The sequence below is a fragment of the Vibrio sp. R15-SG3-ISO1A genome (assembly GCF_059833955.1).
In genome coordinates this window covers 1-56,213 of sequence record NZ_JCBDGH010000063.1, presented here as the reverse complement: position 1 = coordinate 56,213, position 56,213 = coordinate 1, and the positions used below count along the sequence as shown (strand labels likewise).

53 protein-coding genes and 1 rRNA gene are annotated in these 56,213 nt (G+C 51.6%); 21 read left to right on the top strand and 33 right to left on the bottom strand.

Going from position 1 to position 56,213, the window contains the following annotated elements:
• Positions 1-242 precede the first annotated feature (242 nt).
• From mioC to AC6R0L_RS09670, 9 genes are all read right to left on the bottom strand, one after another.
• Positions 243-677 carry an FMN-binding protein MioC gene (mioC, locus tag AC6R0L_RS09710; protein WP_500626271.1) on the bottom strand — a complete coding sequence of 145 codons (435 nt, stop codon included), beginning with the start codon at positions 675-677 and terminating at the stop codon, positions 243-245.
• Positions 678-728: 51 nt separating this feature from the next.
• Positions 729-2,090 carry a tRNA uridine-5-carboxymethylaminomethyl(34) synthesis GTPase MnmE gene (gene mnmE / locus AC6R0L_RS09705; RefSeq protein ID WP_500628988.1) on the bottom strand — a complete coding sequence of 454 codons (1,362 nt, stop codon included), beginning with the start codon at positions 2,088-2,090 and terminating at the stop codon, positions 729-731.
• Positions 2,091-2,221: 131 nt separating this feature from the next.
• Positions 2,222-3,841 carry a membrane protein insertase YidC gene (yidC, locus tag AC6R0L_RS09700; RefSeq protein WP_500628987.1) on the bottom strand — a complete coding sequence of 540 codons (1,620 nt, stop codon included), beginning with the start codon at positions 3,839-3,841 and terminating at the stop codon, positions 2,222-2,224.
• 2 nt (positions 3,842-3,843) lie between these two features.
• Positions 3,844-4,101: a membrane protein insertion efficiency factor YidD gene (yidD, locus tag AC6R0L_RS09695; protein WP_334555529.1), complete on the bottom strand. Its 258-nt coding sequence runs from the start codon at positions 4,099-4,101 to the stop codon at positions 3,844-3,846.
• Positions 4,068-4,391 carry a ribonuclease P protein component gene (gene rnpA, locus AC6R0L_RS09690; RefSeq protein ID WP_334555528.1) on the bottom strand — a complete coding sequence of 108 codons (324 nt, stop codon included), beginning with the start codon at positions 4,389-4,391 and terminating at the stop codon, positions 4,068-4,070. The genes yidD and rnpA overlap by 34 nt, the downstream gene beginning before the upstream one ends.
• A gap of 42 nt (positions 4,392-4,433) precedes the next feature.
• Entirely contained in the window at positions 4,434-4,568 is a 135-nt protein-coding gene (gene rpmH / locus AC6R0L_RS09685) for a 50S ribosomal protein L34 (RefSeq protein WP_005378825.1), read from the bottom strand.
• 257 nt (positions 4,569-4,825) lie between these two features.
• Positions 4,826-5,563: an amino acid ABC transporter ATP-binding protein gene (locus AC6R0L_RS09680; RefSeq protein WP_487902959.1), complete on the bottom strand. Its 738-nt coding sequence runs from the start codon at positions 5,561-5,563 to the stop codon at positions 4,826-4,828.
• Positions 5,560-6,231, bottom strand: coding sequence for an amino acid ABC transporter permease (locus AC6R0L_RS09675; RefSeq protein ID WP_334555526.1), 672 nt, complete (start codon positions 6,229-6,231; stop codon positions 5,560-5,562). Before AC6R0L_RS09675 ends, AC6R0L_RS09680 begins: the two co-directional genes overlap by 4 nt.
• A gap of 103 nt (positions 6,232-6,334) precedes the next feature.
• Positions 6,335-7,081 (bottom strand): amino acid ABC transporter substrate-binding protein, encoded by a 747-nt coding sequence (locus tag AC6R0L_RS09670; RefSeq protein ID WP_334555525.1) that lies wholly within the window; start codon positions 7,079-7,081, stop codon positions 6,335-6,337.
• 420 nt (positions 7,082-7,501) lie between these two features.
• On the opposite strand from AC6R0L_RS09670, the gene dnaA reads away from it, so the two are divergent.
• From dnaA to AC6R0L_RS09645, 5 genes are all read left to right on the top strand, one after another.
• On the top strand, positions 7,502-8,908 hold the full coding sequence (gene dnaA, locus AC6R0L_RS09665; RefSeq protein WP_500626274.1) for a chromosomal replication initiator protein DnaA: 1,407 nt from the start codon (positions 7,502-7,504) through the stop codon (positions 8,906-8,908).
• A gap of 108 nt (positions 8,909-9,016) precedes the next feature.
• A complete protein-coding gene (gene dnaN, locus AC6R0L_RS09660) occupies positions 9,017-10,117 on the top strand; it encodes a DNA polymerase III subunit beta (RefSeq protein ID WP_500626275.1) in 1,101 nt (366 codons plus the stop codon).
• Position 10,118: 1 nt separating this feature from the next.
• The gene (gene recF, locus AC6R0L_RS09655) at positions 10,119-11,201 is read left to right on the top strand and encodes a DNA replication/repair protein RecF (RefSeq protein WP_334555522.1); all 1,083 of its coding nucleotides are present in this window, start codon (positions 10,119-10,121) and stop codon (positions 11,199-11,201) included.
• A 13-nt stretch (positions 11,202-11,214) separates the two neighbouring features.
• Positions 11,215-13,632, top strand: a complete 2,418-nt coding sequence (gene gyrB / locus AC6R0L_RS09650; RefSeq protein ID WP_500628986.1) for a DNA topoisomerase (ATP-hydrolyzing) subunit B — start codon at positions 11,215-11,217, stop codon at positions 13,630-13,632.
• A 436-nt stretch (positions 13,633-14,068) separates the two neighbouring features.
• Positions 14,069-14,506, top strand: a complete 438-nt coding sequence (locus AC6R0L_RS09645) for an Hsp20 family protein (RefSeq protein ID WP_487902974.1) — start codon at positions 14,069-14,071, stop codon at positions 14,504-14,506.
• Between the two features lie 101 nt (positions 14,507-14,607).
• Here AC6R0L_RS09645 and AC6R0L_RS09640 read toward each other — a convergent pair whose 3' ends face one another.
• The 3 genes from AC6R0L_RS09640 to glyQ all read right to left on the bottom strand — a co-directional run bounded on the left by AC6R0L_RS09640 (position 14,608) and on the right by glyQ (position 19,065).
• Positions 14,608-15,858 carry a valine--pyruvate transaminase gene (locus tag AC6R0L_RS09640; RefSeq protein WP_500628985.1) on the bottom strand — a complete coding sequence of 417 codons (1,251 nt, stop codon included), beginning with the start codon at positions 15,856-15,858 and terminating at the stop codon, positions 14,608-14,610.
• Between the two features lie 205 nt (positions 15,859-16,063).
• Entirely contained in the window at positions 16,064-18,130 is a 2,067-nt protein-coding gene (glyS, locus tag AC6R0L_RS09635) for a glycine--tRNA ligase subunit beta (RefSeq protein WP_500628984.1), read from the bottom strand.
• A 2-nt stretch (positions 18,131-18,132) separates the two neighbouring features.
• A complete protein-coding gene (gene glyQ, locus AC6R0L_RS09630) occupies positions 18,133-19,065 on the bottom strand; it encodes a glycine--tRNA ligase subunit alpha (RefSeq protein ID WP_334555518.1) in 933 nt (310 codons plus the stop codon).
• 459 nt (positions 19,066-19,524) lie between these two features.
• Between glyQ and AC6R0L_RS09625 the strand changes: the two genes are divergently transcribed.
• Positions 19,525-20,082 carry a TMEM165/GDT1 family protein gene (locus AC6R0L_RS09625; RefSeq protein ID WP_334555517.1) on the top strand — a complete coding sequence of 186 codons (558 nt, stop codon included), beginning with the start codon at positions 19,525-19,527 and terminating at the stop codon, positions 20,080-20,082.
• A 111-nt stretch (positions 20,083-20,193) separates the two neighbouring features.
• Entirely contained in the window at positions 20,194-20,454 is a 261-nt protein-coding gene (locus AC6R0L_RS09620; RefSeq protein WP_334555516.1) for a hypothetical protein, read from the top strand.
• A gap of 87 nt (positions 20,455-20,541) precedes the next feature.
• Here the strand turns inward: AC6R0L_RS09620 and tusA are convergent, their stop codons facing one another.
• Positions 20,542-20,790 (bottom strand): sulfurtransferase TusA, encoded by a 249-nt coding sequence (gene tusA, locus AC6R0L_RS09615; protein ID WP_334555515.1) that lies wholly within the window; start codon positions 20,788-20,790, stop codon positions 20,542-20,544.
• 172 nt (positions 20,791-20,962) lie between these two features.
• On the opposite strand from tusA, the gene AC6R0L_RS09610 reads away from it, so the two are divergent.
• Both AC6R0L_RS09610 and AC6R0L_RS09605 read left to right on the top strand, forming a co-directional pair.
• Positions 20,963-21,148 carry a hypothetical protein gene (locus AC6R0L_RS09610; protein WP_334555514.1) on the top strand — a complete coding sequence of 62 codons (186 nt, stop codon included), beginning with the start codon at positions 20,963-20,965 and terminating at the stop codon, positions 21,146-21,148.
• Positions 21,149-21,297: 149 nt separating this feature from the next.
• Entirely contained in the window at positions 21,298-22,239 is a 942-nt protein-coding gene (locus tag AC6R0L_RS09605; RefSeq protein ID WP_500628983.1) for a LysR family transcriptional regulator, read from the top strand.
• Between the two features lie 51 nt (positions 22,240-22,290).
• Here AC6R0L_RS09605 and acuI read toward each other — a convergent pair whose 3' ends face one another.
• The 6 genes from acuI to ilvG form a co-directional block, all read right to left on the bottom strand.
• Positions 22,291-23,271 (bottom strand): acrylyl-CoA reductase (NADPH), encoded by a 981-nt coding sequence (gene acuI / locus AC6R0L_RS09600; protein ID WP_500628982.1) that lies wholly within the window; start codon positions 23,269-23,271, stop codon positions 22,291-22,293.
• Positions 23,272-23,517: 246 nt separating this feature from the next.
• A complete protein-coding gene (gene ilvA, locus AC6R0L_RS09595; protein ID WP_500628981.1) occupies positions 23,518-25,080 on the bottom strand; it encodes a threonine ammonia-lyase, biosynthetic in 1,563 nt (520 codons plus the stop codon).
• A 3-nt stretch (positions 25,081-25,083) separates the two neighbouring features.
• Positions 25,084-26,925 carry a dihydroxy-acid dehydratase gene (gene ilvD / locus AC6R0L_RS09590; protein WP_500628980.1) on the bottom strand — a complete coding sequence of 614 codons (1,842 nt, stop codon included), beginning with the start codon at positions 26,923-26,925 and terminating at the stop codon, positions 25,084-25,086.
• Positions 26,926-26,938: 13 nt separating this feature from the next.
• Positions 26,939-27,883 (bottom strand): branched-chain-amino-acid transaminase, encoded by a 945-nt coding sequence (gene ilvE / locus AC6R0L_RS09585; RefSeq protein WP_500628979.1) that lies wholly within the window; start codon positions 27,881-27,883, stop codon positions 26,939-26,941.
• 11 nt (positions 27,884-27,894) lie between these two features.
• Positions 27,895-28,179: an acetolactate synthase 2 small subunit gene (gene ilvM / locus AC6R0L_RS09580; protein ID WP_334555508.1), complete on the bottom strand. Its 285-nt coding sequence runs from the start codon at positions 28,177-28,179 to the stop codon at positions 27,895-27,897.
• A 1-nt stretch (position 28,180) separates the two neighbouring features.
• The gene (gene ilvG / locus AC6R0L_RS09575) at positions 28,181-29,827 is read right to left on the bottom strand and encodes an acetolactate synthase 2 catalytic subunit (protein ID WP_500628978.1); all 1,647 of its coding nucleotides are present in this window, start codon (positions 29,825-29,827) and stop codon (positions 28,181-28,183) included.
• Positions 29,828-30,371: 544 nt separating this feature from the next.
• Here ilvG and AC6R0L_RS09570 point away from each other — a divergent pair.
• Positions 30,372-31,898, top strand: a complete 1,527-nt coding sequence (locus tag AC6R0L_RS09570) for a YifB family Mg chelatase-like AAA ATPase (RefSeq protein WP_500628977.1) — start codon at positions 30,372-30,374, stop codon at positions 31,896-31,898.
• A 47-nt stretch (positions 31,899-31,945) separates the two neighbouring features.
• On the opposite strand, the gene AC6R0L_RS09565 is transcribed toward AC6R0L_RS09570, so the two are convergent.
• Complete coding sequence (locus AC6R0L_RS09565) at positions 31,946-32,941, bottom strand: DUF2860 domain-containing protein (RefSeq protein ID WP_500628976.1); 996 nt, start codon at positions 32,939-32,941, stop codon at positions 31,946-31,948.
• Between the two features lie 187 nt (positions 32,942-33,128).
• Here AC6R0L_RS09565 and yihG point away from each other — a divergent pair, with 187 nt between their 5' ends.
• Entirely contained in the window at positions 33,129-34,040 is a 912-nt protein-coding gene (gene yihG, locus AC6R0L_RS09560) for a 1-acylglycerol-3-phosphate O-acyltransferase, YihG family (RefSeq protein WP_500628975.1), read from the top strand.
• Between the two features lie 53 nt (positions 34,041-34,093).
• On the opposite strand, the gene AC6R0L_RS09555 is transcribed toward yihG, so the two are convergent.
• The 5 genes from AC6R0L_RS09555 to AC6R0L_RS09535 all read right to left on the bottom strand — a co-directional run bounded on the left by AC6R0L_RS09555 (position 34,094) and on the right by AC6R0L_RS09535 (position 38,187).
• Positions 34,094-34,693 (bottom strand): thiol:disulfide interchange protein DsbA/DsbL, encoded by a 600-nt coding sequence (locus AC6R0L_RS09555; RefSeq protein ID WP_500628974.1) that lies wholly within the window; start codon positions 34,691-34,693, stop codon positions 34,094-34,096.
• 25 nt (positions 34,694-34,718) lie between these two features.
• Positions 34,719-35,720, bottom strand: a complete 1,002-nt coding sequence (locus AC6R0L_RS09550) for a serine/threonine protein kinase (protein ID WP_500628973.1) — start codon at positions 35,718-35,720, stop codon at positions 34,719-34,721.
• A 157-nt stretch (positions 35,721-35,877) separates the two neighbouring features.
• The gene (gene ccoG, locus AC6R0L_RS09545) at positions 35,878-37,296 is read right to left on the bottom strand and encodes a cytochrome c oxidase accessory protein CcoG (RefSeq protein ID WP_500628972.1); all 1,419 of its coding nucleotides are present in this window, start codon (positions 37,294-37,296) and stop codon (positions 35,878-35,880) included.
• Positions 37,297-37,610: 314 nt separating this feature from the next.
• Positions 37,611-37,877 (bottom strand): YihD family protein, encoded by a 267-nt coding sequence (locus AC6R0L_RS09540; protein WP_334555500.1) that lies wholly within the window; start codon positions 37,875-37,877, stop codon positions 37,611-37,613.
• Positions 37,878-38,019: 142 nt separating this feature from the next.
• The gene (locus AC6R0L_RS09535) at positions 38,020-38,187 is read right to left on the bottom strand and encodes a hypothetical protein (protein ID WP_334555499.1); all 168 of its coding nucleotides are present in this window, start codon (positions 38,185-38,187) and stop codon (positions 38,020-38,022) included.
• Between the two features lie 313 nt (positions 38,188-38,500).
• On the opposite strand from AC6R0L_RS09535, the gene AC6R0L_RS09530 reads away from it, so the two are divergent.
• A complete protein-coding gene (locus AC6R0L_RS09530; RefSeq protein ID WP_500628971.1) occupies positions 38,501-39,298 on the top strand; it encodes a sporulation protein in 798 nt (265 codons plus the stop codon).
• Between the two features lie 132 nt (positions 39,299-39,430).
• Positions 39,431-40,078, top strand: coding sequence for a PAQR family membrane homeostasis protein TrhA (gene trhA, locus AC6R0L_RS09525; RefSeq protein ID WP_500628970.1), 648 nt, complete (start codon positions 39,431-39,433; stop codon positions 40,076-40,078).
• A gap of 23 nt (positions 40,079-40,101) precedes the next feature.
• Here the strand turns inward: trhA and AC6R0L_RS09520 are convergent, their stop codons facing one another.
• From AC6R0L_RS09520 to def, 5 genes are all read right to left on the bottom strand, one after another.
• Positions 40,102-41,547 (bottom strand): TrkH family potassium uptake protein, encoded by a 1,446-nt coding sequence (locus tag AC6R0L_RS09520; RefSeq protein WP_500628969.1) that lies wholly within the window; start codon positions 41,545-41,547, stop codon positions 40,102-40,104.
• A gap of 12 nt (positions 41,548-41,559) precedes the next feature.
• Entirely contained in the window at positions 41,560-42,936 is a 1,377-nt protein-coding gene (gene trkA, locus AC6R0L_RS09515; RefSeq protein ID WP_334555495.1) for a Trk system potassium transporter TrkA, read from the bottom strand.
• Positions 42,937-42,991: 55 nt separating this feature from the next.
• The gene (gene rsmB / locus AC6R0L_RS09510) at positions 42,992-44,317 is read right to left on the bottom strand and encodes a 16S rRNA (cytosine(967)-C(5))-methyltransferase RsmB (protein WP_500628968.1); all 1,326 of its coding nucleotides are present in this window, start codon (positions 44,315-44,317) and stop codon (positions 42,992-42,994) included.
• 83 nt (positions 44,318-44,400) lie between these two features.
• Positions 44,401-45,348 carry a methionyl-tRNA formyltransferase gene (gene fmt, locus AC6R0L_RS09505; RefSeq protein ID WP_500628967.1) on the bottom strand — a complete coding sequence of 316 codons (948 nt, stop codon included), beginning with the start codon at positions 45,346-45,348 and terminating at the stop codon, positions 44,401-44,403.
• A gap of 36 nt (positions 45,349-45,384) precedes the next feature.
• Positions 45,385-45,906, bottom strand: coding sequence for a peptide deformylase (def, locus tag AC6R0L_RS09500; RefSeq protein WP_487903324.1), 522 nt, complete (start codon positions 45,904-45,906; stop codon positions 45,385-45,387).
• 180 nt (positions 45,907-46,086) lie between these two features.
• On the opposite strand from def, the gene AC6R0L_RS09495 reads away from it, so the two are divergent.
• The 4 genes from AC6R0L_RS09495 to AC6R0L_RS09480 are packed head-to-tail and all read left to right on the top strand — an operon-like array spanning position 46,087 to position 49,468.
• Positions 46,087-47,211 (top strand): LysM peptidoglycan-binding domain-containing protein, encoded by a 1,125-nt coding sequence (locus AC6R0L_RS09495; protein WP_500628966.1) that lies wholly within the window; start codon positions 46,087-46,089, stop codon positions 47,209-47,211.
• Entirely contained in the window at positions 47,208-48,377 is a 1,170-nt protein-coding gene (gene dprA, locus AC6R0L_RS09490) for a DNA-processing protein DprA (protein ID WP_500628965.1), read from the top strand. The genes AC6R0L_RS09495 and dprA overlap by 4 nt, the downstream gene beginning before the upstream one ends.
• Before the next feature lie 2 nt (positions 48,378-48,379).
• Positions 48,380-48,859 (top strand): DUF494 family protein, encoded by a 480-nt coding sequence (locus tag AC6R0L_RS09485; protein ID WP_334555489.1) that lies wholly within the window; start codon positions 48,380-48,382, stop codon positions 48,857-48,859.
• A gap of 27 nt (positions 48,860-48,886) precedes the next feature.
• A complete protein-coding gene (locus tag AC6R0L_RS09480) occupies positions 48,887-49,468 on the top strand; it encodes a DNA topoisomerase family protein (protein ID WP_500628964.1) in 582 nt (193 codons plus the stop codon).
• Between the two features lie 157 nt (positions 49,469-49,625).
• On the opposite strand, the gene AC6R0L_RS09475 is transcribed toward AC6R0L_RS09480, so the two are convergent.
• Complete coding sequence (locus AC6R0L_RS09475; RefSeq protein ID WP_500628963.1) at positions 49,626-50,759, bottom strand: 5-(carboxyamino)imidazole ribonucleotide synthase; 1,134 nt, start codon at positions 50,757-50,759, stop codon at positions 49,626-49,628.
• 3 nt (positions 50,760-50,762) lie between these two features.
• Positions 50,763-51,248 (bottom strand): 5-(carboxyamino)imidazole ribonucleotide mutase, encoded by a 486-nt coding sequence (gene purE / locus AC6R0L_RS09470; protein WP_334555486.1) that lies wholly within the window; start codon positions 51,246-51,248, stop codon positions 50,763-50,765.
• Positions 51,249-51,490: 242 nt separating this feature from the next.
• On the opposite strand from purE, the gene hemF reads away from it, so the two are divergent.
• The 3 genes from hemF to AC6R0L_RS09455 all read left to right on the top strand — a co-directional run bounded on the left by hemF (position 51,491) and on the right by AC6R0L_RS09455 (position 53,602).
• Positions 51,491-52,408 (top strand): oxygen-dependent coproporphyrinogen oxidase, encoded by a 918-nt coding sequence (gene hemF, locus AC6R0L_RS09465; RefSeq protein ID WP_334555485.1) that lies wholly within the window; start codon positions 51,491-51,493, stop codon positions 52,406-52,408.
• A gap of 90 nt (positions 52,409-52,498) precedes the next feature.
• Entirely contained in the window at positions 52,499-53,329 is an 831-nt protein-coding gene (gene aroE, locus AC6R0L_RS09460) for a shikimate dehydrogenase (protein WP_500628962.1), read from the top strand.
• A gap of 3 nt (positions 53,330-53,332) precedes the next feature.
• Positions 53,333-53,602, top strand: coding sequence for a DUF1488 family protein (locus AC6R0L_RS09455; protein ID WP_500628961.1), 270 nt, complete (start codon positions 53,333-53,335; stop codon positions 53,600-53,602).
• Here the strand turns inward: AC6R0L_RS09455 and AC6R0L_RS09450 are convergent.
• Complete coding sequence (locus AC6R0L_RS09450; protein ID WP_500628960.1) at positions 53,589-54,140, bottom strand: gamma carbonic anhydrase family protein; 552 nt, start codon at positions 54,138-54,140, stop codon at positions 53,589-53,591. The genes AC6R0L_RS09455 and AC6R0L_RS09450 overlap by 14 nt on opposite strands.
• A gap of 547 nt (positions 54,141-54,687) precedes the next feature.
• On the opposite strand from AC6R0L_RS09450, the gene AC6R0L_RS09445 reads away from it, so the two are divergent.
• Positions 54,688-56,213: ribosomal RNA gene (locus tag AC6R0L_RS09445) — 16S ribosomal RNA — on the top strand; the annotation flags it as partial.

Here is a 56,213-nt window from a genome sequence, read left to right as displayed (position 1 = left end):
ATCATATCATGTGATCTTACCTTGATCAGATCGAGGATTACCTGGGATCAAAATCGATGGTTATACACAGGGGTTGGCAAAGGTAAAAGTTGTTATTTGGATAACTAAAGGAAGATAACGGGATATCATTTTAGTTATCCACAGATGTTTTGGCTAAAAAAGCAGCGAACAGTACAAGAGGAAAAGAGAAGGTGAGGTGAACAGCGGCCAATACTGCGCACAATACTGGCCGAGGAGGGGGATCAGAAACGGTCGATATGAGTTTCTAGCCAGGCTTGTGCAGCATCTTCTGGTACGTCATGGCTAAGGACATCAATCGTAACGCACTCCGCGAGCGGCGTGGCACCTATGTCTTCCAATAGGGCGTAGGCATGTTGGCCTGCTGCGCAAAAGGTATCGTAGCTCGAATCACCAATCGCGATCACCGCATAGTTGACGTTCGCCATATTTGGCGGTGTGTTTTGCAGCGCGGCAATGAAGGGCTGAATGTTGTCTGGGTATTCGCCCGCACCGTGGGTTGAAGTGATGATGAGCCAAGTGCCTTGTGCCTCTATCTCATTCAGATCCGGTTGGTTGTGGATTGTGGTTTCAAAGCCTTGTTCAATCAGCAGATCACTGAGGTGATCGCCCACGTATTCGGCTCCGCCTAAGGTACTGCCTGTTATTATATGGATCATGGGTTTTCCTTACGCCAATAAAAAGCGCGACCGTGTGCCGCGCATTGTGAGTTATTTACCGATACAGAATGAAGAGAAAATTCTGCCTAGTAGGTCATCAGAGCTGAATTCGCCAGTGATCTCATTGAGATGTTGCTGAGCGATACGCAGCTCTTCTGCGAGGATTTCTCCGGCCATGTAGCCTTCAAGTTGCTGCTGACCGATATCGAGGTGCTCGGCCGCTTTGGCGAGTGCATCGAGATGGCGACGGCGGGCCATAAAGCCACCTTCACTGCTGCCGGAGAAGCCCATACAGGCTTTCAGGTGAGTGCGCAGTGCATCGACGCCAGCGCCCGTTTTTGCGGACAAGCGGATCAGCGTCGGTGTGTTCACATGGCAGATCCCAAGTTCCTCGCCTGTTTGATCGGCTTTATTGCGGATCACGGTCATGCCGATGCTGTCGGGCAGGCGATCGACAAAATCCGGCCAAATCTCTTTGGGATCGGTGGCGTCGGTGGTGGTGCCATCGACCATAAATAGCACGCGATCCGCTTGGGCAATTTCATCCCAAGCGCGCTCGATACCGATTTTTTCCACTTCATCCGACGCATCACGCAGCCCAGCGGTATCAATAATGTGCAAAGGCATGCCGTCAATGTGGATGTGCTCGCGCAGCACGTCACGCGTTGTGCCTGCAATGTCGGTCACAATCGCAGATTCCTTGCCTGATAGCGCATTGAGTAGGCTGGATTTACCGGCGTTAGGTCGACCAGCGATCACCACTTTCATCCCTTCACGCATGATGGCGCCTTGGTTGGCCTCTTTGCGCACAGCTTCTAGGTTGTCGATGATGGTTTGCAGATCGGCGGCGACTTTACCATCGACGAGAAAATCGATCTCTTCCTCGGGGAAATCAATCGCGGCTTCAACGTAGATACGCAGATGAATCAGTGACTCGACCAGGGTATTAATTCGGCCCGAGAACGCGCCCTGAAGCGATTGGAGCGCCGATTTAGCCGCTTCTTCTGAGCTCGCATCAATCAAATCGGCGATCGCTTCGGCTTGCGCCAAATCGAGCTTGTCATTTAAAAACGCGCGCTCGGAAAATTCCCCTGGGCGTGCGATGCGAATCCCCGGAATATCGACGATGCGTTTGATCAGCATGTCCATCACGACAGGGCCGCCATGCCCTTGAAGTTCAAGGACATCTTCGCCCGTGAACGAGTGGGGATTGGGGAAATAGAGTGCAATGCCTTGGTCTAGTTGGCTGCCATCTTGGGCCATAAACGGCAAATATTCGGCGTAGCGAGGACGCAGTGATTTGCCGGTCACCGCGATAGCCACTTGCTCGGCAAGCGGGCCTGACACGCGAATGATGCCGACACCGCCTCGGCCTGGGGCGGTGGCTTGGGCTACGATGGTCTCTGTGGTCATAAGATTATCTCTATGGTCAATAAACAGCGAATTAGGCGCTGAATCTGTATGGAGCAATGGTCGTCAGCAAATTGTAAACAGCGCAAAACAAAAAGGCGACCTTTTGGCCGCCTTTTGATGATGCTTAGCTGTTACTTCGAATGTAAGCCTTTTTTCTCCAGCGCCTTGTAAATGAGCGTTTGCTGGATAAGTGTTACCACGTTCGAAACCAACCAGTAAAGTACTAGGCCAGACGGGAAGAACAGGAAGAAGAAGGTAAACATCACCGGCATAAAGGTCATGATCTTCTGCTGCATTGGGTCTGTCACTGTGGTTGGGCTCATCTTCTGGATGAGGAACATCGACGCACCCATCAGTAGCGGCAAGATGTAGTATGGGTCTTGCGCAGAGAGGTCGTGAATCCAACCGAAGAACGGCGAGTGACGAAGCTCGACCGATTCCATCAATGCCCAGTAGAGGGCGATGAAGATCGGCATCTGGAGAATAAGCGGTAGACAGCCACCCAGCGGGTTCACTTTCTCTTTCTTATACAGCTCCATCATCTCTTGGCTCATGCGCTGACGGTCATCACCGATACGCTCACGCATTGCTTGCAGCTTAGGCTGAAGCATACGCATTTTCGCCATTGAGGTGTATTGGGCTTTGGTCAGTGGGTACATGGCACCACGGACAATGAACGTGAGGATCATGATAGAGACACCCCAGTTCACCGCAAAGCTCTGAATGAAAGAGAGCAAAGTGTGCAGTGGCTTAGCGATGAACCATAGCCAACCGTAATCGACCACCAAGTCTAGGTTAGGTGCCGTTTCTGCCATCGCGTCTTGCAGTTTTGGACCCACCCACAGCGTGGCGTTGAACTGCGCAGACTCACCATCAGCGATGGTTTTGTTTGGCATGCGAACGCCGATGTCGCCCATATTACCGATCACACGAGTGTACAGATTGGTGCCAGGTTCGTTTCGTGGGATCCATGCACTCGCAAAGTAGTGTTGGATCATCGCTGCCCAACCTTGACCATTCGGTAAGGTAATCGACAGATTACGGCTTTGCATATCATCGAAGCTGTACTTTTTGTAACGGGTGTCGTCACTGGAGTACGCACCGCCACGGTAAGTTGGCATAGTGATGCTGCCACCATCGTCCATCAGGTTTTGACGAAGATGCGCGTACATACCAAAGGTCGCGTTGTTACCTGATAGGTTACGAACATCAAATTCGACATCCACTGCGTAGCTGTCACGCTTTAGGATGTAGGTTTTGGTGTATTCAAGACCGTTGGCCGCGTATGTCATTGGAATGCGTAGCTCATCTTGACCTTCTGCCAAGGTAAAGGTGTCGGCATCAACGGCGTATTGCGGACGATTCGAGCTGCTTAGGTCAATGCCCTGTGGGCCAACAAGGCCACTTTGAGCGATGAACTGGTGGCCCGCTTCGTTTTTGAGAAGAACGAATGGATCGGCGGAATCAAGTTCAGCGGAGTACTGGTTTAGGTCTGCATGAACCACATCACCACCTACCGTATCAATGGTTAACGTCAAAACGTCAGTGGTTACGGTGATGGTTTTTGCTGAAGCTTGTTGTGACGGTGCGGGATCAAGCTCATCTGCAAAAGATGGTGCAGGTAAAGTACTGCTTGATTGTGCCTGCTCAACCGGCTGCGGTGCTGGGTTCTTTGCGACTTGCCATTGTTGGAACAAGAGGAAAGAAACCAGTGCTAGCGCGATTAACAGGATATTACGTTGAGAATCCATCGTTATTTATCTCTGTCTTGTGTTTGGGCTGGTGGAACGGGGTCATAGCCACCTTCATTCAAAGGGTGGCATTTTAATAGACGTTTGCTTGATAACCAACACCCTTTTACAAAACCGTGAGCTTTCAACGCTTCAATGGCATAGGTAGAACAGGTTGGAGTAAAACGACAGCGCGGCCCAATAAGAGGACTAATCAGGCCTTGATAGAGACGGACCAGCCCGATGGCTAGCCACGTGAAGGGCGAGACAGACGCTGCCATAATTTATCAAACAGGGCGAAAATTTCATCATTGCTGAGATCTTGCGCGCTTTTCTTGGCAATAACAACAAAATCTTTATTAGGAAGTTGGTGTTGTTTGTTACGAAAACTTTCGCGAGCAAGGCGTTTAAAGCGATTACGGCCAACGGCAGTTTTGATTTGCTTTTTAGGTACCGCAAGTCCCAGTCTTGGATGGGAAAGGGTATTGTTACGGGCAATGATGGTGAAATGAGGTGAGCCAGCTCGGTGAGCTTGCTGGAAGACATTTTGATAATGCTCGGGAGTTAACAAACGTAACTCCCGATTGAACGCGTACGTATTCAAAATAAAAAATTATTTTGACAGGCGCGCACGGCCTTTAGCACGACGTGCATTAATTACTTTACGACCGTTCTTAGTTGCCATGCGAGCACGGAAGCCGTGAGTACGCTTGCGCTTTAGAACTGTAGGTTGAAAAGTGCGTTTCATGATAATTACCTTTACTGATCAGTAGTTTTAGGTCGATGTTAACCCGGCGTGGGTCAAAGCGTCTTCTTTATTAAGATAAGGAGGACAAACCGACGCCTCTCAACAAAGAGGCGGAATTGTAATCACTGTCACATTAAGAGTCAATGATGAAATTCCGCGCCGGGGGATTATACGTAGTGTGAGTAAAATCTCAAGGATCAAAGGATCCTTATCGGCGATCCTTGTCGGTGTTTACCGGTGATCCCTTTCAGCGATAGTTACTCAGCGCCTACCTGTCTTAAGAACTTCTTCAGCCTTGGATCTTGTGGGTGATTGAAGAGTTCATCTGGCGATCCCTGCTCAACAATATGGCCTTCAGCCATAAAGATCACGCGATCCGCCACTTCTTTTGCAAACTGCATTTCATGAGTGACCACCAGCATGGTTTGGTGTTTAGTGGCGAGATCTTTCATCAGTTGCAGTACCTCACCCACCCATTCTGGGTCTAAGGCTGAGGTGGGTTCATCAAACAGCAGCAGTTCCGGTTGCAGCGCCATCGCTCGACCAATGCCGACCCGTTGCTGCTGACCACCAGAGAGGGCCGCTGGGTAGCTGTCGCCTTTGTCACTAAGGCCAATATCGTCGAGGATTTGCTGCGCGCGAGCCAGCGCTTGCTCTTTTTTCCAGCCACGTACGGTAATCAGCCCTTCGGCAATGTTTTGTCTGGCGGTCATATGTGCAAACAGCGCGTAGTTTTGAAACACAAAGCCGGTTTTGCGCCTTAGGGCTAACACGTCCGATTTGGTGTGTTTGGCACTGTCGACCGTAACATCATCAATGGTGATGGTGCCTTGATCGGCATTCTCAAGGAAATTCACACAGCGCAGCAGCGTCGATTTGCCGGTACCACTTGAGCCGATGATTACGATGATTTCGCCCTGTTTGATGCTGAGATCAATCCCTTTGAGTACTTCGCTGTCACCAAAGCGCTTATGAATATTGGTCAGTGTAATCATCGTACGTACGCCTTATTGAGTTTCGCTTCTGCCCAAATCTGCACGCGGGTCAAAATGACCACCACGCCCCAGTAAATCAGCGCAACCGCCAAAAACGCTTCGAAAAAACGAAAACTGGATGACGCTTCCATCTGCGCTTTGGCCATGATCTCGGCCACGCCAAGGGTAAAAGCAAGCGAGGTCGATTTGATCATGTCGATAAAGTAGTTCATCAGCGATGGCAGCGCTACGCGCGTTGCTTGCGGCAAAATAATGCGGCGCATGGCTTGAGGTGTCGTCATACCCACCGACAAGCTCGCCTCCATTTGGCTGCGATCGATGCCGATGATGGCGGCGCGAATGCTCTCTGCCATATAAGCGGCAAAGTGGAGCGTTAAGCCAATCACTGCGGCGCTAAAGGCATCGAGTCCCACCAATAAAGGAAAAATTTGTGGCAGGCCATAATAAAGAAGAAACAGCTGCACCAACAGCGGCGTACCACGGAAGAAGCTGATATAGAGCTGACTCAACTGATCGAGCACTGGGACGCGAAATACGCGAATATTGGCCAATATCACGGCTAAAATTAGTGAAAACACCAAACCCCAAGTGGCCATTTCCATGGTGGTGCCAAGGTACTTGAGCAGTATTGGCATCAGGTTGAGCATGTAATTAAAGTCGAATCCCATTACGTATCCCAATGACTAAGGCGAGAAAAACAAAACCCACTGCAAGCAAGAGAGCAGTGGGTTTTTTCGTCAATCCGAAACGGATTTATGGAGGCGGAGCCGATTACTGAGTAATGTCAGCGCCAAACCACTTTTGAGAAATTTGCTCTAGTGTACCGTCAGCACGCATTTCTGCCAGTGCTTTGTTCACTTCTGCTTGCAGTTTTTGGCCGTTCTCATTGTTCACAAATGGCCATGCGTTTTGAATGGTTTCAAACGGCTGACCGGCTAATTGTAGCGGTAGGCCCGTTTTTTTGATCAGCTCAAGTGCAGAGAGACGGTCCATAACAAACGCATCCGCGCGGCCTAGTGCCACATCGTGTTCGATACCTGTGTCGTAGGTTTTGATGTTGATTTTGCCGTCTTTGTCGTAGCTGCGTAGCAGTTGCTCAAAGTTTGAACCTAGGTTCACCGCAACGGTTTTACCTGCGAGATCTTCCACGCCTTGGATGTCGTCGTTACCTTTACGCACGGTGATTTGCGCACCATCTACGACGTATGGGTCAGCAAACAGGTATTTCGCTTGGCGCGCTTCTGTCATGGTGATCTGGTTTGAGATGGTGTCGATGCGGCCCGTCTCTAACAGACCAAACAGACCTGAGAAGTTGGCGGTCACGTATTCCACTTGATAGTCGTTACGTTTGCCAATCTCATCCCATAGATCCACTTCAAAGCCTTGCAGCTTGTCTTGCTCAACGAAGGTGAACGGGAAGTAACGGCCAGACATACCCACTTTGACCTCAGTCGCAGCTTGAACGGTGGCAGCAGAAAGTGCGATAACGGCAACAGCCGCTTTAATCCAGTTTTTCATTTTACAACTCCTAAAATTTATAGGGAGAAATACTACTGTCATCCTTGTCATTTAGATAAATAACAAGTTGCCATAATCTAGATGGATGCGGAATAAGATTATAGCTGTGGATAATCATTGACGCTCTATTGATGGGGTTGGGGCGACTTCTGGCGCCGAGATCCGCAAAATATGATCGCTGTGAAACTATTCATTCACAGAGTTATCACCAGATCGACGATCCTGCGATCATTGCGCCATTGTGGATCAATGTGTGGGTAAAAATGGGGCAGGGTGTGATGATCTCACCAATAATGGCAGAAATATTGTGAATAACTTCGATCTTATTCACTGGATCCTCGATCAATCGCTGGCGATCTCGGTTATCAACAGGTAAAATTGCCAGTCTTTTCCGATCATAGAATTACGAGTGAGGGCATCGTGTCATCTTCGCTTTGGTTGCAATGTTTGCAACAGCTTCAAGAAGAGCTTCCAGCAACTGAATTCAGCATGTGGGTCCGTCCTTTACAAGCTGAGCTCAACGACAATACTCTCACTTTATTTGCGCCCAACCGTTTTGTCCTTGATTGGGTTCGCGATAAATACCTCAACAGCATCACACGTCTTTTGCAGGAATATTGTGGCAACGATATTCCTCATTTACGTTTTGAGGTGGGCAGTCGCCCTGTGCAAGCGCAGGCACCTGCACCCAAACGCACCCCGGCCGATGTGGCGGCGGAATCGTCAGCCCCGGCACAATTGCAAGCGCGTAAGCCTGTGCATAAAACCTGGGATGATGACCCGCAAGCGATGGCAGACATCAACCACCGCTCCAATGTGAACCCCAAGCATAAGTTCAACAACTTTGTTGAAGGTAAATCGAACCAATTGGGCTTGGCGGCGGCACGTCAGGTGTCGGACAACCCAGGCGCGGCGTACAACCCGCTCTTTCTGTACGGCGGTACCGGTTTGGGTAAAACCCACTTGCTGCACGCCGTGGGCAATGCGATTGTCGACAACAAACCCAACGCGAAAGTGGTTTACATGCACTCAGAGCGTTTTGTGCAAGATATGGTGAAAGCGCTGCAAAACAACGCGATTGAAGAGTTCAAACGTTACTACCGCAGTGTGGATGCCCTCTTGATCGATGACATTCAGTTTTTTGCCAACAAAGAGCGTTCACAAGAAGAGTTCTTCCATACCTTCAACGCCTTGCTTGAGGGCAATCAGCAGATCATCTTGACCTCGGATCGCTACCCGAAAGAGATCAACGGCGTAGAAGATCGCCTGAAATCCCGCTTCGGTTGGGGATTGACGGTCGCCATTGAGCCACCTGAGCTTGAAACGCGCGTCGCCATCTTGATGAAAAAAGCGGAAGATCACCAAATCCATCTGGCCGATGAAGTGGCGTTCTTTATTGCTAAGCGCCTGCGCTCCAACGTTCGTGAGCTTGAAGGGGCGCTCAATCGGGTGATTGCGAACGCCAACTTTACGGGTCGTCCTATTACGATCGATTTTGTGCGTGAAGCTCTGCGTGATCTGCTTGCCTTACAAGAAAAGCTGGTCACCATCGACAACATTCAAAAAACGGTCGCGGAATACTACAAAATCAAAGTGGCGGATCTGCTCTCGAAGCGCCGCTCTCGTTCGGTTGCGCGACCTCGTCAATTGGCGATGGCGCTGGCTAAAGAGCTGACCAACCACAGCTTGCCAGAGATTGGCGATGCCTTTGGTGGCCGCGATCATACGACCGTACTTCATGCGTGTCGTAAGATTGAACAACTGCGTGAAGAGAGTCACGATATTAAAGAGGATTACTCCAACTTAATCCGTACTCTTTCTTCGTAAATCGCGCTATTCTAACGGTTTATATTCATGGCCAAGGTAGGGCTCAATCCCTTATCGTGGCCATGTTTGTTCTCTTCGCCAACAACAAGATTTCTTTAAGAGCGTGCTATGAAATTTTCCATTCAACGTAGTCATCTGCTGAAACCACTGCAGCAAGTCTCAGGGGCGTTAGGTGGCCGTGCCACTCTACCTATCCTTGGTAACTTATTGATCAAAGTAGTGGACAACCAACTGACGTTGACGGCGACGGATTTAGAAGTCGAGCTGGTCAGCCGTGTGCAGCTTGAAGGTGAATTTGAAGCGGGCAGCGTGACTGTCCCGTCGCGTAAGTTTCTTGATATTTGCCGTGGACTGCCTGATGACGCGGTGATCACATTTGTTTTAGAGGGCGATCGCGTGCAACTGCGCTCTGGTCGTAGTCGTTTCTCTCTCTCTACACTGCCAGCCAGCGATTTTCCAAACATTGAAGATTGGCAGAGTGAAGTCGAACTCTCCCTGACGCAAAGTGAACTGCGTGGACTAGTAGAAAAAACGCAGTTTTCGATGGCGAACCAAGACGTGCGTTACTACCTCAATGGCATGTTGTTTGAGATTGAAGACACCACGCTGCGCAGCGTGGCCACCGATGGTCACCGTATGGCGGTCGCGCAAACTCCGCTGGTCGGTGAGTTTGCCAAAAAGCAGATCATCGTGCCGCGTAAAGGGGTGCTGGAATTAGTCAAGTTGCTGGATGCGCCAGAGCAACCTGTGGTGTTGCAAATTGGTAGCTCAAACCTGCGCGCTGAGGTCAACAATTACGTCTTTACCTCTAAGCTGGTGGACGGTCGTTTCCCTGACTACCGCCGCGTGATGCCACAAAGCACCACCAAAACATTGGAAGCGGGCTGCGATGAGCTGCGCCAAGCGTTCTCGCGTGCGGCGATCCTCTCGAATGAGAAGTTTCGTGGCGTGCGCGTTAACCTCGATGGCAGCGAAATGCGCATTACCGCCAACAACCCAGAGCAAGAAGAAGCGGAAGAGATGCTCGATGTTCACTTTGACGGCGAGCCGATTGAGATTGGCTTTAACGTCAGCTATGTGCTGGATGTGCTTAATACGCTGCGCTGCGAGACCGTGAGAGTCTCAATGTCTGATGCCAACGCCAGTGCGTTAATTGAGAACAGCGTCGATGACAGTGCCATGTACGTGGTGATGCCGATCCGACTCTAGCATGCCGCTCTCTCGTCTTGTTATTAAGCAATTTCGCAATATCAAAGCCTGTGATATCTCGTTATCATCAGGCTTTAACTTTCTTATTGGCCCGAACGGCAGCGGGAAAACCAGTGTTCTGGAAGCCATTTATTTACTGGGCCACGGTCGGTCGTTCAAAAGCAGTTTGACCGGGCGAGTGATTCAAAATGACCATGATGAGCTGTTTGTTCACGGTCGTTTTTTGAACTCGGATCAATTTGAGCTACCCATTGGCATTAATAAGCAGCGTGATGGCTCAACAGAGGTTAAAATAGGCGGTCAATCTGGGCAAAAGTTAGCCCAGTTGGCGCAAGTGTTACCACTGCAACTGATTCATCCTGAAGGGTTTGATCTGTTGACCGATGGGCCGAAACATCGCCGTGCATTTATTGATTGGGGCGTATTTCATACCGAATCGGCCTTTTATGATGCATGGGGGCGTTTTAAGCGCCTAAACAAACAGCGCAACGCACTGCTGAAAACGGCGCGTAGCTATCGAGAGCTCAGTTATTGGGATCAAGAGATGGCGACACTGGCGGAAAACATCAGTCGTTGGCGTGGTGAGTACGTTGAGCAATTGACGCACAAAGCCGAAGAGATATGCCGGGCATTTTTGCCTGAGTTTGATATCTCGCTCAAGTATTATCGTGGTTGGGACAAAGAGACGCCATACCAAGCGATTCTCGAGAGCCACTTTGAGCGCGACCAGGCGCTGGGTTACACCTTCAGTGGCCCAAACAAGGCGGATTTACGCATTAAGGTAAATGGTACGCCAGTGGAAGATGTCCTGTCTCGGGGTCAGTTAAAGTTGATGGTGTGCGCGCTACGCGTAGCACAAGGCCAACACCTGACTGAGATGACGGGCAAGCAATGCATCTACTTGATAGATGACTTTGCCTCTGAATTAGACAGTCAACGTCGCAAGCGTCTTGCCGATTGCTTGAAACAGACGGGGGCTCAAGTTTTTGTCAGCTCTATTACTGAAAGCCAAATCAGCGACATGCGTGATGAAAATGGCAGGATGTTCCATGTGGAACATGGCACAATAGAGCAAAATATATAGCGGAAGATAACTCATGGCTGAAAATTACGATTCATCGAGTATTAAAGTACTAAAGGGTCTGGATGCGGTTCGTAAGCGTCCGGGTATGTACATCGGCGACACGGATGATGGCACCGGTCTGCACCACATGGTCTTTGAGGTGGTAGATAACTCAATTGATGAAGCGTTGGCGGGTCACTGTAAAGACATCGTGGTGACCATTCATGAGGATAACTCTGTCTCTGTCAACGATGATGGCCGTGGTATCCCAACAGAGCTTCACCCGGAAGAGAAAGTCTCGGCGGCAGAAGTGATCATGACCGTGCTTCACGCAGGCGGTAAATTTGATGACAACTCGTACAAAGTATCGGGTGGTCTGCACGGTGTGGGCGTGTCGGTGGTGAACGCGTTGTCTAAGAAAGTGACGCTGACAATCCATCGCGGTGGAAAAATTCACACTCAAACTTATCACCATGGTGAACCTCAAGCGCCACTGGCTGTGATTGGTGAGACAGAAAAAACGGGCACAGAAATTCGTTTTTGGCCGAGTGAAGAGACGTTCTCTAACACTGAGTTCCATTACGACATTCTTGCAAAGCGTTTGCGTGAGCTCTCTTTCCTAAACTCTGGTGTTTCGATCAAGTTACGTGATGAGCGTGAAGAAGACAAACAAGATCACTTCATGTACGAAGGGGGTATTCAAGCCTTTGTCGATCACTTGAACACCAACAAAACTCCAATTATTGAGAAAGTATTCCATTTCAACTCAGAACGTGAAGATGGCATCGCAGTCGAAGTGGCGATGCAGTGGAATGATGGTTACCAAGAGAATATCTTCTGTTTCACCAACAATATTCCACAACGTGATGGTGGTACTCACCTTGCCGGTTTCCGTGCGGCATTGACGCGTACCTTGAACTCGTTCATGGACAAAGAAGGCTTCTCGAAGAAAGCGAAAACCGCAACGTCTGGTGATGATGCGCGTGAAGGTCTCACCGCGGTTATCTCGGTGAAAGTACCTGATCCCAAGTTCTCAAGCCAAACCAAAGACAAGCTGGTTTCTTCTGAAGTGAAATCTGCGGTTGAGTCTGCCATGGGCGAGAAACTGTCAGAGTTCCTTGTTGAGCATCCAACAGAAGCAAAAATCGTTTGTACCAAGATCATTGATGCAGCACGTGCTCGTGATGCGGCGCGTAAAGCACGTGAGATGACTCGCCGTAAAGGCGCCCTAGACCTTGCTGGTCTGCCAGGTAAATTGGCGGACTGTCAGGAAAAAGATCCAGCACTGTCTGAACTCTACATAGTGGAGGGTGACTCGGCAGGCGGATCCGCAAAACAAGGCCGTAACCGTAAGAACCAAGCGATTCTTCCTCTGAAAGGTAAAATCCTGAACGTAGAGAAAGCGCGTTTCGACAAGATGCTCTCTTCTCAAGAGGTGGCGACGCTGATTACGGCGCTTGGCTGTGGTATTGGTCGTGACGAATACAACCCAGACAAACTGCGTTACCACAACATCATCATCATGACCGATGCGGACGTCGATGGTTCGCACATCCGTACGCTACTGTTGACCTTCTTCTACCGTCAAATGCCTGAGCTGATTGAGCGTGGTTACGTCTACATTGCTCAGCCACCGCTGTACAAAGTGAAGAAGGGTAAGCAAGAGCAGTACATCAAAGATGAAGAAGCGATGAACCAGTACCAAGTCTCTTTGGCCTTGGACAACGCAGCGCTGCACGTCAACGCGGACGCGCCAGCGTTGGCGGGTGAATCTCTAGAGAAGCTGGTTCAGCAATACAATGCTGGCATCAAGCTGGTGGATCGTATAAGCCGCCGTTACCCGCACGCCTTGATTCATGAGTTGATTTACGTGCCACGTTTGACCGCAGAGCAGTGTCATGACGCTGCTGTGGTAGAGGCTTGGACCAAGACTTTGGTTGAGCAGTTGAACGCTAAAGAAGTGGGCGCAAGTCAGTACCAATATGAAGTAGAGCAGCATGCTGAGCTCGGCTTGAACTTGCCGAAAATCATCGTGCGCACACATGGCGTAAGACACGAATACGCACTGAGCATCGATTTGATCAACTCGAAAGAGTTTGCCAAGTTGGGCGAGCTTTCTGAAGCGCTGAATGGCCTTATTGAAGAGGGCGCGTACATCAAACGTGGTGAACGCACTCAGCCTGTGAGCAGCTTTGTCGAAGCGCTAGAGTGGCTGATCAAAGAGTCTCGCCGCGGATTGAGCACACAGCGATACAAAGGTCTGGGTGAGATGAACCCGGATCAGCTTTGGGAAACCACCATGGACCCAGAAACGCGTCGCATGATGCAAGTGACCATCGAAGATGCCGTTGGAGCCGATCAGCTCTTCACGACATTGATGGGTGATCAGGTTGAGCCTCGTCGTCACTTTATCGAAGAGAACGCGTTGAAAGTAGCGAACTTGGATGTGTAAAGTTCCTAGTTTCTAGAAGCGAGTTCCTAGAATTTGAAAAAGCGCAGGTCGAACGATCTGCGCTTTTTTATTGGTTTCTATTTTCCATTTCAATCCAATACATTGTCCCACTCTAGGAACTAGGAACTAGAAACTTTTTTACTCTCTCCTCTTGAAACCATTTTGGCCGATCCCTATATCTATTGTTGAAGAGGGAAGCTGTCTTGCTCCGATGAGAAGAAACAGACCTTCTGGACTCGCTGAAGAGGTATCGCTCCTATGAGGATGGCCTTAACAGCACACGTTAACACTGAGTTTGTTTCTATGTCCTACGTGCTGGCCCTATAGAGGCAGCCAGAGGAATAGTGAACGAATCCCTTAGTCGCTAGGGGTCGAGTTAATCATCGTCCCTACACAGTCACGACTAAGACTATTGCTTAATCAAGAGGATAGTATGATGAGAACTGTAGATTTCACTCCTTTATACCGCAACGCGATTGGTTTTGACCGTCTTCTTAATATGATGGAAGCCAACAGCACGAAAAACAGCTCCGGCGGTTACCCTCCGTATAACATCGAACAGAAAGATGAAAACCACTACCGTATCACCATGGCAGTGGCAGGCTTTGCTGAAGAGCAGCTTGAACTGACGCAAAAAGAGAACACCTTAATTGTTAAAGGTGAGCGTAAAGAGGAAGAGGGTAAGAACTATATTTACCAAGGCATTGCTGAGCGTGACTTTGAGCGCAAGTTCCAGTTGGCCGACTATGTGAAAGTCACCGGCGCGAGTATGGAAAATGGCTTGCTGCACGTTGATCTCGAGCGTGAAATCCCTGAAGCGATGCAACCGCGTAAAATTGCCATCAACTCAAGCCAGTTGCTGGAAAACAAATAAGCGAGCCTGTGCGCCGCTATGCTGCGGATATAAAATGCGGGTATAAATAGTGAAAGAGCGCCAATCGGCGCTCTTTTTTATGCTTGGTAATGTTAGGGCAATTAGCCCTGCTGGTAGGCTTTTTGCACTTCTTCCGCGATGATTTGGATGCCTTGTTGCATCATCTCGTCGTCTTGTACATAGTTCATTCGCAGGCACTGGTGCGCATGATCCCACTCATCTTCTTGGCCGATAAAGAAGTACTCACCAGGAACAATCAACACCCCGCGTGCTTTCAAACGTTGGTAGAGTTCCATGGTGGTGATAGGCAGTGCATCAAACCAGAGCCAGAGGAAAATCGCCCCTTCTGGCTTGTGAATACGAAAGCGCGGATCGGTAATCGCCTCTTGCAGCAGTTCGACCGCACGCTGAGATTTCTGCTGATAAAACGGCTTGATGACCTCTTCACTCAAGCGCAGAAGATCGCCTTTTTCAATCATATGGTGAGCCAGCGCCGGCCCTACACTGCCTGGCGCTAGGCTGATAATGCCATTCATGTTGGTGAGCGCTTGTGTGATGGCTTCATTGGCAATCACAATCCCACAGCGCACGCCAGGTAAGCCTAACTTGGACAAACTCATGCAGAGAATGGTGTTCTCATTCCAAAAGGGCGTCACCTCCTCAAAAATGATATTGGGGAAGGGCACGCCGTAAGCGTTGTCTATGATGAGCGGAATGTGGTTGTCGCGCGCGAGTTTATCGAGCTTGATGATCTCCTCATCGGTCAGCACATTGCCCGTCGGGTTGGTCGGGCGAGACGCGCAGATCGCGGCAATCGAGTCATCGATCTTTAGTTGCTCAAAATCGACGTGGTATTTGAACATGCGATTGTCGAGTTGCTCAATTTCCGGGTGGTAAGAGACAAAAATATCCTCATCAATGCCCGCATCTCCATAGCCAATGTACTCAGGCGCTAACGGCAGCAGAATCTTTTTGTGTGAGCCATCGGGCTGCGTACCTGCTAGCAAATTAAACAGGTAAAAAAAGCCGCTTTGACTGCCATTGGTTAAGCTGATGTTCTTCTCACTGACCTCCCAGCCATAGGTCTCTTTGAGCAGGGCAGCGAGTGCTTTGACGAAGGCATCTTTGCCTTGTGGGCCATCATAATTGGCGAGCGCTTGAATCCACTCGCCGCTGGTCAGCATCTCTTGGCTGGCTTGGTGAAAGTAATCAATCATGGCGGGAATGGCCGCAGGGTTACCGCCACCGAGCATGATGGCGCCGGGTGTGCGTAGACCATCATTTAGGTCGTCCATTAATTGGGTAATGCCGGAATATTGATTGAATTTTTCACCAAACTTTGAGAACTGCATGACTCACTAACCTTGATCTGATTATTGCTTTACTGAATGGGTGTGCTGATCAGTGCGTGGCTGACCAATAGAGTAATCCTTGAACATACAGCAATGGCAATGTGAGGCAAAGCACTATTTTAGTGCGCAGAACTGGTCTGTTTTGTTGGCATAAAAAAGCCCAACTCATTGAGTTGGGCTTGGTGTCATCTATCCGTACGCGCGATTATTTCTGCAGAAGAGAAATGTCGGCAATCTGCAAGAACAAGTTACGTAGGTTGTTCAGTAGCGTTAGACGGTTCTTCTTCAGCGCTTCGTCATCGGCCATAACCATGACGTTATCGAAGAAGGCATCCACAGGCTCACGTAGACCCGCTAGCTTGCTGAGTGCTTCCTGGTAGTTGCCTGTAGCGAACGCAGGCTCGAGCGCTTCTGTCATCACTTCAACGCTTTCTGCCAGTGCTTTCTCTGCGTCTTCTTGTAGAAGAGCGAGATCGATCTCTGCGGCCAGCTCACCATCGAACTTCGCTAAGATGTTACCGACACGTTTGTTCGCTGCGGCGAGTGCTTCCGCGGCTTCTAACTCACGGAAGTGAGAGACCGCTTTGACGCGCTGGTCGAAGTCTGCTGGTTTGGTTGGACGATTCGCCAATACCGCTTGGATGATGTCCACGCTGAAGCCTTGGTCTTTGTACCATGCATTGAAACGGCCGAGCATGAACTCGATAACGTCGTTTGCAACGTTCGCGTTGGTTAGTTTGTCGCCAAACAGAGACTGCGCTTTTGCGATAAGGTCTGTTAGGTCTAGGTTGTAGCCGTTTTCGACGATAATACGCAGCACGCCTAGAGATGCGCGGCGCAGTGCGAATGGGTCGCTGCCTTTAGGTGCTTGGCCAATACCGAAGATACCCACAATGGTATCGAGCTTGTCAGCCATAGCGACAGCAGATGAGATACCTGTGCTTGGTAGGGCGTCACCGGCGAAACGCGGCATGTACTGCTCGTAAAGCGCTAGAGCCACTTGCTCGTCTTCACCATCGTGGGTAGCGTAGTGCATACCCATCACGCCTTGAGTATCGGTAAATTCGAATACCATAGAGGTCATTAGGTCACACTTCGCGAGTAGACCCGCACGCTTCGATTTTTCAACGTCAGCATCGATCTGCTCAGCGATGTAGCCAGCAAGTTCAGTGATGCGATCAGTTTTGTCTTTGATAGTACCAAGCTGCTTTTGGAAGATCGCTTGCTCTAGCTCAGGGAGACGGTCGATAAGCGGGCGCTTACGGTCAGTGTTAAAGAAGAACTCGGCATCCGCCAGACGTGGACGCACCACCTTCTCGTTACCTTCGATGACGTAGCGAGGCTCTTTCGATTCGATGTTCGATACGAAGATGAAGTTAGGCAGTAGCTTCTTGTTCTCGTCATAGACAGGGAAGTATTTCTGGTCACCTTTCATGGTGTAAACCAGCGCTTCAGAAGGCACTTTTAGGAACTCTTCTTCAAACTTCGCGGTTAGAACCACTGGCCATTCAACCAGAGACGTGACTTCTTCAACGAGATCATCTTCTAGGTCAGCAACACCGCCAACCGCTGCTGCTGCTTTTTGCGAGTCAGCAAGGATGATCGCTTTACGCGCCTCAAAGTCGGCCATGACTTTACCGCGCTCTTCTAGGATAGCAGGGTATTGCTCGGCAGAATCGATAGTGAACTCTTGCTCACCCATGAAGCGGTGACCACGGATAGTGCGGCTGGATGCGACACCTAGGATCTCACCTTCAATCAGCTCAGAGCCCATTAGCATGGTCAGCGTTTTAACTGGGCGGATAAACTGAGTCGTCTTGTCACCCCAACGCATTGGCTTGGCGATAGGTAGGTTAGCCAGTGCTTTAGCAGCTAGGTCGACGACGATGTCAGACGTTGCTTGGCCTTTCACTTCTTGTTTGAACAGTAGCCATTCGCCTTTGTCTGTCACTAGACGGTCAGCTTGTTCAACCGTGATGCCGTTACCACGTGCCCAGCCTTGTGCTGCTTTGGTCGCGTTACCGTCAGCATCGAATGCGACAGAAACCGCAGGACCGCGCTTCTCAACCACTTTGTCCGCTTGGCCTTCCGCTAGCGCTGAAACCTTAAGGGCTAGACGACGAGGCGCGGCGTACCATTTCACACCTTGGTGTGATAAGTCTGCGCCTTTTAGTTCAGCTTCGAAGTTGGCTGCGAACGCTTCCGCTAGGGTGCGAAGTTGTGTTGGTGGTAGCTCTTCAGTACCCAGTTCAATTAGAAATTCTTTCGCCATGATTACTTCTCCTCGCTCTTTGCATCTTGGGTACGGCACATTGGGAAGCCTAGTGCTTCACGTGATGCGTAGTAGGCTTCTGCAACAGACTTGGTCAGGTTGCGGATACGAAGGATGTAACGTTGGCGCTCGGTGACCGAGATGGCTTTGCGTGCGTCTAACAGGTTGAAAGCGTGCGCCGCTTTCAAGATGCGCTCGTAAGCGGGTAGAGGTAGAGGTTTCTCTAGCTCAAGGAGTTCTTTCGACTCTTTTTCACACTGGTCGAAGAAGCTAAATAAGAAATCGACGTCAGCGTGCTCAAAGTTGTACGTTGACTGCTCCACTTCGTTTTGGTGGAAGATATCACCGTACGTCACGTTCGAGCCGTCTGGTGCGACGTTCCATACTAGGTCGTAAACGGAGTCAACTTCTTGGATGTACATAGCAAGACGCTCGATACCGTAAGTGATCTCACCAGTCACCGGTTTACACTCTAAGCCACCCACTTGTTGGAAGTAGGTAAACTGCGTCACTTCCATACCGTTTAGCCAAACTTCCCAGCCTAGACCCCAAGCGCCTAGCGTTGGGTTCTCCCAGTTATCTTCAACGAAACGGATGTCGTGGACTAGCGGGTCGATACCCAACACTTCCAGTGAGCCTAGGTACAACTCTTGAATGTTGTCTGGCGATGGCTTAAGTGCCACTTGGAACTGGTAGTAGTGCTGAAGACGGTTAGGGTTTTCACCGTAACGGCCATCGGTAGGACGACGAGAAGGCTGAACGTAAGCGGTTGACATTGGCTCTGGGCCAAGGGCGCGCAAACATGTCATTGGGTGAGAGGTACCTGCACCTACTTCCATGTCGAGTGGTTGAACAATGGTACAGCCTTGTTGGGCCCAATAATCCTGCAGCGCGAGGATCATACCTTGAAAGGTTTTGATGTCGTATTTTTGCATAGTATTCGCGCGATTCTCTGAGAAAGTTCTGTCTAAATGAAGAAAAAATAACAATCAAGTATACCGAGATATTCGATGTCCGAGTAGAGCAAATCGGGAGAAATTCTCGCTGAAAAATCTCCTTTAATGGAATTTTATCGACTTAATGACCAAATTTTTCTTAAAGTCGCATTTCTATGAGAAATCTCGCCGAACGCCCCTTTGGGTATATGCGCACGTTTGCGACTTGAGATTTTTCAGTGAGATGGATAGAATTGCCGCCATCTTTGGGGAGTAGCTGACCAAATAGAGGGCTTCTGTTTGGTTCGACCGTCAACATAATCGGTGCAAAATCACCGTGGCGCTCGAGATTCATCGCCCGATGAATTAAGCAAGACCTTAGATAAACATCGTGAACCGGGGTGGGGCGCGAGGTTTGTCTATGGTAAAAAATAATAATCCTGCCCCAATGAGCATGTCGTGAGCGTTTTAGCCATTTCTATTACTACTGTTGCCCTTGCTGAGATTGGCGACAAAACCCAATTATTGTCTTTATTGTTGGCCAGTCGGTATCGCAAACCCATCCCGATTATAGCGGCGATCTTTTTTGCCACCATCGCCAATCATGCCCTTGCGGCGTGGCTCGGTGTGGTTGTTGCGGATTACCTCTCGCCAGAGGTACTCAAGTGGGTCGTTGTTGCCAGCTTTTTGGCGATGGCTGGCTGGGTGCTGATCCCCGATAAACTCGATGATGAAGAATCCATTTCCAATCGCGGCCCTTTTGTCGCGAGCTTTGTTGCGTTTTTTATTGCTGAGATTGGCGATAAAACCCAAATTGCGACCTCGATTCTTGGCGCCCAGTTTGCTGACGCGCTGACTTGGGTCATTTTAGGCACCACCATTGGTATGTTGGCGGCGAACGTGCCGGTTGTTGTGATTGGTAAGCTTTCTGCGGACAAGATGCCGCTAGGTTTGATTCGTAAAGTCACCGCACTGCTGTTTGTCGCGCTCGCTTTAGGCGCGGCCTTATGGCCATGATGGCCTGGCGTCACACAGGCAACATTTGCCCTGAGTCGTGATCTAGGTTTGATTTGCCACTGTGCGTGCGTGTTAACGTAGTGTTGTCGATGATAGCGAGAGGGCAAATGCATGCTGACACGTTACATGGGTATCACACCGAAAAGTCAAAGTTATCTGTTCACTTTTGGTTTGGCGCTTTGCTTATTGGCACTACCGCTGACCGATATGTGGCTGCCTATTGTTGCCGGCTCGTTTATATTAACCGGTCTCACGGTGGAGGCCTGGATTCGAGTCGCGCACATCATCCCAATGCATGAAGAGATGCGGGCGATGCAAAAGCAGTTGCAAAAACTGCAAGCAGAAGTGCGCAGCTTGGAGTACGACGAATAGCGACCCGAAGTCGAGAGAATCAAATCAACAACGGCAGCCAGATGGGCTGCCGTTTTTGTTTGCGAGATCGTTGTTGTTGGGGAGATCTTAGGCGACCCCTTTCTTAATCAAGTATTGATATGGCACAGCGTCGGTCTGCGCAGCCAGCAACTGGTGATCCATAAAACGACAAAAACTCGGGATGTCGCGGGTGGTCGAGGGGTCATCCGCTGTGACCAGTAATACATCGCCATCGTCCATGTTTCGAATTGTCTTCCTGACCATCATAACGGGCTCCGGACAGCGAAGTCCTTCTGCCTCTAAGGTGTGGGTTGCCTGGGTGGTATCGATAGTCATCGGGCGCTCTTTGTCAGGTCAATTAGGCGCTTGATAATACTGGCGGTGAAAAAAACTTCAATAAGCACTTGGCAAATGGATCATTTTGTTTTAACTTAGTTAACAACTTGGTAACATTTAAAGCTCAAGGCAGGGATATGCTGACTTGAGTTGACACCAGCAAGGAGCGCTTATGTTGACCGCATTGGATCGATTGACCATTTACTCGGTGCTTTGCTTGATCTCATTTTGCGCGCTTGTGTTACGCGCCCCGGCGGACGCTTCCTTCATGCCTTTGCTCGGTATGGTGGCCTGCGTGACAGGGATATGGTTAGAGATGCACCGATTTTCAAAAGCCTCTGACGAACATAGAGGTTAACGCTTCCCTTCCTAGTGGCGTTGACCTAACCCCATCTCCAAATACATTCCGACACTATCCCCCAGTTTTCTTGGGCTTCCCCGCTGAAAGGCGGGATTTTTTTTTCTTAGCGGTTACACTAACAATACCTTATCTCCAGAGTGGTCATTGTGGAACTAGAAGATGTGTATCGCCGCGACCTCAATTTATTGGTTGCACTGCGAGTCTTGATTGAAGAGTGCAGCGTGAGCAAAGCGGCGCAGCGGCTCAATTTGAGTCAATCGGCCATGAGCCGTGTGTTGGGGCGATTGCGTGATTTGCTGGGCGATCCCTTGTTTACCCGTCAAGGTCAGCAGCTTATCCCGACAGAAAAAGCGTTGGAGATAGATCGCGCGCTCGGCGAGCCGTTGGAATCACTGCGGCAACTGCTCTCGCCGCTCGATTTTGACCCGCAACGCTGCGATCAAACCTTCACCATTGCCACCACCGACTACGCGATGCAAACCATCTTGCCGTTCGCTCTGCCGCGGATTTATCAAGAAGCGCCGAATGTGTCGTTTCACTTTCAGCCGCTTCAGCATGACCGACTTGCCGATCAACTGATTTATGAAGGTGCAGATTTAGCCATTTGCCGACCGACAGGCCCCGTTGAACCGCTGCGCAGTGAAGTGCTCGGCAGAGTGGGCGTGTTGTGTTTGCTGTCTAAGCAGCACCCATTGGCTGAGAAGACGATGCGGCTCGACGACTACCTGCACTACCCCAATGCGATGATTGCCATCAGTGATGGTGTGAACGCCTTGATAGAGCAAGCGCTGGTGGATCTGCCCAAACGAAAAATGGTGCTGCGCGCGTATCATTTAGAAGCTGCGCTAGCGATAGTGGATACCATGCCGCTGATCATTACTGTCCCGGCGGATTTGGCGTATCTGGTCGCGGAGCGTTATGACTTGGTGATCAAACCTTTGCCGTTTCACTTCACGTCGTTTGACTACTCGATGATTTGGCATGCGCGTTGTGAGCATTCGCCGGCGCAAGAGTGGCTAAGAGCGATTGTCAAAGAAGAGTGCGGACGACTCATCGCCAAGCGCATAGAAGATATGGGATTAGATTAATGCCATGCACCCTCTCGAGTGCATGGCAGAGGTCTCGTCAAATGTGCGCAATTACAGTTTGATGACCACACGACCCGTCACTTGGCCGTTGGTGATCTGCTCGGAAAATTGCGGCGCTTGCTCAAGGGTAATTTCGTTACACGCTTGCGCGAAGTAGCTTTCAGGTAGCAGCTTGGTGAGGCTTTCCCACGCCTGAATACGCTTGTCGGTTGGGCAAGAGACTGAGTCAACGCCTTGCAGACGCACATTACGTAAGATAAACGGCATCACGGTCGTCGGCAGATCAAAACCACCCGCAAGGCCACAGGCGGCCACGGTGGCGTTGTAATCCATCTGCGCGAGCACTTTTGCCAGTACCTTGCTACCCACAGTATCAACCGCGCCGGCCCAAATTTGTTTTTCAAGTGGGCGCGCAGGCTCTTCAAATTCTGCGCGATCGATGATGCGTTTCGCACCGAGCTTTTCAAGAAGTGGGCCATTTTGTTCAACACGCCCTGTGACCGCAGCGACGCTATAGCCGAGCTCAGCCAGCAGCGTCACCGCCACTGAGCCCACACCGCCGCTGGCACCAGTGACAAGAATCTCACCTTGTTCCGGTTTGATGCCCGCATCAAGCAGCGCTTGGACACACAGCATCGCGGTAAAGCCTGCGGTGCCCACCATCATCGCCTTCTTGCTATCTAGCCCTTGTGGCAGTGGAACCAACCAATCGGCTTTTAGGCGCGCACGTTGCGCCATGCCGCCCCAATGGTTTTCACCCACGCCCCAGCCGGTCAATACCACCTGGTCGCCCGCTTGGTAACGAGCGTCGTCAGAGCGCACCACGGTGCCCGCTAAATCAATCCCGGGAACCATAGGGAACTGACGGATGATTTTACCTTTACCCGTGATCGCCAAACCGTCTTTGTAGTTCAATGATGAGTAATCGACCTCCACCAACACCTCGCCTTCGGGCAGTTGGTTTTCGTCAATTTGCTCAATCGATGCGATGGTGCGTTTTTCTTCTTGGTTTAGGATCAGTGCGTTAAACATAAAACTCTCCACAGTGGTGCAGCAATAGTAAGAACTGTGTTGAGTGTAGACGCAAAACCACTATGACTAAAATGAAACTTTAGCATTATGTTCATGCGCATCACGCATTACTCTATGGGTAAGGAGAGTAGCAAGCGGGTGAGAGGGCTGAGGGGCGATGCGGATGGAAGAAAAAAACCAGTAAGAACAAAGCCAGTCCGAAGACTGGCTCACTATTCATTCCCATCGATTTTGATGATCGAGAGATCAGGACAAGAAGAACTGATAGGACGGATTGTCCGTTTCGTCTTTGTACTGATAGCCGAGCTCGCGTAGGTGCGCGCCAAAGCGGGAGAGATCGTCTTCTCTTAACTCAAAGCCACATAGCACGCGACCGTAATCGGCGCCATGATTGCGATAGTTAAACAAGCTGATGTTCCAGTGCGTACCGAGCGTCGACAAAAACTTCAGTAGCGCCCCTGGGTATTCCGGAAACTCAAAACTGTAGAGGCGCTCCTTGAGCGGTTTCGACGGCTTGCCGCCAATCATGTAGCGCACATGCAGTTTGGCCATCTCGTCGTCGGAGAGATCCACCACCGGATAGCCCCCTTCGCGCAGATCGGCAATGATGTGGTCGAGTTCCTCTTGGCCGCCTTGCAGACGCACACCAACAAAAATATTGGCCAAGGTGTCGTCGTTGTAGCGGTAGTTAAACTCGGTCACGGCACGACCGCCGATCAGGTTGCAAAACTCAAAAAACGCGCCTTGTCGCTCAGGTATGGTTACCGCGAGCAAGCCTTCTCGTTTTTCGCCCAGCTCACAGCGCTCAGAGACGTAACGCAAACCGTGGAAGTTGGTGTTGGCGCCAGAGAGCACAGTGCCGAGGTTTTGGTCGCGCAGCTGATGCTTTTCCGCGTACTTTTTCAGACCGGCCAACGCCAGTGCCCCAGAAGGCTCGGCAATGGCGCGCGTGTCTTCAAAAATGTCTTTGACTGCGGCGCAGATCTCATCACTGGATACACTGATGTGACCATCAATGTACTTTTGGCACAGACGGAAGGTCTCATCACCAATGCGTTTGACCGCGACGCCATCGGCAAACATGCTGACTTGGTCAAGCACCACAGGCTCGCCGGCGTCTAACGCGGCTTTTAAGCAGGCCGAATCTTCCGGCTCCACCGCGATCACTTTGACTTCCGGCATCAACTGCTTCACTAATACCGCCACACCGGCCGCTAAACCGCCACCGCCGACAGGAACGAAGATGTAGTTGAGGTGGCCATTTTGCTGCAACATCTCCATCCCGATCGTCCCTTGCCCTGCGATCACCAATGGGTGATCAAAAGGCGGCACAAAGGTATAGCCATGTTCGGCGGCCAGTAACTCCGCTTGGGCTTTCGCTTCATCGAAATTACTCCCGTGCAGCACCACTTCGCCGCCAAAACCGCGCACGGCCTCGACTTTGATGTCCGGTGTGGTTTTGGGCATCACTATGATGGTTTTAATGCCCAGTTTGGTGCCCGAAAGCGCCATCCCTTGGGCATGGTTGCCCGCCGAGGCGGCAATCACACCGGCGGATTTTTGCGCCTGAGTCAGGCTAGAGACCATAGTATAAGCGCCGCGAAGCTTGAACGAGTGGACCGGCTGGCGATCCTCTCGTTTGAGCTGCACATGGTTATGGATGCGCGCGGATAGGCGCGGCATCGCTTGCAGCGGCGTTACTGTGGCCACTTCATACACTGGGGCTCGCAGGATCTGGCGCAGATAATCGGCGCCAGAGGGCTGAGGCTTTTTGGTCGTTTTTTTCTCGCTAGTGGCCGTGTCAGTCATGGTTTAGCCCTCGAGTTTGGACTTATCACGCACCGCGCCTTTGTCTGCGCTGGTGGCCATGCTGGCGTAGGCTTTCAGAGCAAAAGAGACCTCACGCTCGCGAGAAACCGGTTTCCAGCCAAGCTTGTCTTGCTCTGCGCGGCGAGTTGCCAGCTCTTCCTCAGATACCTCAAGCGAGATGGTGCGGTTTGGAATGTCGATCGCAATCAAATCACCCGGTTTCACCAGGCCAATCGCGCCGCCATTGGCCGCCTCTGGAGAGGCGTGACCGATAGAGAGACCCGAAGTACCGCCAGAGAAGCGGCCATCGGTAAGCAGAGCACACTCTTTACCAAGCCCCATAGATTTCAAGTAGGTGGTAGGGTAGAGCATCTCTTGCATGCCCGGGCCGCCTTTCGGGCCTTCATAGCGGATGACGACCACATCGCCCGCTTTGACTTTGCCACCGAGAATACCTTCGACGGCATCTTCTTGGCTTTCAAAGACCACCGCAGGGCCAGTGAACTTGAGAATGCTCTCGTCCACCCCAGCGGTTTTAACGATACAACCATCAAGTGCGATGTTGCCTTTTAGCACCGCAAGGCCGCCTTCTTGGCTAAAGGCGTTGTCTTTGGCGCGAATACAGCCAGAGACGCGATCGTCATCGAGTCGATCCCAGCGGCAGTCTTGAGAGAAGGCTTTGGTAGTGCGAATGCCGGCTGGTCCTGCGCGGAAAAAGGTCAACACCTCTGGGTCTTCGGTCTGCATGATGTCGTATTGCGCCAACTGCTCTTTCATCGATAGGCCCAGTACGGTGCGGGCATCATTGTGCAGCAAGCCGGCGCGGTCAAGTTCACCCAAAATCGCCATGACGCCGCCCGCACGGTGGACATCTTCCATGTGGTATTTTTGCGTCGACGGCGCCACCTTACATAGGTGAGGCACTTGGCGTGACAGACGGTCGATGTCTTCCATATCAAAGTCCACTTCACCCTCTTGCGCCGCCGCAAGCAGGTGCAAAATGGTGTTGGTGGAGCCGCCCATGGCGATGTCGAGCGCCATGGCGTTTTCAAACGCGTCAAAGGTGGCAATGTTGCGCGGCAGGGCAGATTCGTCCTCTTGCTCGTAGTAGCGGCGAGTCAGCTCGACAATGCGCTTACCGGCATTGATAAACAGCGCCTCACGATCGGCGTGTGTAGCCAGCATCGAACCGTTACCCGGCTGAGAAAGACCGAGGGCTTCGGTGAGACAGTTCATCGAGTTGGCGGTAAACATGCCTGAGCACGAACCACAGGTTGGGCAGGCGCTGCGCTCAATCTGCTCACTTTGCTCGTCGGAGACTTTAGGGTCAGCGCCTTGGATCATCGCGTCAACCAAGTCGAGCTTGATCAGTTGATCAGACAGCTTGGTTTTGCCCGCTTCCATTGGTCCGCCCGAGACGAAAATCACCGGAATATTGAGGCGCATTGAGGCCATCAGCATTCCCGGTGTGATTTTGTCACAGTTGGAGATACACACCATGGCATCCGCGCAGTGGGCGTTGACCATGTACTCCACCGAGTCGGCGATCAGCTCACGAGAAGGCAGCGAGTAGAGCATGCCGCCGTGACCCATCGCAATGCCATCATCGACCGCGATGGTGTTGAATTCTTTGGCAATACCGCCTGCTTTCTCAATTTCGCGAGCTACCAGTTGGCCCATGTCTTTGAGGTGAACGTGACCGGGAACAAACTGAGTGAACGAGTTCACTACCGCGATGATCGGTTTACCGAAATCTTCATCTTTTACCCCAGTTGCGCGCCAAAGTGCACGAGCACCGGCCATGTTACGTCCATGAGTGGTGGTGGCGGATCTGTATTTAGGCATTTTGCATACTTCCTTATTTTGCTGCGTCTGCGGGGTAAACGTAATCTAACCAGCCCCACTTATCTTCAGTGGTGCCGTTGAATAGGCCAAAGTAGGCCGTTTGAAGGGCTTGAGTGATAGGGCCTCGGCGGCCACAGCCCACTTCGATTTTATCAATGGTTGCGACGGGAACGACTTCCGCCGCGGTGCCGGTCATAAAGACTTCATCGGCAAGGTAGAGCGCTTCACGCGCAATGTTGGCTTCGCGGACTTCATAACCCATGTCACGCGCGAGCGTCATGATCGAATCACGGGTAATGCCAGGCAAAATCGCACTGGTGGCGGGTGGAGTGGTGATCACGCCATTTTTGATGACGAAAATGTTCTCACCGGCCCCTTCAGACAGGTAGCCATCAACGCTCAACGCGATCCCTTCATCGTAGCCGTGACGACGGGCTTCACCGCCAACCAGCAAGGAAGATAGGTAGTTACCGCCCGCTTTTGCTGCGGTTGGAATGGTGTTCGGTGCGGCGCGATTCCAACTGGAAATCATGGCATCAACGCCTTTCTCTAGTGCTTCTTCACCTAGGTAAGAGCCCCAAGGGAAGGCGGCGATGATGAGATCCATTTCGGTATCCGCGGGCGGGCAAACGCCCAAGCCGACGTTGCCGACAAAACCGAGCGGACGGATATAAGCGTTATCAAGCTTATTTTGGCGCAGGGTTTCGCGGGTCGCTTCCATGATCTCATCGATGCTGTAAGGAATTGGGAAACGGTAAATTTTGGCGGAGTCTTTGAGACGCTGCGCGTGTTCGCGGTGACGGAAAACAATCGGCCCTTTAGGCGTGTTGTAGCAGCGCACGCCTTCAAACACGGAGGTGCCATAGTGCATCGCATGGGTCAGCACGTGCACATTGGCCTCGGCCCAAGGGACCATCTCGCCGTTGAACCAGATGTAGTCTGCGGTTTTTGTTGCCATGATTGCCTTCCTTATGCGCAAATTTGTTGTTGTAGGTTATTGTTTGGCAATGCGTCATTCGCAATTTGCGTCACTTCGACACTGCGCACGTCCCACAGTTTTTCAATCTGATTGGTGAGAAATGAAATGGGGCGATCGCTGTCGACGATGATCTCTACGCTGGCGATTTTGCTGGAGTGGTTTTGCGTACCGGCCACCTGTTTGACGACAAAGCCACGATGACGAACCACGCGAAGGACGCGCTCAAGCAGTACCGGTTTATCATCGGCTTTAATATCAATTAAGTATCTTTCCATGTTAAGTGTTCTCCAGCATATCGTTGTTGGACGCGCCCGGTGGAACCAGCGGCCACACGTTTTCTTCTTCATCGATAAGGACATGCAGTAAGTACGACGTCTCGCTTTCAAGCATCTCTTTTAGCGCAGGGCCGACTTCTTCTTTGCGGCTGATGGTTTTACCCGGAATGTCGAACGCTTTCGCCAACATAACAAAATCAGGGTTGTCATCCAGAATGGTTTCACTGTGGCGGCCATCAAAGAACAGCGATTGCCATTGACGCACCATGCCGAGGCGTTGGTTGTTGAGCAGCACAATTTTCACCGGGATCTGACGACGCTTTAACGTGCCCAGTTCCTGAATGTTCATCATAAATGAGCCATCACCGGTGACCAGAATCGATTGATCGCCCGGTCTGGCAACGGCGGCGCCCATGGCTGCCGGTAAGCCAAAGCCCATAGTGCCAAGACCGGCTGAGGTGATGAAGTTTTGCGGCTCGCGCGGCTGGATGTGTTGCGCCGCCCACATTTGATGCTGGCCAACATCGGTCGAGACGATGCTGCTGTCAGGCATCATATCCGACAAGGTTTTCAATAAGCCCGGCGCGTAAATCAATGAACCTGGATGGTCATAGCGCCACTTAAAGCCACTGCGTAAGCTCTCGCTGTGTTTCACCCACGGTGTAATGTCTTGAGACAATTCGAGCTGAGAGAGCGCAACGCCAATTTCACTGCGAACAGGCGCATTGGCTTGGCGTAGCTTGTGGATTTCGGCGGCGTCGATATCGATATGAATCACTTTGGCGTTGGGCGCAAAGGTATCGAGTTTGCCGGTCACGCGGTCATCAAAACGGGCGCCGACGGCAATCAACAAATCACACTCTTGCACAATCAAGTTGGCGGCTTTGGTGCCGTGCATGCCAAGCATGCCTAAGTAGTGTGGGTCATGACGTTCAATTGTCCCTAAGCCTTTAAGTGTGCTGACCGATGGCATCGGGTTGAGGCGCAAAAATTCGCGCACGGCACCCGTGGCATGGCCAAGTTGCACACCACCACCGACGTATAATACGGGGCGGGCACTGTGTGACAGCAGATCTTGTGCTTTGGCAATCTCATCAGCGCTGGCGCGTGGCATGGCAGGTGGAGTGAAAGAAGAAAGAACAGAAACCGGCGCGTTGGCCAGTTGGACATCTTTGGCAATATCGACAATCACAGGGCCCGGGCGGCCGGTTTTAGCGACTTCAAATGCCTCGGATAAGGTCGGTGCCAGTTCGTTGATGTCGGTCACTAGGTAGCTGTGCTTGGTACACGACAGCGACATGCCAATCACATCCATCTCTTGGAACGCGTCGGTGCCGATGTGTGAACTGGCGACCTGTCCGGTGATCGCCACCAGTGGAATGGAGTCCATAAAGGCATCGGCAAGGCCAGTGACCAAGTTGGTGGCTCCCGGTCCTGAGGTTGCCATACAGACGGCCACTTCTTGAGTGGCTCGTGCCATTCCAATGGCGGCCATTGCGGCGCCTTGCTCGTGTCGACACAAAATGTGCTCAACACCGCCATCATAAAGGGCATCGTAAATTGGCATGATGGCCCCGCCGGGGTACCCAAAGACGGTTTGGATGCCTTGCTGTTTTAATGCGGCTACGACTAACTCTGCACCAGTCATCAAAGGCCTCCTTGTGTCTTGTGACTGCGACCTTGTGTCTTGTGACAGCGAGTAGCTTGGCAGTCTTGTTGTGTTGCTTTGCACGTCATGTGCGCTCCCATTCTTCCTGCAGTTCTTAATGATGAACTGTCTAACGCTTAAAATTCTGCCATCCCATAGGTTGAAAAAAACCCCCGGACTTTTCAGTGCGGGGGTTTTTTAGAATCTGTGGTTATTTTTCGCCCACCATCCCCCGCGCGGAATCAATAATGACCACGATAATCAGGGCTAGCAGTGAAGTGAAGCGGGCGTTGAAATTCATATTTAATTATTTACTTTGATGTTGTGTCGCCATTCGTACCAATCGCGCATTTCACTGGTTCTGCTGTTTGTGCAGTTTTGGTTACGTGCGTCGGCTTAATTTCGTACGAAATTGATTGCGTCACTAGTGGTAACATAGAATTCCGTTACATGACAAGCAAAAAGTCATTCTTTTTTCACATTCCCGTTGCTTCTCTACACGCTATATAACATCACGCCTAGTCAATTCAATCAGAGAGTACACATGAGTTTAGCCGTGATTCATAGCCGCGCATCGGTGGGGGTCGAAGCTCCGCCGGTGACGGTGGAAGTCCATATCAGCAATGGGATGCCCGGGTTTACCCTAGTGGGGCTGCCGGAAACCACCGTCAAAGAGTCACGAGATAGAGTGCGCAGCGCCATCATCAACTCTCGGTTTGAATTTCCTGCCAAGCGAATTACCGTCAACCTCGCGCCTGCCGATCTGCCTAAAGAGGGCGGCCGCTTTGATTTGCCGATCGCGCTTGGGATATTGGCGGCCTCAGACCAGATCCCACTCTCGGCGATGAGCGATAAAGAGTACATCGGCGAACTGGCTCTGTCGGGCAAAATTCGCCGCGTGAAAGGGGTGTTGCCCGCCGCGCTTGCTGCCAGCCGAGCCCAGCGCTGCTTGGTGGTGCCTAAGCAGAACGGCGATCAAGCGGCGCTAGTAGGCGCCGCGGTGCACAAGTCGGCCAGCAGCTTGTTAGAGGTGTGCGCGGATGTGTGCGGACAACAGAGCTTGAATCTGTTTCAAAGTGCGCCAGAGCCCACCAAGCCGCTGCGCACGACCCGCTGTTTGCAAGACATTATTGGTCAGCAACAAGGCAAGCGCGCATTGGAAATTGCCGCAGCAGGCAACCATAACTTGTTGTTTTTGGGCCCGCCCGGTACGGGTAAAACCATGCTTGCGTCGCGTCTGTGCGATTTACTGCCAGAGATGACCGAAGCCGAAGCGATGGAAACCGCCTCCGTCACTTCGCTGACTCAGCAAGAAATCAACGCCCACAACTGGAAACAGCGCCCCTTTCGCGCGCCGCATCACTCCAGCTCTATGGCGGCCTTGGTGGGCGGGGGGAGCTTGCCAAGACCGGGTGAAATTTCGCTTGCACACAATGGCTTACTCTTCTTGGACGAGATGCCCGAGTTCGAGAGAAAAGTGCTCGATTCACTGCGCGAGCCACTCGAATCCGGGGAGATCATTATCTCCAGAGCGCAAGGTAAGACGCGCTTTCCCGCTCGCTTTCAATTGGTGGGTGCGCTGAATCCGAGTCCGACCGGCTACTATGAGGGCAACCAAACTCGCGTTAATCCTCAGACCATTTTGCGCTATTTGAGCCGTTTGTCTGGACCTTTGCTGGATAGATTTGATATGTCGATAGAGATCCCCGCATTGCCTAAAGGCACCTTGTCTGAAGGGGGCGATCGCGGTGAGCCTACCGAGCAGGTCAGGCTGCGCGTTGAGCAGGCAAGAGAGACCATGTTGGCGCGCAGTGAGTGTGTCAACGCGCTGCTAGGCAGTCGCGATATTGAGGCGTTTTGCCCACTCAAGAAAGCCGATGCAGAGTTTTTGGAAACGGCGCTGCACCGATTGGGGCTGTCGATTCGTGCCTATCACCGCATCATCAAAGTGGCACGCACCATCGCCGATTTGGATGGCGCAAAGGACATAGAGCGACCTCATTTGGCCGAGGCGCTCGGTTATCGCGCGATGGATCGCTTGCTCAAGCAGTTGACTGCGCAGGCGGTGTGATGCACCAAGCTGAGGGCCAACGAACGCCGCAAGCCCTGTGGGGCAGGTTAGAACTGAAAGCTTAAACCCAAAGAGAACAGCGCTTGTTTTTCGTCAAAAAAGTCGAGGTTGGCGTCGGTTTCATTGTACCCGGCGAAGGAGACCAAGGATAAATTTGGCCAGCCGAGAAACTGTTGCAGCTCATAAGCGGCAAACACACTGAGTTTGTCTTCACTGCGAGTTTGACCATACAGAGGGTGAATGGCGTCATAGTCGCGGCTGCGATAGCCCGCGGTGAGCACTAGCTGATGACGGGCAATACGCTGAAAGAGGGAGATCTCTCCGCCCCAAGAGCGAAATGAGTTGGCGGCCCCTTCGGCATCACTGCGCGTGTAGATGATCGCAGGCACCACAAAGGCGGCGCGACTGAACGGCACGCGCACACTGCCTTTGAGGTAGTAGTTGTCGCTGTCACGGCGCAGGGCTAAGGCATTGTCTGGCGTGAGTTGTGTCAGTCCTGAACGTTCGTCATCGACCTTTTTTTTGCCGTAAGCGCTATCAAGGTTGATGCCTGTGCCGAGAATATTGCCCAGCTTGAGTCGATACGCGTCGCCTTTTTCATCGGTGGTGGCGCGCGCTACGCCGACAAGATACGGGTCTTGCCACACTTCGCCAGACATCACCGTTGGCAAATAGGAGACATCCACCGTGGTGCCATACGCTAAACGCTGTTTATAGCCGAGCTCAAGTGCGAGGGTGCCGATGGCAATGTCATCGCGCGAGGTACCGGCATAGAGTTGTTTGTCGCCTTTTGAGCCAAAGGTATAGCGAAGGTTGCCAAGCGGCGCAGGGATCACACTGCTGTCGCTGGTGCCACTTTGATCGATGCTGTTGATGACCTCATCACCTGACGTGTTGAAGTTGGAGGTGGAGGAGAGATAGAGCGCATTGAGCGAAATCTCGCCACTGAGCCCAGGGCGACCGTTCGGATTAGCAGCGGCGCTTGCAGAACATAACGAGGTGGCGATAAGTGATAAAACCGGTATTGCAAAGCGAACATCCATTTTCGTCTCCTAAAACTCCAGTGCGTGGCGTGGCCAACTACTCAGACCATCGCCTTAACGATTCCAATGTGGTCAAGGACTTGTATAATTGCACGCGCTTTTTTAAAACCCAAGTTATCTTGACCACACGACAAGATTATTACGCAACATACATCGTAAACTACTCATTGGATCTCACTATTTCACTATGTTGGCCTATTTATTACTGGTAATGAACGTGTTGCTGGTGGCGCTCAATTCTGCTGTCTGCTCTCTGCTCATTTGTCTCATTGCGCTGTTGAAGTTGCTGTTACCAACGCCCGAGCTGAAAGCGAAGGGGACGGCATTGGCCAATCGGGTGATGTGGTTGTGGGCGACGGTCAACACCGCGATTTTGAGCCTCTCAAACCGTGTGGAGTGGGATGTACAAGGGGCAGATGCGCTGAAGCGCGATGGTTGGTATCTGATGATCAGCAATCATCTAAGTTGGACCGACATTGTGGTGCTCTGCTCGGTGTTTAAAGACAAAATCCCGATGCCGAAGTTTTTCCTCAAGCAGCAACTGCTCTATGTGCCGTTTATTGGCATGGCGTGCTGGGCGCTGGACATGCCATTTATGCGCCGTTATTCGCGCGAATACCTGCTGCGTCATCCTGAAAAACGGGGACAAGACTTGGCAACCACACGTCGCTCGTGCGCCAAATTCAAACATAGCCCGACCACAGTGGTGAACTACGTGGAAGGCACCCGTATCACGCCAGAGAAATTGCGTCGCAGCAAAGCCGGTTATGAGTATCTGCTGCAACCGAAATCCGGTGGTATAGCCTATACCTTAGCGGCGATGGGCGAGCAGTTTGATAATATCCTAGACGTAACGCTCGCGTACCCGAATAACCCAGATAAACCGTTTCGCGATGTGTTGATGGGCAAAATGACCAAGATCGTAGTTCGCGTGCACGTGTTGCCGGTGGATGAGAAGGTGCTGGGTGACTATTTCAATGATAAGCCCTATAAACGCCAGTTTCAGCAGTGGCTCGGTGAGGTTTGGCAGAGGAAAGATGCGCAGCTCAAAGCAATCCATGAGCCGCCATCATCAAACCCACCGCCATCAAAACAGTGACCCATCAAAAAAGGAGCCGAGGCTCCTTTTTTCGTTTGACGATAGTGACTGTCTTATTGAGTCAGCAGGTAGTTCACCAAGTCAAAGTATTGCTCTAGGGTAAAACCGCGTGGTGGCTGAACCAAGTAACGGTTGTTGACCACGATAGAAGGCACACCCGTTAGGCCGCTGTCTTTGAACTGCTTGTCAAAGCGGCGCACCATAGAGTCCACCGCAAAACCATTGAAGTTCGAGTCGAATTTTTTGCCATCGATGCCTTCGTCAGTGAAGATTTGGCGCAGCTCTTCGTCACTCTTCGGTGCTTTACCCAAGTTGTGGATACGGTTAAACATCACCGGCACCATTTGATCTTCCACGCCAAGCGACACCATAGTCGCGTATGCTTTGCTCATGGAAAGGCCCATGTTGCCACCCATGAACGAGACGTGATTTTTCTGCAACTTCACCCCTTCAGGTAGCTGAGCTTTGAGCTGGACAATCACAGGCTCCATCGAGTTACAGTGTGGGCAGTAGAAAGAGAAAAACTCCGTCACCACAGGCTTGCTTGACGGTTCCATGTTCAGCACTTTGTAGTGCTCACCTTCGTTGTACTGAGCCGCGTGTGCCGAAACACTGAGGAATAGGGCGGCGACAAGTGCAAACAGTTTTTTCATAATGACTCCATTTTAAAAGGCTTTTTTACCACTGTGGCATTAATGACAAGGGGGGCTCGCTCAGTGCGGATATCTGCTCTTTGAACCCGAGTACCTGATTTTCCCAATATTTTGCGTCGTTAAACCAAGGAAAGGCGAGTGGGAACGCAGGATCTTGCCACCGTTTTGCTAACCATGCCATGTAGTGCACCATACGTAGACCGCGCAGCGGCTCGATTAGTTTCAATTCGTTAACATTAAAATCATGAAACTCTTGGTACGCTTCGAGGATAATATCAAGCTGCATCAGTTTGTCACTACGTTCGCCACTGAGCAGCATCCAAAGATCTTGAACACTTGGTCCATTGCGCGCGTCATCGAGGTCGACAAACATCGGACCATCACGCCACAAAATATTGCCTGGATGACAGTCACCATGCAGCCTGATCGGCGTATAGCTGTTGTCCCACTGTGCTTCGAGTGAGGCGATCAGCAGGTCGAGATCGTTGAAAAAGGCGCTTTGCAGATGAAGAGGAATAAAGTCGGAATTTTGCAGCAGCGCTCTCGGTTGGTAGAGGTATTCTTCAAGGCTCATGCTGGGGCGATGAACAAACGCTTGTTTGGCTCCGATACTGTGAATACGCCCTAAATAGCGACCGACGCCCTCGAGCTGCTCTACATTATCCACTTCAAATTGGCGGCCGCCCACGCTGGCAAACAGCGCAAAGCGATAGCCTTGGTAGTGATGCAGCGTGGCACCATTGATGGCCAGTGGCGGCGCGACGGGGATCTCCGCTTCGACCATCTCTTGGGTGAAATCGTGCTCTTCCTGAATTTGTTCGGCGCTCCAGCGCTCAGGACGATAGAACTTGACCACATAACGTTGGCGCTCTTCATCGCTAAATTGATACACGCGGTTTTCATAGCTATTGAGTGGCAAAAAGCCGGATTCAGCGCGAATGCCGATGCTCTCTAGAGCGTACCACATAAAATCCGGGGTAAGGGCATCAAAGTTAAAGGCGTGTGTTGAGGGAATCTTTTGTGTCATAGCCGGTTTCTTGTGACTGAGAAAAAGAACCATGCATGACGCGAGCATGGTCGTGAGGGGCAAAAAGGGCTCATCATGAGCCCTTCACCCTAGATCGTCGCCTCTCGACGCATTTTTATCAAGGTGATTGAATTGACCTTATCTCGCTAAACGATGGTCACAGCTTCTTGATAAAGCGACTTTCCACTTGGGTGGTAAAGTCTTGGCTGTCGGACAGTATAAACTGGATTGTCGCGACAGGTGAGCTGAGATTGTCCGGGTCAACACCCAAGCTCATTGGCAAGTTGAGGACTTCCCCAGGCGCCACTTGTACTGTCTGTTTACCGTACCAAGTGACATCACTCAGCCCTTCAACAGAGAGCTGATACGCCTGACGTTGCTGGGTTTTATTGATGATCTTCAACGTGTAGGTATTTTCAATTTCCCCAGAGCCGTTGACTCTAAACAGCTGATTACGGTCACGCAGCACGCTCAGCCCTGCGGGGTCAACGCTGGCGACTTGAACGAAGAACAGGCCAATCATCACCAATAGTACTGCGCCGTAGCCGAGCAGTTTTGGCCTCATCACCTTTGTGTGCTTGCCGGAGAGACGGTGCTCGGTGGTGTAACTGATGAGTCCTTTGTCGTAGCCCATCCGCTCCATGGTGTGATCGCACGCATCGATACAAGCGCCGCAGTTGATGCACTCATATTGCAAACCATCACGAATATCGATGCCAGTCGGGCACACTTGCACGCAAAGATCGCAATCGATGCAATCGCCTAAACCGAGCTGTTTGGGATCGGCTTTGCGCGAGCGCGGGCCGCGCTGCTCACCGCGTGCACTGTCATAACCGACGATAAAGGTGTCTTTGTCGAACATTGCCGATTGGAAACGTGCATACGGGCACATGTGAATACACATGATCGAGCGCATCCACCCGGCATTGCCGTAGGTACAGCCGGCGAAAAACAGCACCCAAAACACCGGCCAAAATGACGCGTTGAGGGTAAAAAACTCGACCACTAAGGATTTCACTGGCACAAAATAGCCAACGAAGGTAAAGCCCGTGGCTAACGCAATGGCCAGCCACGCCATGTGCTTGAGGGTTTTTCGCCACGCGAGTGAGGCGGTCAAGCGGCCAGAGTCTTGTTTGCGGCGTTTATTTGCGCTGCCCTCTAGTTTCTCTTCAAACCAGATGTACATAAAGGTCCACACGGTTTGCGGGCAGAGGTAGCCACACCAGACACGGCCTAAAAACGTGGTGATAAAAAACAGCGCAAAGGCCGCAATCACGAACAGCAACGCGAGCAAGGTGAGATCTTGCGGATAGAGTGTGGTACTAAAAAAGTTAAATTGTTGCTGACCGATGTCGAGCAAAATCGCCTGACGATCGCCGTAAGGGATCCAGGGGATAAGCGTAAACAGCAACAATAGAAACCAGCCACCATAGCGGCGCAGCCTTTGGAAGGTGCCTTTGCTTTCTCTGACGTAGATGCGATTGCTTGGGTTAAATCTGTCGCCGTTGTTTTTGTGAGTTTTGGGATTGAAGGTTTTCGGAGTCACGTCTTTGACATCGATCTTATCTTGACTCATGGTGCTTCCTTATAGGCTAAAGCAAGGGTGTGTTGCCCTTGTTGCGTCCGACTTTGCTCTGGTCTCCTGTCAACTTGGCCCAGTGCGGCGCAGCCGAGTTCAAGTTGTTTGGAGATCTTGTGATCTGTTTTTTATTGTTAGCTGGCGATTATATACGCAATAGGAATGGGTTTTCTTTAAGACTATCAAGCTTTAACCACAAATTAGCCCAAACGCTATAACCATAATGACTAATAACACGTGCTACTAGATGGTTTAGCGATAAAAAAGCGACCCTAAGGTCGCCATATCTGATCCGTGACGCAATGTGTCGCTCAATCAATTAAACCGCGCGCACGCAAAATCGCGGTTTTAAAGTCATCTTCTTGATCTTTTTTGAGCCCGGGAATCATCTCGTCTTTTGCGCTATTGCGCATTTTTAGATGATAGATAAGTACATCATCGGTCAGCTCTTCAAGTTTGCCTTGATACCCCGCCTCTTGGCTGAGTTTGACGATAAACGCCAGTAAGTTCATCTCTTGGTCTTTTTGCCATTCTGGCTCAAGCAGTTCCAATAACTCTTCAATACGGTGACACTTCATGCTGTTCTCCACAATTTTTATAATGTTTTGCCTTAAGGTAGCAAAAGGGACGTGCAGAGAGCAACGCGAATCGTGCCGTGCTTATCGACAATGGGGCGTAATCAGGGGGCAAAAAAAAGCGCAGACGAAGCTGCGCTTTTCATTATGCTGCTTTTACCGCTTTTGATGGGGCAGACATCAAAAGAGTTGTCTGTTCCACTAACGTCATCGCAGGGTTGACTTTTTTTGCCGTTGGAGCAGACGCAAATCCACTACGACGACGCATCGCACTACGGTTTGTGTGCGAAAACCTGACTGCTGCTGGGCGCATCGATGTACCTAACTGTCAGGCATCTCCATTGCCAATTTAATGGCCTGTATTAACTATGAGTTGAGCTTCAACGTCACCTTGATGCTGCTGAAGGTTGGCTCTTCTGGCTTTCGCCAATCCAAATAATTAACCAGGATTGTTGATATGCATGCATATCAATCGTTAGAGTAGCACTAAGGGTAGAATTGGTCGATAACTAATCGATCACTGTTTTTCATTCTCTATTATTCTGTGAGTAGACAGAGACTTTGGCGAGATAAAGCGCGCTATAGTGAGGGTCTGCTTGGTGGTTTCACCCATAAGGGAGGTGTGTATGTCGTTTTTCAAGAAAACCCTCGCGAGCTTTGGTATTGGAAGTGCCAAAGTGGATTCAGTGCTGCGCCAAGAGGTGTTATACCCGGGGCAGAAGGTGAACGTCACCATTCATGTCTATGGCGGTTCGAGTGCGCAAGAGATAGACAACATCGAACTCAAACTCTACTGCCGTTACATCAAAGAAGTGCCGGACAATCACCATAAAAGTGATCACAACGCCGGTCGAATGCGCCGCGTGCCCACCAGTTATACACTGGCGACGTGGACGCTGCCCTACGCGTTCATCATTGAGCCTGGTGAGACGCGCGATTTCGAAGTGGAGTTGGATGTGCCGTGGAATACGCCGGTCACCATTGGTGATTCCAAGGTGTGGCTTGAGACTGGCCTCGACATTGCGATGGCCAAAGATCCGACCGACAAAGACATTTTGACGGTGCGCCCTGATCCTCTGCTTGATGGCATCTTTACTGCGTTAGAAGCGCAGGGGCTGCGTATTCGCCAGGTGGAGTGTGAAGCGGTGGATGGCTTTGCTCTGCCTTTTGTGCAGGAGTTTGAGTTTGTGCCGACTACAGGGCCGTTTCATGGTCGTTGGCGAGAGTTAGAAGTGGTGGCGTATCGCAGTGAAGACGAACTGCAAATGTGGTTTGAAATTGATCGTCATCGTGAAGGGGCAAAAGGAATGCTCGCGAGCCTGCTGGGTATGGGGCAGTTGAAACGCCAGCTTTCTATTCCGCTCAGTACCCCCGCAGAAGAGGCCGGCGAGCAGGTACTGAACTACCTCGATGCGCATTCTTGAGGCTCATATTTGTGCTTGGGCGCGAAATCGACAGTGAGCCGCATCAGCAACCTTATCTAATTTAAGCTTACACTTGTAAGCTGAGCGTGGCATACTCTGGAGTGTTTATTCTAATGCTCCAGAGTGATGCTTATGTCGACGCTTTTATCCTCTTACAGCCGCGAAGAAGAGCGAGCCAATATGCTCAGCCACGGTCTGGGTTTATTGCTCAGTGTGGTCGGGCTGGTGGCCTTGCTGCTGCGCGCCTTCGAGCAGCAGGCGGATGCCTTATCTTGGGTCAGCTATAGCCTGTACGGCGCCAGCATGATACTGCTGTTTTTGGCGTCGACCCTCTATCATGCTATTGATGTGCCGCGAGCCAAACGGGCACTGAAAACCTTCGATCACTGCGCTATTTACTTGCTGATTGCCGGCAGTTACACGCCATTTTTATTGATTGCGCTCAGAACGCCGCTCGCGATCGGTTTGATGGTGGTGATCTGGCTGATTGCCTTGGTGGGGATCGTGATGAAAGTGGCGTTCGTTTATCGCTTCAAACGCCTCTCACTGGTGACCTACTTATTGATGGGGTGGCTGTCGCTGGTGGTGATTTATCAACTGGCGATGACCTTACCTCTGGAAAGCTTGATGCTGCTGGCGATTGGCGGCGTGGTCTACTCTCTGGGCGTGGTGTTTTATGTCGCGAAACGTATTCCCTACAACCACGCCATTTGGCATCTGTTTGTTTTGGCGGGTTGCGCCTGTCACTTCTTTGCCATCTATCAGCTGCCTGTCCGATAAGCCCACAGAAGTGGGTGGAGTGCCTATCGGCGCCAAAAGGCGGGGAAGAACAACACAAGCAAGGTGAGAATTTCTAGTCGCCCCATCAGCATCCCAAAACTGAGTAACCACTTGGCGGTGTCGGGCAGGGGAGCGAAATTGCCGGTGGGGCCGATGACACTGCCCATGCCCGGGCCGACGTTGGCGACTGCGGTAATCGCACCAGAAATGCTGGTGATAGGGTCAAGGCCGAGTGCACTCAAGCAACCTGCAATGAAAATAATGGTGATGAAGAACATCAAACCAAACGCCACCACTGAGCGCACAATATCATCGTTGACTGGGCGCTGATTGTAGCGCTGGACGAAGACCCCAGATGGGTGAATCAGTTTCATCATCTGCTTATTGAGCAGCGTAATGGCGATTTGAAAACGGAAGATCTTGATGCCGCCAGAGGTGGAACCCGAGCAGGCGCCCGCCATCATTAAGAAGGCAAACAAGGTGGTCGGCAGCGCGCCCCAGGCGGTGAAATCTTCTAAGCCGAACCCGGTGGTGGTGACCACCGAGACGATGTTAAACATGGAGACTCGCAGCGCATCCGCCACCGCGTAGCCATCACGCACCACCAACCAACTGGCAATGATCACGCTGCTGGCGAGAAACAAAAGGGTGAAACCGCGCACTTGCGCGTCACTGGCGAGCTCATTCAAACGGCGTTTGCGCAGCGCGGAGACAAAAAGCAAAAACGGTAACCCGCCCAAGAACATAAAGAGTGTGCCCACCCAATGCGCGCCGTGGGAGAAATGGTTCATCGAACCGTCAGAGGTCGAGTAGCCGCCCGTGGACAAGGTGGTAAAGGCATGGTTGATCCCTTCAAATAGCGTCATGCCCGTCATCAAGTAGCCGAGCAGGCAAAGGGCGGTGAGGGTCAGATAGACGATGACGATGTTTTTCGCCACGGTTTTGGCGCGCGGGCTGCTTTTGTCTGACCAATCAGAGGATTCGGTATGAAACAGTTTCATGCCGCCGACATTGAGCATCGGCAAGACGGCGACCGCCATAACAATAAAGCCAATGCCGCCAAGCCACTGCAAAATCGAGCGCCACAATAAGATGCTCGGCGCCATCTCATCGAGCCCGCTGAGGACCGTTGAACCTGTGGTGGTGATGCCCGACATGGTTTCAAAATAGGCGTCGGTGAAGCTGATGTGATTGATGAACACAAACGGCAGCGCGGCAAATGCGCTAGCAATCGTCCACACCAAACTGGTGATGAGGAACATGTCTCGCACGCTCAGGCGAAAGTGCCGAGTTCGGCCAATCGTCAAGCAGACAAAGGCGACCAAGTGGGTGATCAGCACCGCTTGACCAAATTCCAAAAAGCCTGCGGTGCCGGTGACAAACGCCACCAGCGTCGGCACGTACATAAACAGCGCTAGCTTAGAGAGCACGAGGCCAATGACGAATAGAACCGGGCGAAAATTCACCATAAGGTCGTCCCCTTACAGGAAGAACGGACTCGGTTGGAAGAGGGTTTCCACGTCAGGGATGTATTTCTTATCGACAAGGAACATCACCACGTGGTCATCTTGTTCAATCACGGTTCTGTCGTGTGCAATAAGCACTTCTTCACCGCGAACAATGGCACCAATGGTGGTACCTGGAGGCAGTTTGATTTCACCAATCGCGCGGCCGACGACTTTCGAGGTCGATTCGTCACCGTGTGCCACCGCTTCAATCGCTTCTGCCGCGCCACGGCGTAATGAAGAGACGTTAACAATGTCAGCACGGCGCACGTGCGTCAGCAGCGCAGAAATCGTCGCTTGCTGCGGCGAAATCGCCACATCTATCACACCGCCTTGGACCAAATCGACGTAGGCACCGCGTTGGATCAGCACCATGACCTTTTTCGCGCCCATGCGTTTGGCCAGCATGGCGGACATGATGTTGGTTTCATCTTCGTTGGTGAGCGCAATAAAGACATCGACTTGGTCGATATTCTCTTCGGTGAGCAACTCTTGATCGGCGGCGTCACCACAAAAGACAATGGTGTTTTCCAGCTCTTCAGAGAGACGTTCTGCGCGTTGATAACTGCGTTCAATCAGTTTAACGCTGTAGGTGTGTTCCAGACGCTTGGCCAAGCTGGCGCCGATGTTGCCCCCGCCGACAATCATAATTCGGCGATAGGGTTTCTCAAGCCGCTGCAACTCACTCATGACGGAGCGAATGTGGTTGCTCGCAGCAACGAAAAAGACTTCGTCATCCGCTTCGATGATCGTGGTGCCTTGCGGACGAATAGGGCGACCTTGACGGAAAATCGCCGCCACGCGGGTGTCAATGTGCGGCATGTGTTCACGCAGCGCAGAGAGGGCGTTACCGACCAAAGGGCCGCCGTAGTAGGCTTTAACGGCCACTAGGCTGACCTTTTGCTCAGCAAAACTGACCACCTGCAAGGCGCCGGGGTATTGGATCAGACGTTCAATGTAGCTGGTGACCAGCTCTTCTGGCGCAATCAGATGATCGACCGGCACGGCACCGGATTGAAACAGGGCTTCTTTCTCGGCGAGATACTGGGGCGAACGAATACGTGCAATGCGGTTTGGCGTGTTGAACAACGTGAAGGCCACTTGGCAGGCGGCCATGTTGGTTTCGTCCATATTGGTCACGGCCACCAACATATCGGCGTCTTGAGCGCCCGCTTCACGCAGCACGTCAGGGTGGCTAGCGTAACCATTGACCACGCGCAGGTCGTACTTGTCTTGCAGTTCACGTAGGCGGTCGCTGTCTTTGTCGACGATGGTGATGTCGTTGTTTTCACCCACCAAGTTTTCTGCCAATGTACCGCCAACTTGTCCGGCACCGAGAATAATGATCTTCATCTTTTGCTCTCTTGAACGTCGTCATCGCCCCTATGGCGGGGCGCACTGTCCTTGTTTATTGCGGCGTATTGCTTGACTCAAGACCTACCGCTTTTTCTTCACACCGCTTTTTTTTCAAAACTGCATAGTAGAAGCCGTCCATGTCCTCTTCACCTGGAAGAATTTGTCGGCCAGGCTGAGATTCCTCACTGCCGATCAACTGTGCATCGGACGTACGTGAGAGGAAAGCGCGCACCTGCTCAACGTTCTCTTGCGGCGCAATCGAGCAGGTGGCATAGACTAAGGTACCGCCCGCTTTCAGTTGTTGCCACATGGCATCTAGGATTTCACTCTGCAACGCTGACAGTGCTTCAATGTCATCAGCGCGGCGCAGCCATTTGATGTCCGGATGGCGTCGAATCACACCGGTCGCTGAGCAAGGGGCATCGAGTAGAATACGGTCAAACTGCTCACCTTGCCACCACTGATGTGGGTAGCGCGCATCGCCGCAAATCACATCGGCTCTCAATTGTAATCGCTCGAGGTTGTCATGCACGCGGTTAAGGCGAGTAGGATCGGCATCAATCGCCACCACTTCGGTGTCTTGCGTGTGCTCAAGAATGTGCGCTGTCTTGCCACCTGGCGCGGCGCAGCAGTCGAGGATCAGCTCCCCTTCTTGTGGCTGAAGGTAATCGACAGACAACTGTGCGGCGGCATCCTGCACGGAAACCCAACCGCGATCGAAGCCGGGCAATAGGGTCACATCACAAGGTTTGGCCAATTTTATGGCGTCAGCGGCCTCGGGGTGAAGGGTGAATTCTATGCTTTCATCATTCAGGTAAGCGATGTACTGATCGCGGGTGTGGTGCTGGCGGTTGACGCGCAGCCACATCGGCGCTTTTTGATTGTTCGCCTCAACAATGCGCTCCCACTGCTCTGGGTAGTGCTCTTGCAGCAGCTTCAGTAGCCAGTTAGGGTGGCCATACTTGCCGGCATTGTGACTGGTCGCAAAGGTATCCAGCTCTTCTTGATTGCGTAGGTAGTTACGCAACACTGCGTTAATCAAACCGCGCAGGCTTGGGCCGCGCAAGGTTTTGGTGGCTTCCACGGTTTCCGCGACCGCCGCGTGCGAAGGGATACGCATAAAGCTCAGTTGGTAGATCCCCACCAAAATCAAATGGTGAAAAACGCGTTTTTTGCCCTTGAGCGGGTTATCCATCAATTCGTTGGCAATAGACTCCAAACGCGGCAAGTAACGCAAAGCGCCGTAGCAAATCTCTTGCAGCAGAGCGTGGTCACGCGGTTTGATGGTCTTTTGCGCGGCAGGCAGCGCATGCGAGAGTGATTGACCTTTGTCGACCACTTGGAAGATAACGTTAGCGGCAGCAGCGCGAACATTCATAATCAATACCTTAAATAAGGGAGGGCATCTCTGCCCTCAAAATGTACGTGATTCATTGCAGCGCAATGACAGGGTGTGAAGGGTTAGCTCAGTACCGAGCCCACTTCGAACCAACTTGCTCGGGCGTTGAGAATATCTTGCACCGACATGGCTTTTTTACCCGGCACTTGCAGTTGCAAAAGGACTAATACGCCTTTGCCTGTTGCGACATAGATGCCAGTTTTGTCTGCTTGGATAATGGTACCCGCCGCTTGGTCTGTGGTGTGTTCCGCCACGCGGCTCTGCCACACCTTGATGCTGTTATCGGCCGCTTCAAAGTGGCTCATTGGCCACGGGTTGAATGCGCGCACGCAGCGCTCAATGTGCTCGGCGTCGTCATTCCAATTGATGCGGGCTTCCTCTTTGCTGAGCTTTTTGGCGTAGTTGGCCAAGGCATCATCTTGCTTAGTGGCGACGGCGCTGCCTTGTGCGATGTCAGTGAGGCAGTCCAATAGCGCACTTGGGCCTAAATCGGCCAACTTTTCGTACATGGACGCACTGGTGTCGCTGCTTTCGATCGGCAAGCGCGCGATCGAAAGCATGTCGCCAGTATCCAGGCCAATGTCCATCTGCATGATGGTGACACCGGTTTCTTCATCGCCCGCCCAAATGGCGCGCTGAATCGGCGCTGCGCCTCGCCAACGTGGCAAAATCGAACCGTGCACATTGATACAGCCAAGTTTAGGCGTGTCCAATACCGCTTGCGGCAGCAGCAAACCGTACGCGACGACGACCATCAAATCGGCGTCTAAATCCGCCAACGCTTGCTTGGCCTCTTCAGACTTAAAGTTTTCCGGTTGGTAGACCGCAATGTCATGCTCAAGGGCAATCTGTTTGACTGGGCTCGCGGTGAGCTTTTTACCACGACCTGCAGGGCGGTCGGGTTGGGTGTACACGGCAATGACGTCGTGCTCCGAAGACAACAACGCCGCCAAGTGACGGGCGGCGAAGTCCGGAGTACCAGCAAAAACAATCTTAAGTGGTTTGCTCAAGGTACGTTCCTTATCTTTTCTTTCTCAGTAATACGCTTACTTACCGGCGGATTGTTTCTCGTTGAAGCGCTTGATCTTCGCCAGTTTGTCTTGGATGCGTTTACGCTTCAGTGGCGATAGGTAATCGACAAAGAGCTTGCCTTCTAGGTGGTCAAGTTCGTGCTGAACACAAATCGCCAGTAGGTCATCCGCCTCGAAGGTAAATTCTTCACCATCGCGATTGAGCGCTTTGACTGTCACTTCGGCTGCGCGAGGCACTAAAGCGCGCGCGCCAGGCACCGATAGGCAGCCCTCTTCAATCCCATCTTCACCGCGTTTCTCGATGATTTCTGGATTGATAAGCACCATTGGCTCATCACGGGTGTCCGAAATGTCGATCACCACGATACGTTGGTGAACATCGACTTGGGTGGCCGCAAGACCAATTCCTTCTTCGTCGTACATGGTTTCAATCATGTCATCGACGAGTTTTTGAATCTCAGGCGTCACTTTCTCTACGGGCTTAGCCACGGTACGAAGGCGATCATCTGGGAATGTTAATACTTGTAATACAGACATATACACTCAAAATGTTGAACTGTGCCGAATCAGGGTAAAGCTTGTTGGCTCAATTCTAGACATTTTATAACCTAAATGACAGCATCATTACGCATTTTCCCTGCCACTCTCGGTGTCAATGTTGAGCACACACACCTAAGTTGAGCAGCGGTTTCTTTCAGATAACCAAGGATTTAGGTGATGGTGAGTTTCAAACGGTGTTCCAGTTGGCGCAGGCCACTTCTCTGCGTGATGACCTTGTGGGTAGCTTGGGTTCCTTTCTCTGTCTCGTCGGTGTTAACCCTCAAGCCCGATGCGCCCACGACGTATGTCGTGGTCAAAGGCGATACCTTATGGGATATTTCGGCGCTCTACCTCGATAGCCCTTGGCTTTGGCCACGGCTATGGCAGGTCAATCCCGATATTGATAATCCTCACCTGATTTATCCCGGTGACAAGCTCAATCTGATTTGGCGCAATGGTGAGCCGGTTCTGACGGTGAAACCGATGCACAAACTGAGCCCGAAAGTCAGAAAGCTTGATAAACAAGCGCTGCCGACGCTGCGTGAAGAGTGGGTGTTGCCGTACCTAGAATCGGATCTCTTGCTTGACGAGTCGTTATTGGCAGAGAGTGCCAAGGTGATTGGCTCGAGCAATGGCTTGCAATATCTCACCGGGCAACAACTGCTTTATGTCACGGGGCAACAAGTGCAAGGTGAGTGGCACATTTACCGCAAAATGACCACCTTCACACGCGATGATAAACGCGTCATTGCGCTGAAAAAAATCGCGGTCGCCGAGTCTGCGGATGAGTCTACAGCGCAGAGCGATACGGACATGACGGCGCTCAAAGTTCGCCAACAAACGCAGGAAATTCTCGCGCAAGACATCGCCTTGCCCGTGCGTGAGACTCAGTCTGATTTCAGTCAACGCTTTTATCCCCAGCCCTCGCCTAAGGCCATTAATGCCTCAATCTTGGGGTCGCTGGAAGGCAGCCAATATGTGGGCAAGCATCAAGTGGTGGTCATCGATCGCGGCGCGCGCGATGCCCTGCGTCAAGGCAGTATGTTCGACCTCTATCAGCCGGGTCACAAGGTGGCCAAAGCTGGCCAAGGGGTATTGGCTAGGCAAGAGGTGCAGCAATTGCCGGATGTGCGCATTGGGCATTTGATGGTGATTCGTCCTTATCAAGATTTTAGCTTGGCGCTGGTCACTCAGAGCGAGCAGCCGATTGCCACTGAAACCCGTTTGCGCTCACCCCTGGTGACGCTTAAATCCGCTGAAGACGTTGTGGACGCAGAGCAACAGGGTAAGGAGCAAGGATGACAGAGCGTGAGCTGCGCGCTTGGCTGACGCTCTATTTTACGCCCAGAATTGGTCCGAAGACCTTTGAGCGTTTGCTAAAGGTGGCCGAGCCACACGAGATTGTCTCCAGTTCGAGCGACGAGATGCGCGCGTTTGGCTTGAGTGAGCATCAGGTGGAGTATATTCAGCGGCGCGCAGAAAAAGAGGTGGATGGGTGTTTGGCTTGGCGCGATCGCGAGGCGGATCACCATATCGTTACCCGTGACGCGAGTGACTATCCGCCACTGCTCGCCAACGCCCCTGCGTCGCCGGCGGTGCTGTTTGTCAAAGGCAAGCTTGAGGCGATTCACTTACCGCAATTGGCTATGGTGGGCAGTCGCAATGCCAGTCAGGATGGGCTTTTGCTCACCAGAGAGTTTGCCAGTGCGTTGGTCAAAGAGGGGCTGTGTATCACCAGCGGACTAGCGCTCGGCATCGATGGCTATGCCCATGATGGCGCGCTGAAAGCGGGCGGCGAGACGGTCGCGGTGCTCGGAAGTGGTCTTGGCGAAGTGTACCCTGCTCGCCACCGAGCGCTGGCAGATCGTATCACTCAGCAAGGCGCGTTGGTCAGTGAGTTGCATCCGCAGGCCAAACCTAAGGCGGATCACTTTCCTCGCCGCAATCGCATTATCAGTGGCTTATCGCTGGGCGTGCTGGTGGTGGAAGCGGCCGAGAAAAGCGGCTCATTAATTACCGCGCGTTATGCCCTTGAGCAAGGCCGAGAAGTGTTTGCCATTCCCGGTTCTATTCATCAAGTCTATGCCAGGGGGTGCCACCGCTTAATTCAGCAAGGGGCGAGCTTAGTCCAAGAGGTTGAGGACATCTTGTGCGAGCTCGACAGCTTGCTGGCGTGGTCGCGGCAACAGGCGGATAAACAGAGCGAATCACGCACCCAGACGCCGAGCTGCTCGCATTTCCGAGCGCTTTTATCTCCTAACGATAAAGAAGCGACGAAAGTGAGCAAAGAAGAATTGCCATTTCCCGAGCTGTTAGCTAACGTAGGTAATGAGGCTACACCAGTTGATATCTTAGCATCGCGGACCCATATACCCGTGCAGGATGTCATGATGCAGCTCTTGGAGCTCGAGCTTTTAGGGCACGTTGTTGCAGTTTCCGGTGGCTACATTTTAAAGGGGAGGGGCTAGCTATGATGATGGATATTTTGATGTATCTGTTTGAGACCTACATCCATAGCGATGCAGAGTTACAGGTCGACCAAGATGAGCTAGAAGAAGAGTTACTTCGCGCTGGTTTTCATCAGAAAGACATATATAAGGCCCTGGTCTGGTTAGAAGAGTTGGCGGCGCTCCAGCAAACGGAAGCGCACTCAGCGATCTCTGTCAGTACCTCGTCTCCGTCTACGCGTATCTATACCGCCAAAGAGTGCGACCGCCTCAGTCTTGAGTGTCGTGGCTTTTTAATGTTTTTAGAGCAAGTGAGCGTGTTGACGGCGGAAACACGTGAGATGGTCATTGACCGAGTGATGGGGCTCGAAACCGATGAGTTTGAGCTTGATGATCTCAAGTGGATTGTCCTAATGGTGCTGTTTAATGTACCGGGCAATGAAAATGAATACACGCTTATGGAAGAGCTTCTTTACACCAAAGAGCAGGGTATCTTGCACTGATACCGTCGCTTTGCGACCCTAAGTGATATGAGTAATAAAATCGACCATCAGTTGTTTTCTGCCCACGAGCACGCCTTAGAACATCAGGCGTGCCCGAAATGCCAAGCTCAAGGCTTGGCGGGGGAGCTGTCGCTGCGCCATGGCAAACATGGTCCTTTCTTAGGGTGCACCTTGTACCCGCAATGCGATTACATCAAACCTTTGCATCAAAATGATGGCCACATCGTTAAAGAGTTAGGTGTGCCATGTCCTGAGTGTGGTCATGAGTTGGTGCTGCGCCAAGGTCGCTATGGGATGTTTGTCGGTTGCAGTCATTACCCTGAGTGTCACCACATTGAGTCGATCGATGCCCCCGCAGAGCCGAGTGAGGACAACGTCGCCATCGCCTGCCCTGAGTGCCATCAAGGTCAGCTGACCGAGCGTAAATCTCGCTATGGTAAGCTGTTTTATGCATGTGACCGCTACCCGAAATGCAAGTTTGCCGTCAATCAGCCGCCCGTCAGTGGTGAGTGCCAAGTGTGTGGCTTTCCACTGCTGGTGGAAAAGCACAGCGCGAAAGGCCAACAGTTGCAGTGTGCGGTTCGCCGTTGTCAGGCCATTCAGTCTTAATCTTCGGCGAGCTCTTATTTAAGGCTATATAGTGATTTAAGGCGATATCGGAGCGGCCGAGCGTTTCCGCAAATACAAGGTCATCAAAGACAAAAAAAGGCGCCATGAGCGCCTTTTTCAATCCAGTGTTCGTAGAGCCGACACTCATTTGATCCGATTACGATTCGAAGTTTTGTGCAAATTCATGCACCGCAGGGAAGGCATCACTGTCGAGCAGGGTGGCCAGTTCACACAACTTGCGTTGTAGCTCACCACTGTAGTCGCCGCAGACATTGATGTGACCCATCTTGCGTCCTGCACGCTTCTCTTTGCCGTACCAATGGATATGGCACCCTTCAATGGCCAGCAACGCTTGTGGCAGTGTGTCTTCGCCAAGGATGTTGATCATCGCCGTTTCACGAACCAGTTTGGTGCTGCCAAGTGGTAAGCCACACACAGCTCTTAGGTGGTTTTCAAACTGACAGGTCTCTGCGCCTTGCTGCGTCCAGTGACCGGAGTTGTGCACGCGCGGTGCAATCTCATTCACGAGCAGGGTGCCATCGACATCGAAAAACTCAAGGGCAAGCACGCCCACGTAGTTGAGACTCTCGGCTACAGCGCTAAACATCGCCTGCGCTTGGTCTTGCAGCTTCGGGGCAGAAATGGCGGTCGATAGGCTTAGCACCCCTTGGGTGTGGACGTTCTCAGCCAGAGGGTAAACAGCGACTGAGCCGTCTTTGGCTCGTGCGCCCACCAAGGAAACTTCTCGGCCAAACGGGACAAACTCTTCCGCCACAATCGCTTGTGTCTCACTGGCTTGGATGCATTGTGCCATCTCTTGCCAAATGCTGTCCGCTTGAGCGGCGTCTTTCAATCGCCATTGGCCTTTACCATCGTAGCCACCTAGGGCACTTTTCAGCACCATAGGAATGCCGACTTTTTCGATCGCGCGATCAAAATCTTCCCGGCTCTCAATGACATGGTAGTTGGCGTTGCGAACGCCCGCTTTGTCTAATAGCGCCTTCTCAATACGGCGATCGCCACCGGTTTTGATCGCTTCTGCTGACGGGTAAAACTTCCCGCTTTGCTCGCAGAGGGTCAAAATATCGTGTGGGATATGTTCAAACTCAGCTGTGATCACATCGGCACGCTCAATGGCATTGCGAAGACCGTGGCCCACCACATGTTGGGTGAGAGGGTGGACAATGTTTTCACTGCCGACATCGTACGCCGAGATCTCAATGTTCAGTGGTGCGCCCGCAAGAGACATCATTCGTGCTAATTGGCCTGCACCTAACACCAACACATGCATGATTTAGTCCTCGGCTGGGTTTGGGTTGGCAAGGACGGTCTCAGTTTGCTCTTGGCGAAACGCTTCGACCTTCTCCATCACGGACTCATCGTGGGTACCGATGATTTGCGCGGCTAAAATACCCGCATTCGCTGCGCCCGCTTCGCCGATCGCCAGTGTACCGACCGCGATGCCTTTTGGCATTTGCACGATAGAAAGCAGCGAATCCATCCCTTTTAGGGCACGTGATTGAACAGGAACACCCAAGACAGGTAAGCTTGTGAACGCCGCAGCCATGCCCGGCAGGTGCGCAGCGCCGCCAGCGCCAGCAATGATCACTTTCAGACCGCGCTCTTTCGCGCTGTTGGCGTAGTCTGCCAATAATTGAGGAGTGCGGTGCGCAGAGACGACTTTAGTTTCGTATTCAACACCAAATCTATCCAGCATTTCCGCGGCGAGCTTCATTGTTGGCCAATCTGATTTTGAACCCATGATGATACCGACTTTCATCTCAAACTCCTTCAACCTTTTGTGTGGAATGAAAAACAGGATGTGTCGTAAACCCAGTACAACCACATCGCCAATTTGTGCGCATTATACGGCGTTTTCCCTAGCAAGCAAACGTTTGCGCGCACTTTGAACCGCGCAGTGATTAGTCTTCGACGCAGATTCTTTGTACACTGAGTCTCATCCCAAGAAGACGCAGCCAGTGACTGCGTGGTGAAACAGGGCCTACCCTGCAAGGAAGTAAAATGTCAGAAATCGATAAGCAGGCGGTGAAGCAGTTTTTGTTGGCACTGCAAGATACCATTTGTCAGCAGCTTGAGCAGGCCGACGGCCAAGCGCTGTTTGTTGAGGATGCGTGGCAGCGTGAACCCGGAGAGCGGCTCGGTGGCGGTGGTCGCACCCGAGTGATGAAAGCGGGCGCGGTGTTTGAGCAAGGCGGCGTCAACTTCTCTCATGTCTCTGGCAAAGCGATGCCCGCTTCGGCGACTGCCCATCGCCCAGAGTTAGCCGGGCGACGCTTTGAAGCCATGGGCGTGTCATTGGTGATGCATCCGAATAACCCTTATGTGCCCACCTCCCATGCCAACGTGCGCTTTTTTATTGCCGAAAAAGAGGGCGAGGCGCCGATATGGTGGTTTGGCGGCGGGTTCGATTTGACCCCCTTCTACCCATTTGAAGAAGATGCTCAGTTCTGGCATGGCAGTGCGAAAGAGGTGTGTGAACCTTTTGGTCATGATGTGTATGCCAAGCACAAAAAATGGTGTGATGATTACTTCTACCTGCCGCACCGTGATGAAACGCGTGGCGTCGGTGGGCTATTTTTTGATGATCTCAACGAGTGGCCATTTGATAAGTGTTTTGATTACATCAAAGCGGTCGGTGAAGGGTATACCCAGGCGTATTTGCCGATTGTTGAGCGCCGCAAAGAGACGCCCTACACTGACCGAGAGCGTCAATTTCAGCTTTATCGTCGTGGTCGCTATGTGGAGTTTAATCTCGTCTATGACCGAGGAACCTTGTTTGGTTTGCAAAGTGGTGGCCGAACCGAGTCGATTTTGATGTCGATGCCGCCACTGGCTCGCTGGGAGTACAATTATCAGATTGAGCCAGACAGCCCTGAAGCGGTTTTGTATCGCGATTTCCTCAAACCGCGTGATTGGTAACATGTTTATCTCGGCATAGCGCTTGATCCTGGCCGGGATAGTGATAGGGTCAATGACCGTTGACCCGTTTATTTTTGTGTAGGTAAGGACATGACACAACCTCTTGACCGCTATGTGGTGTTTGGCAATCCCATTAGCCAAAGTAAATCGCCTTTTATCCATACCTTATTTGCTCGCCAGACCAACCAAGCGTTAACCTATCAAACGCAGCAGCCTGAGATCGGCACATTCAAAACGGCGGTAGCGGAGTTCTTTGCTGCAGGTGGTAAGGGGTGCAACATCACCGCACCGTTTAAAGAAGAGGCGTTTCAGTTTGCGACCCGCCTGACTGAGCGAGCGCAATTGGCCGGTGCCGTTAATACCTTAAAAAAGTTAGATGATGGAGACATCATTGGTGACAACACCGATGGTGAAGGATTAGTGCAAGATTTGCTTGCCCAGCAAGTGGTACTGAAAGGGGCGAGAATACTATTGCTTGGCGCAGGCGGCGCGGCGCGCGGCGTGATCAAGCCGCTGCTCGACCAGCACCCGCACTCAATAGTGATCGCCAATCGCACGAAAGCCAAAGCATCACAGTTGGCAGAGCTTTTCGCTGAGTTTGGTGTGGTGCAAGCCGTCTCACTGGAAGAGGTTGAGACTGGCTTTGATGTCATTATTAACTCTACGTCGTCGGGATTGAGTGGTGAGTTGCCAGCGGTATCACCGAGCATTTTTCAAGGTTGCCAAGTGGTGTATGACATGGTCTACCGCGCAGGTAAAACGCCTTTTAATGCCTGGGCGGAACAATCGGGTGCGCCCGTCAGCTATGATGGCTTAGGGATGTTGGTTGGCCAAGCGGCGGAAAGCTTTATGCTGTGGCGAGGTTTACGCCCAGGCACTAAGCAGGTGCTACGCGAGCTGCGTAAAAATTTACAAGGGTAAAAGATGAATCAATCGATTTTGTTTCCCGATCGACAGCATTGGGATGAAGAGCGCGCTGCGGTTTGCTTCCCTGCTCAGCAAGCGGGTGCCTTGATTGAGTGTGTGGTGAGCCAAGCGGTACTGGAGTCGTATGCGCAGCAAAGCGTTACCTCGGGTCAGCACGCCATCGAACTGTTTGAACAATGGCGCTTTGACCTTGAAGAGCAAGCTGAGTCTTTAATAGAAGACGAGATGTTTAACAGCCGCGGTGAAATTGAACTCAACCAGGAATGATCTCAACCTCATTTAAGTAGTCGTCTTTATTCTGCACGTAGTTATCGGCAGATTTTTGTAAGAAAGCGCGCTCTTTGTCTGTCAAAGGGCGAGCCTGCTTAACTGGACTGCCGACATACAGATAGCCACTTTCCAATGTTTTCCCCGGTGGGACTAAACTGCCTGCTCCCACCATCACCTCATCTTGAATGACCACACCATCGAGCACGATCGCGCCCATGCCAACGAGCACGCGATGACCAATGGTACAGCCGTGCAGCATCACTTTATGACCCACGGTCACATCATCACCGATAATCAGTGGGTAGCCTTGAGGGTTTTCTGCATTCTTATGGGTGACATGAAGCACCGAACCATCTTGAATGTTGCTACGCGCACCAATTCGGATATGGTTGACGTCTCCACGAGCGGCCACCAAAGGCCAAACACTGGCATCATCGCCTAGTGTGATGTCGCCAACCAAGACAGCACTGCTATCTATATAGACACGATCGCCAACTTGAGGTTGGATACCTTTATAACTGCGTAGGGAACTCATCTCTTCTCCTATATGCGATAGCACGATATGTTGCCAAGAATAGTGGCAAAAATAGCCCGTTGCGCATAGAAAATACGCAAACAGTAAAAAAATCAAAAAAATCGCTGAAAAGGGGTTGCCAATGTGATGCCGATCTCTATAATGCCCCCTCGCTGACAAGGGAAGACGACTGAATAAGTTGAAACCTTTCCAGCAAGGTCAAATAGCCAAGCAAAATGCTTGAAAAAAGTTTGAAAAAAGTGGTTGACACTAAAACTTGAATCGCTAAAATGACCGCCTCTTGTAAGTGACCAAGGTCACAGCCAAGAGCGCTCTTTAACAATATAAACCTATCAATCTGTGTGGGCACTCGTTGATGATAATCCACTTTTGGTTTTCACTTTTTTATAAAAAGTAAAATCAAAAATTGATTCTTCGGAATCACTGGCTATCAATGAACTGAGTGACCATTGAGTCTTAGGACTCAGCACAGTCAATTCAAGTTTTCTAGGAGCTAGCTTCTAGTCACTAGGAACTTATCAGTATTCATTGAGCCGAACAAAACTTTAAATTGAAGAGTTTGATCATGGCTCAGATTGAACGCTGGCGGCAGGCCTAACACATGCAAGTCGAGCGGAAACGAGTTAACTGAACCTTCGGGGAACGTTAACGGCGTCGAGCGGCGGACGGGTGAGTAATGCCTGGGAAATTGCCCTGATGTGGGGGATAACCATTGGAAACGATGGCTAATACCGCATAATGCTTTCGAGCCAAAGAGGGGGACCTTCGGGCCTCTCGCGTCAGGATATGCCCAGGTGGGATTAGCTAGTTGGTGAGGTAAGGGCTCACCAAGGCGACGATCCCTAGCTGGTCTGAGAGGATGATCAGCCACACTGGAACTGAGACACGGTCCAGACTCCTACGGGAGGCAGCAGTGGGGAATATTGCACAATGGGCGCAAGCCTGATGCAGCCATGCCGCGTGTATGAAGAAGGCCTTCGGGTTGTAAAGTACTTTCAGCAGTGAGGAAGGTGGGTGTGTTAATAGCGCACTCATTTGACGTTAGCTGCAGAAGAAGCACCGGCTAACTCCGTGCCAGCAGCCGCGGTAATACGGAGGGTGCGAGCGTTAATCGGAATTACTGGGCGTAAAGCGCATGCAGGTGGTTTGTTAAGTCAGATGTGAAAGCCCGGGGCTCAACCTCGGAATTGCATTTGAAACTGGCAGACTAGAGTACTGTAGAGGGGGGTAGAATTTCAGGTGTAGCGGTGAAATGCGTAGAGATCTGAAGGAATACCAGTGGCGAAGGCGGCCCCCTGGACAGATACTGACACTCAGATGCGAAAGCGTGGGGAGCAAACAGGATTAGATACCCTGGTAGTCCACGCCGTAAACGATGTCTACTTGGAGGTTGTGGCCTTGAGCCGTGGCTTTCGGAGCTAACGCGTTAAGTAGACCGCCTGGGGAGTACGGTCGCAAGATTAAAACTCAAATGAATTGACGGGGGCCCGCACAAGCGGTGGAGCATGTGGTTTAATTCGATGCAACGCGAAGAACCTTACCTACTCTTGACATCTACAGAACTTAGCAGAGATGCTTTGGTGCCTTCGGGAACTGTAAGACAGGTGCTGCATGGCTGTCGTCAGCTCGTGTTGTGAAATGTTGGGTTAAGTCCCGCAACGAGCGCAACCCTTATCCTTGTTTGCCAGCACTTCGGGTGGGAACTCCAGGGAGACTGCCGGTGATAAACCGGAGGAAGGTGGGGACGACGTCAAGTCATCATGGCCCTTACGAGTAGGGCTACACACGTGCTACAATGGCGCATACAGAGGGCGGCGAACTTGCGAGAGTAAGCGAATCCCAAAAAGTGCGTCGTAGTCCGGATTGGAGTCTGCAACTCGACTCCATGAAGTCGGAATCGCTAGTAATCGTGGATCAGAATGCCACGGTGAATACGTTCCCGGGCCTTGTACACACCGCCCGTCACACCATGGGAGTGGGCTGCAAAAGAAGTGGGTAGTTTAACCTTCGGGAGGACGCTCACCACTTTGTGGTTCATGACTGGGGTGAAGTCGTAACAAGGTAGCGCTAGGG

Bases quoted from the DNA above. Each gene is read 5' to 3' on its own strand.
- mioC (WP_500626271.1), bottom strand. From the start codon at position 677: ATGATCCATATAATAACAGGCAGTACCTTAGGCGGAGCCGAATACGTG.
- mnmE (WP_500628988.1), bottom strand. From the start codon at position 2,090: ATGACCACAGAGACCATCGTAGCCCAAGCCACCGCCCCAGGCCGAGGC.
- yidC (WP_500628987.1), bottom strand. From the start codon at position 3,841: ATGGATTCTCAACGTAATATCCTGTTAATCGCGCTAGCACTGGTTTCT.
- yidD (WP_334555529.1), bottom strand. From the start codon at position 4,101: ATGGCAGCGTCTGTCTCGCCCTTCACGTGGCTAGCCATCGGGCTGGTC.
- rpmH (WP_005378825.1), bottom strand. From the start codon at position 4,568: ATGAAACGCACTTTTCAACCTACAGTTCTAAAGCGCAAGCGTACTCAC.
- AC6R0L_RS09680 (WP_487902959.1), bottom strand. From the start codon at position 5,563: ATGATTACACTGACCAATATTCATAAGCGCTTTGGTGACAGCGAAGTA.
- AC6R0L_RS09675 (WP_334555526.1), bottom strand. From the start codon at position 6,231: ATGGGATTCGACTTTAATTACATGCTCAACCTGATGCCAATACTGCTC.
- AC6R0L_RS09670 (WP_334555525.1), bottom strand. From the start codon at position 7,081: ATGAAAAACTGGATTAAAGCGGCTGTTGCCGTTATCGCACTTTCTGCT.
- dnaN (WP_500626275.1), top strand. From the start codon at position 9,017: ATGAAATTTTCCATTCAACGTAGTCATCTGCTGAAACCACTGCAGCAA.
- recF (WP_334555522.1), top strand. From the start codon at position 10,119: ATGCCGCTCTCTCGTCTTGTTATTAAGCAATTTCGCAATATCAAAGCC.
- gyrB (WP_500628986.1), top strand. From the start codon at position 11,215: ATGGCTGAAAATTACGATTCATCGAGTATTAAAGTACTAAAGGGTCTG.
- AC6R0L_RS09645 (WP_487902974.1), top strand. From the start codon at position 14,069: ATGAGAACTGTAGATTTCACTCCTTTATACCGCAACGCGATTGGTTTT.
- AC6R0L_RS09640 (WP_500628985.1), bottom strand. From the start codon at position 15,858: ATGCAGTTCTCAAAGTTTGGTGAAAAATTCAATCAATATTCCGGCATT.
- glyS (WP_500628984.1), bottom strand. From the start codon at position 18,130: ATGGCGAAAGAATTTCTAATTGAACTGGGTACTGAAGAGCTACCACCA.
- glyQ (WP_334555518.1), bottom strand. From the start codon at position 19,065: ATGCAAAAATACGACATCAAAACCTTTCAAGGTATGATCCTCGCGCTG.
- AC6R0L_RS09620 (WP_334555516.1), top strand. From the start codon at position 20,194: ATGCTGACACGTTACATGGGTATCACACCGAAAAGTCAAAGTTATCTG.
- tusA (WP_334555515.1), bottom strand. From the start codon at position 20,790: ATGACTATCGATACCACCCAGGCAACCCACACCTTAGAGGCAGAAGGA.
- AC6R0L_RS09610 (WP_334555514.1), top strand. From the start codon at position 20,963: ATGTTGACCGCATTGGATCGATTGACCATTTACTCGGTGCTTTGCTTG.
- acuI (WP_500628982.1), bottom strand. From the start codon at position 23,271: ATGTTTAACGCACTGATCCTAAACCAAGAAGAAAAACGCACCATCGCA.
- ilvA (WP_500628981.1), bottom strand. From the start codon at position 25,080: ATGACTGACACGGCCACTAGCGAGAAAAAAACGACCAAAAAGCCTCAG.
- ilvD (WP_500628980.1), bottom strand. From the start codon at position 26,925: ATGCCTAAATACAGATCCGCCACCACCACTCATGGACGTAACATGGCC.
- ilvE (WP_500628979.1), bottom strand. From the start codon at position 27,883: ATGGCAACAAAAACCGCAGACTACATCTGGTTCAACGGCGAGATGGTC.
- ilvM (WP_334555508.1), bottom strand. From the start codon at position 28,179: ATGGAAAGATACTTAATTGATATTAAAGCCGATGATAAACCGGTACTG.
- ilvG (WP_500628978.1), bottom strand. From the start codon at position 29,827: ATGACTGGTGCAGAGTTAGTCGTAGCCGCATTAAAACAGCAAGGCATC.
- AC6R0L_RS09570 (WP_500628977.1), top strand. From the start codon at position 30,372: ATGAGTTTAGCCGTGATTCATAGCCGCGCATCGGTGGGGGTCGAAGCT.
- AC6R0L_RS09565 (WP_500628976.1), bottom strand. From the start codon at position 32,941: ATGGATGTTCGCTTTGCAATACCGGTTTTATCACTTATCGCCACCTCG.
- yihG (WP_500628975.1), top strand. From the start codon at position 33,129: ATGTTGGCCTATTTATTACTGGTAATGAACGTGTTGCTGGTGGCGCTC.
- AC6R0L_RS09555 (WP_500628974.1), bottom strand. From the start codon at position 34,693: ATGAAAAAACTGTTTGCACTTGTCGCCGCCCTATTCCTCAGTGTTTCG.
- AC6R0L_RS09550 (WP_500628973.1), bottom strand. From the start codon at position 35,720: ATGACACAAAAGATTCCCTCAACACACGCCTTTAACTTTGATGCCCTT.
- ccoG (WP_500628972.1), bottom strand. From the start codon at position 37,296: ATGAGTCAAGATAAGATCGATGTCAAAGACGTGACTCCGAAAACCTTC.
- AC6R0L_RS09540 (WP_334555500.1), bottom strand. From the start codon at position 37,877: ATGAAGTGTCACCGTATTGAAGAGTTATTGGAACTGCTTGAGCCAGAA.
- AC6R0L_RS09535 (WP_334555499.1), bottom strand. From the start codon at position 38,187: ATGCGCCCAGCAGCAGTCAGGTTTTCGCACACAAACCGTAGTGCGATG.
- AC6R0L_RS09530 (WP_500628971.1), top strand. From the start codon at position 38,501: ATGTCGTTTTTCAAGAAAACCCTCGCGAGCTTTGGTATTGGAAGTGCC.
- trhA (WP_500628970.1), top strand. From the start codon at position 39,431: ATGTCGACGCTTTTATCCTCTTACAGCCGCGAAGAAGAGCGAGCCAAT.
- AC6R0L_RS09520 (WP_500628969.1), bottom strand. From the start codon at position 41,547: ATGGTGAATTTTCGCCCGGTTCTATTCGTCATTGGCCTCGTGCTCTCT.
- trkA (WP_334555495.1), bottom strand. From the start codon at position 42,936: ATGAAGATCATTATTCTCGGTGCCGGACAAGTTGGCGGTACATTGGCA.
- rsmB (WP_500628968.1), bottom strand. From the start codon at position 44,317: ATGAATGTTCGCGCTGCTGCCGCTAACGTTATCTTCCAAGTGGTCGAC.
- def (WP_487903324.1), bottom strand. From the start codon at position 45,906: ATGTCTGTATTACAAGTATTAACATTCCCAGATGATCGCCTTCGTACC.
- AC6R0L_RS09495 (WP_500628966.1), top strand. From the start codon at position 46,087: ATGGTGAGTTTCAAACGGTGTTCCAGTTGGCGCAGGCCACTTCTCTGC.
- dprA (WP_500628965.1), top strand. From the start codon at position 47,208: ATGACAGAGCGTGAGCTGCGCGCTTGGCTGACGCTCTATTTTACGCCC.
- AC6R0L_RS09485 (WP_334555489.1), top strand. From the start codon at position 48,380: ATGATGATGGATATTTTGATGTATCTGTTTGAGACCTACATCCATAGC.
- AC6R0L_RS09480 (WP_500628964.1), top strand. From the start codon at position 48,887: ATGAGTAATAAAATCGACCATCAGTTGTTTTCTGCCCACGAGCACGCC.
- AC6R0L_RS09475 (WP_500628963.1), bottom strand. From the start codon at position 50,759: ATGCATGTGTTGGTGTTAGGTGCAGGCCAATTAGCACGAATGATGTCT.
- purE (WP_334555486.1), bottom strand. From the start codon at position 51,248: ATGAAAGTCGGTATCATCATGGGTTCAAAATCAGATTGGCCAACAATG.
- hemF (WP_334555485.1), top strand. From the start codon at position 51,491: ATGTCAGAAATCGATAAGCAGGCGGTGAAGCAGTTTTTGTTGGCACTG.
- aroE (WP_500628962.1), top strand. From the start codon at position 52,499: ATGACACAACCTCTTGACCGCTATGTGGTGTTTGGCAATCCCATTAGC.
- AC6R0L_RS09455 (WP_500628961.1), top strand. From the start codon at position 53,333: ATGAATCAATCGATTTTGTTTCCCGATCGACAGCATTGGGATGAAGAG.
- AC6R0L_RS09450 (WP_500628960.1), bottom strand. From the start codon at position 54,140: ATGAGTTCCCTACGCAGTTATAAAGGTATCCAACCTCAAGTTGGCGAT.